This window comes from Sphingomonas sp. TREG-RG-20F-R18-01 (assembly GCF_022662475.1).
Classification (GTDB): domain Bacteria; phylum Pseudomonadota; class Alphaproteobacteria; order Sphingomonadales; family Sphingomonadaceae; genus Sphingomonas.
In genome coordinates, this window is the sequence record NZ_JAKNQQ010000007.1 from 1 (window position 1) to 57,671 (window position 57,671).

Sequence of the window (57,671 nt, forward strand, 5' to 3'; positions counted from 1 at the left end):
TGCTGAGCGGAGCGGTTCGCGCGGCGTCGGCCATTCTGGCCACCTGGTTCCTTGGCTCCGAGACGGGCCATGCGCTGGCCGATATCGTGTTCGGCGCCGTCGCGCCGCAGGGACGCCTGCCAGTTAGCTTCCCACAGAAATCAGGACAGGAACCGTTCTATTACGACCATCGCAGCACAGGTGGCCCACAACTCGGCGCGGACCCGGCATGGAAAGCGCGCTACAGGGAAGTGACAAACGAGGCACTTTATCCGTTCGGTTACGGGCCGGGATACTCAACCGCCAGCTACTCGCGCACCTAGGCCGAGCGAGTATTTATTGTCGGCCATTCCGGTCTCAACGGTATGCACCCCGTCCAGTGCGTCCTTGAAATCGCCGAAGGTCGGCAAGCCTTCTGGTCAAAGCCGCGGAAATAGAGACCACTGCGCGTTGCGAGCAGTGTGTCGCAGGGCGGGTAGATGCGCGTACCCGTTTCTAGGGTTCGCGCACGTTTCGCACGGCGCCCAGCTGTTCGCTTAGTATACCGATGCGTCGGAGAAGCCATAATTACGCACCGAAAGCCCCGCCCTGATCGCCGCTTCCCAAAGAAAGCGGCGATTGCGACGGTCATCATCGTCGCCATCCCCATCGGGCGTGTTGAGGAGGGCGGGGCCAGCGAGAAGATCGGGGTCGGATTAGAGGGCGGGGTTGGTTGCGCGGCGCTCGACCGCCGTCTACTGCTCGTAGACGAAGCGGTCTGTCTCCTCCGCCTCGTAGGCAAGGCCGCGTGCTGAGCGTTCTCGGCGCGCAGGTCGCGCGGCAAACCCGGCTGGAGGCCCCTGTGCAATGGCTTTCGCATCTCCGGCCGTGGATCGCCTGAAATTCGTGGCCGTGCTTCGCGGAAGTCAGGGGATGCTGCTTCCGGAACGCGCGCCTCAGTTGAGCGACGTTTAAGCGTGTTGAAGCAAGGCTTCACGGCATCCCCTCGCCCGGTATTAATCTGGGCGGGAGGACTAGATTCGTTCACAGCCGGGCACGCACGCCGAAGAAGAATGCACGACCGGTATATTCGTAAAAAGCCGGCACGTTGCTGTATGTCGAGTAGCGCTGCGTTGCCGAATCCAGGAGGTTCGACCCCTGCACATAGACGGTAAGCTGCGGCAGGATATCGTAGGAGATGCTGCTCGCCAGTTCATGATATGGCCGCTGCTTGATCGATAGCGTGTTGATGTAGCTGTATTGCGATGAAGTGAAGCTGGACTGATATTGATACGATACCGACGCGTTGATGCCGTGCTTTTCATAAAAGATCTTGGCATTGGCAGAAAAGGGCACGGCATCCTGCAGGTCGGTAGTCGGCAGGCCAGCGGTCTTTGCGCGGGAGCGGTTGTAAGTCGCGTTCGCTTGGAAACCCAGGCCGTTGTCAAAGAAATACTGCCCGCCGGCTTCGATGCCGTACACGGTCGCGCTGTCGCCGTTAACATAGGTCAGTTCGGTGAACGGGAAGCTTGTCGGCGCTCCCGCCACCTGGTTGGTCGGGACCAGGTTGAACGCAACAGCCTGTGTGGTGACAAAGTTGGTGAGGTGTTTGTAAAATCCAGCCAAGGTCAGCGCGATGCGCCTATTGGGGTAATATTCGAACGAGATATCGCCCTGGTCCGCCGAAACCGGCTGGAGGTTCGGGTTGCCCGCATCGGTTACGACCGGGGTATTCGACTGCGCCGCCGAGTAATCCTTGGCTGACGACAGCTGCCCGAAGGTCGGCCGCGAGATCGCCTGGGAGGCCGCCAGACGTACTCGGAAGCCTTTGGCGATATCATAGGAGAAGTTCACCGAGGGCAGCAGGCGTTGATAACTGCCGCCGCCAGTGATCGGGGCGATCGGATTGAAGACGACATTGGCCGTGCCGACCCCGATCACCTGATAGCTCTGCACGGTCGCGCCATAGCCGAGCGAGTTCACGCTCGTATTCACGTAGCGAAGGCCAAAATCGCCTTTCCAGCGTGACCCGCCGACGTTCATCTGAACATAGGCGTTATAAGTCCGCTCGGTGATGGCATATGACGCGAGTTGATCCGGCACGACCTGTTGCGTGGCATAGCCTGTGGGGTAAGGCTGACCGGTGCGCGGATTAATGACGTTGGGGTTGTTCTCTGCCTTCGAAAGCGATGCTAGATACGTGTTGATGTCAAAGCTCGGGATCGCGCGCGGAAAGTTACCTGTTAGATTGGGGAGAATATTGGTAAATTCCGGCGACTGCACTACGTTCGCGCCGATCGCTGAAAAGGGGAAGGGATACCCACCGAAATTGTTGGCGGTGGTGTATTGGTTGTCGATAACGTCGACCGTTTTCTTCCGGTCGGTATAAGCGCCGCCAAATGCGATCGAGCGCAGCAGGCCGTTGTTCGCTTCGTATAGCAAATCGAGTTTTCCGCTGGTGCTGCGGTCGGCAATATTCTGGCCCTGGATGCCGATATAGTGGACACGCAGATCCTGGTTAGTGGCTTGATCGATCGAACGACTGGTAAGTGTGCCATCGGCGTTGGGGATTGTCAGGATGAGATCGGGCAGGCCGCCATCGCGTGTGGCTATCTGTGCGCTCGACCCGGGAATTCCCGCCACGACGAAGCGGTTCTGCCCACCGGTATTGTTGGTCGCCTTGCCGTAGGACAGGTCGGCGGCAACCTTCAAGTTAGCCAGCGGTCTCCAGTCGACATGCCCGCCGACTTGATACGTCACCGAGTTGCGCGGCTCGTCGGTCGCCAGTACATCGATCGTTGCGGGATTGACGGTATAGTTGGTGAGAACCTTGTTGCTGTCGATCTTCACGTTGTTGAGATCGTAGCGCACGCTGCCATCGTCGGCAAACGGCGTCAGTCCGACCGAAACGCGGTGGTTGTGCTCAGTATCGGTATAGTTGCTGTAAATGCCATCAAGGCGTAGCTCGAAACTGTCGGAAGGCTTCCATTGATAGGCGGTCGATCCACCCCAACGTTGCCGCTCGCCGAGCACATAGCCTACGCTGTAAAAGTACGGTTCGATTACGCCACCGCCGTTCGGCGCATTAATGACGCTGCGCTGGCCGTTCGGCGACGTTGCGATATCGTAAACGTCGTTGCTGGAATATTCTCCGAGATTGTCGGTACGGAACTTGTATTTGTTGTATGTGCCGGAAATCAGGAAGCCCATCGTATCGTGGGCAAAGGTGGTGCTAACCACGCCCGACGCCTTGATGCCGCCCTTCTCCGCAAACTGATTATACTGTCCTTCGAGCGAGCCGGCGGCGTGGAAGCCGCGATGGTCGAACGGGCGCGACGTGCGTAAGTCGATATTGCCGCCGATGCTGCCCTCGAGCTGGGAGGCTTGTGCGGCTTTCTGAATTTCAGCGCCGGAAATCACTTCCGACGGCAGTACGTCGAACGCGAAGGAGCGGTCCGGACCATCAGTCGGCAAAACACGGCCGTTGAGCGTGGTAAGCGCGAAATTTTCGCCGAGCCCGCGGACCGTGACGCTGCGCCCTTCGCCGCGACCGTCGCGACCGACCGTCACGCCTGGGATGTTGGACAGGGCCTCCGCCACGTTGCGGTTGGGGAACTTGCCAAGTTCTTCCGCCGAGATCGCATCGACGATAGTCGAGGCGTCGCGCTTGGTGTCGATCGAGCGCAGCAAACTCCCGCGTACGCCGCGAACGACGATGTCAGGGCCTCCCGTTCCGATTTCCGCCGTGGTCGCCTCGCCGCCGGTTCCAGGGCCGGACTGGATCGTCGAACCGGAGTTCACTTGATCGGTGGGCGCCCCGGCAACCGGACCGCGTTGAGGAGTCTGACTGGTCGACGCGTTAGTAGGAACATCTTGCGGTTGCGTTTGCGCGAAGGCGTGCGACCCGGCGACTAGCGCGGTCAAGCTGACACCTGCACGCACGAGATGCCGCCAGCGGTTAAGATCGACCATGCTAGTCCCCTCTATAAAATCCACGAGCCATGCCTGACGGTGAACACTTTGTTGCGCTTTGCTACCCCGGGGCAGTTTTAAATGTCAAACGCTTTGAAACGAAACTTACATATGTGATATTTTTGCTGCTCCGCATCCTGATCGAAGAGGCTTGTGGATGCAGGGCGGGGCTATCTCGACGAACTGAAGGAAAGTTCGGCTACAACGGACGCGAAGGTTTCGGTTCGCTTCGCTTGCTTGCAACCACCTCATTTTCTGATAGCTCAGGGCGCGGCGGAACGGCGCTGCTTGTCGGGGAGGAATATTCCATTGCGACATCGCTGACGCGCGCTGGAGCGTGGTACGTACCGTTGCCACGGCCACTCTCGTTGGCAGCACCGCCGCCGCCGGCGGTCGGACGTTTTAAGGCGACCGTAGTTGTCGCGCTAAGGCCCGCCACAAATGCACCGTAACGAAACGTAAGTGTGATTGAAGCAAGCAGGCGGCGCTGATACCGCAACAGCTTCCGGGAAAGGGAATGAAGACATGATCCGGGACACGAGTGAACGGCGGCAACGGATCAGCACGCTGGTGCGTGAACGGGGCAGCGTTCAGGTCGCGCCGCTTGCTGAAAGTTTCGGCGTTTCGATGCAGACGATCCGTAAGGATCTGCGGTTCCTCGCGACGCGCGGCGTTATGGAACGCTCCTATGGCGGCGCGATCAGTGCGGACGCGGTCAACGTCACCGCCGAACCGCCGGTCGAGGTCAAACGGTCTAGCCATGCCGACGAAAAGATACGGATCGGCAAGCTTGCTGCCGCAATGGTCGCGCCGGGCGAGTCGATCGTGCTCGATTCGGGCACCACGACCTTACAGATCGCGCGGTTCCTGCCTGATGACGAGGATATCACCGTCCTCACCAACGATCTCGATATCCTGTCGGTGCTCGCGGCCAAGGAACATCTCAATATCGTAATGCTCGGCGGCATGTTGCGCCGCAAGAACCGCGCTTTTTACGGTGCTCAGACGCTTGCGGCATTGGAGCATCTGCGCGTCGACAAACTGTTCCTGGGTGTTGACGGCTTCGATATCGAATGTGGCATCACGACGCATTACGAGCCCGAAGCGATGCTCAACCGGAAGATGGTCGAGGCGGCGCGCGAGGTCATCGCAGTGACCGACGCCTCGAAATTTGGCCGCGTCTGCCTGCATCGTATCGTTACGGTCGAGAATATCCATCATCTCGTGACTGACGGCCCGGTGCCAGGCGGCATTCGCTTGGCGTCCCAGCGGCTGGGGTTCGACGTTCGGGAGGCGTGACGCCAAATGCGGCCGGGTCGCCCGGGGACCGGCCTCGAGCGACGGCATCGGCGTCAACCCTTCAGATGAAAGAAGCGGCGCGCATTGGTGTAATAGAGCTTGTCTATGACACCGCGCGGTAAGGCGAGGCCACGCGCATCGGCCTTGATCGCCGGTACCGGCTGCGACAGCGCAGTCGCGAGGTAGCGCCAATCGGAGCGCCATGCATCGTCGGCTTCCTTCTTGAAATTGCCAGTCGCGGGCGGGTTCTGCGCCCGTGCGTTGGGATCGATCGGGCTGTCGGTCAGGTCGGTCCCGTACATCAACCGATCCTGGTATTTCAGGAAAAAGCCGCGCACCTTGGCGGGGTTGGCATTGGACTGAACCTGGACCTGCGTCATTCGGGCGGCGAGATCGACCATAGCGTTGGGATTGCGATCGAGGAAGCGTGCGAGCTCGTCGACACTCCATTCCAGGCTCGCCATGTGAGCCCCGTCGAACGCGAGCTTGGGATGCTGCGCCACGAAGCGGTCGCGCGCCGCCATCAGCTCTTCGTAGCTTGGTTCTTCGGGGTGCTTGAACATGTAATATTCGGGGTGCTCGCTGAAGTAGCTGCGATCATTCTCCGTCGTCATTTGATCGAGCGGCAGCCAGCAATTCTTGGGCTCGCCCTGATGCGCGATCAGTGGCAGGCCACGCGCCTGAATATGCGCCATCACAGGGTCGAAGCGCGGATCGTCGAGAAACACCCGTTTGCCTGCGGAGTCCTTGGCAATCATGCCGATGTTCTTCCACACCTTCACTGCCACTGCTCCATGCGCGAAGCCCGCATCGACGGCGCGTTCCGCCTGCGTGGTCCAGCTCTTGGTGCCGAAGCCCTGCATCGAGAAGGTCGTGGCGAAGTGGAAATGCTTCGGATCGGCGGCATGCATCTCATAGGCGATGGCTGCCTGTTTGGCGAGCGGCGGAAAGTCGGGATAATCGACGTTGATCGACAAGAGCTCGAACCCGTCCTTGCGTGCGATCTCGACGAAGTCGGTGCTGTCGCGATTGGCGTGAACGTGTGCGTCGAGCTTCGCGACCCTGGCAAAGTCGGCTTCGGTGTAGAGGGAGGGCGCGGGTGCGGCGCCGATCAGCGCAAGCGTGGCCGTCGCTGCGAACAAAGCCGAAAATCTGCGCATCATACTCTCCAAAGGAAACGTAACGAAATTGATCTTATGTTGCGTTTTGGTTTGCGCAAGCGATAACGATCAGGCACATCTCGTCCGGGACTGCTCGTCGTGCGATGCGGCAGCCACGTTTAGGGGAGGCTGATCTGCCCAGTTTCATCATGTCGCGCCGGCGGCTCCTTGCCCGACTGTCCGGCACCGCCGCCGCTTTGTTCTTCGCGCCGCCCTTCGTTGCGCGGGTCGCGGCCAAGGGCGCGCCCGCCGTGCGGATGAGCGACGGCACGCTCACACTCGAGTTCGACTCCGGACTGCATTCGCGCATTTCGCATGGGAACATGGTGCTGACCGCGATGGAACCGGGCGAGGCGCTTCGATTGGGCGATAGGGTGGTCGATCACTTCCTGCTCCTCGATCAGACAGGCGGGCCGATTTCGGGCGTGCATGGTCCGGGGCGAGCCCATCATCTGCGCGGTACCGCGGGCGGAGCGGTCGAAAAGCGCGTTTCGGTCACGTTCCTCGACCGCTATCCCGGTCTCGCCTTGCTCGACATCAGCTATGGCAATACCGGTGATGCACCGCTTTCCGTCACTGGCTGGCAGGCCGCGACGCACGATCTGCTCTCGCACCCCGACGGTGCGTGGAGTTTCTCGGGCGCCTCCTACCCGGACCGGCGTGACTGGGTACAGCGCGTCGTGCCAGGCTTCGGCCAGCGCAATTTCATGGGCATGAACGCGGCAGATTATGGCGGCGGAACGCCGGTCGCGGTGGTGTGGCGGCGTGATGCAGGGCTTGCAGTGGGGCATATCGACACCGTGCCTCGGCTCGTGTCGCTGCCGGTTGCTGGCCAGCCGACCGGTACGCGCATCGCGATCGCGGGCGACCAACCCGTAATGCTCGCACCGGGTGCGACGCTCGAGCTCCCGCCGGTATTCGTGATGGTACACCAAGGTGATCACTTCCGTCCGCTCGATGCTTATCGCCGGCTCATGGCCGAGCGCGGCCTCAAGGCGCCCGTAATTCCCGAGCCGAGCTACGCGCCGGTGTGGTGCGCCTGGGGGTATGGGCGAGACTTCTCCATCGCTGAAGTGCTCACCGCAATGGGCAAGGCCAAAGAGATTGGCCTCGAATGGGCCGTGCTCGACGACGGCTGGCAGACGTCGGAAGGCGACTGGAAGCTCAACCGCAAGAAATTCCCGCGCGGCGATGCCGACATGAAGGCGTTCGCCGACCAGATCAAGGCGGGAGGAATGCGACCGCGGTTGTGGCTCGCCCCGCTTGCGGCCGATCCGGGCACTGATCTGCTGCGCGATCATCCCGACATGTTGCTGCTCGACAAGAATGGCGCGGCGCAGAATGTCAGCTTCTGGGATGCGTTTACCTTGTGCCCGGCCTATCCGCCGGTGGTCGACTATTTCCGCGGACAGATACGACGCATTCTTGGCGATTGGGGGTTCGAGGGGCTGAAGCTCGATGGCCAGCATCTGAACGGCGTGGCGCCCTGTTACAACCCGGCACACAATCACGCCCGCCCCGAGGAATCCTACGAGAAGCTACAGGAATTCTGGAAGGCACTGTATCATGAGGCGATGACGATCAACCCGAATGCGGTGATCGAGATCTGCCCATGCGGCGACTCCTTCGCATTCCACAACATCGCCGGCATGAACCATACGCCGGCATCGGATCCGACCTCGTCGTGGCAGATCCGGCTCAAGGGGAAGACCTTCAAGGCAATGATGGGGCCATCCGCGCCGTTCGCGGGCGACCATGTCGAACTCAGCGACCGCCACAATGATTTCGCTACCCATTATGGGATCGGCGCGATCGTTTCGACCAAATTTACCTGGCCGCACGACCCGGTCAACACGGTCGATCCGCTGCCGCCCGGCGGCATTGCCCTGACGCCCGACCGCGAGGTGCTGTGGCGCAAGTGGATCGCGCTGTACCGCGCCAACATGCTGCCCAAGGGCGAGTATCTTGGGGGCCTGTACGACATCGGCTTCGACAAGCCCGAGGGCCATGCGATCCGCGCCGGCGGGCAGATGCATTATGCCTTCTACGCGGACAGCTGGGCCGGACCGGTCACGCTGCGTGGTCTGGCGTCCGGGCGGCATCGCTTGACCGACAGTTTCACCGGCCGCTCGCTCGGCACCGTCAGCGGCCCCGTGGCTACCATTCCGGGGCGCTTCGAGCATTTCCTTCTCGTCGCTGCCACACCGATACAGGTAAACACCGCGACATGAGCACGAACACGATGCCCAGCAGCCGCACTTGGCTATTGAACGCTTTGGCAACGGTTGTCCTGTGGGGGATCTGGGGCGCGTTTTCCGGCCTGTCACCGCAGCACGGCTTTCCCGAGACCCTGGTCTATTGCGTGTGGGCGCTGACGATGGTTCCGCCGGCGCTGATCGTGCTGGCTCAGGCCAGGTGGAGGCTCGATACCAACCCGCGCGCCATCGCTTACGGTCTTACCGTCGGCCTACTTGGGGCAGGAGGGCAGATGGTGCTGTTCTACGCCGTCACGCGCGGTCCGGCCTACCTGATCTTCCCGGTCATCTCGCTCTCGCCAGTGGTGACGATCGCACTCTCGTTCCTCTTCATGGGCGAGCGCACCGGGCGCCTTGGTGCGGTCGGCATCGTGCTGGCACTGCTCGCTTTGCCGACATTCGATTTTGCGCCGGGCGGTGACACCTCGGGCGGCACATGGCTGTGGATGGCACTGGTCGTCATGGCCTGTTGGGGGCTTCAGGCCTACTTCATGAAGTCTGCCAACCACGTGATGTCTGGCGAAAGCATCTTCTTTTACATGACCGTGACCGGGCTCGCCCTCGTGCCCGTCGCGCTGACGCTGACTGATTTCAGCCGCGCGATCAACTACGGAGCCGACGGCCCGTGGCTGGCGGCAGGGATCCAGGTGCTCAACGCGATCGGCGCGCTGACCCTCGTTTTCGCGTTTCGCTATGGGAAGGCGATCATCGTTGCGCCGCTGACCAACGCCGGCGCGCCGCTGGCTACTGCAATCATCTCGCTGGTCGCGCTTGGCGTGATGCCGGGTTCGATCAAGCTGGTAGGAATCGGCCTCGCGCTGGCCGCCTCGCTGATGCTCGCGTTTGAACCAGATTCGGTTGACGACGAGGAGATTGCATCCGAAGCCTTCGCATCTCAGTAGATTTCGTTTTGCTTCGCTTCGTTGCGAACCACGCGATATCGCGCTACAAAGTGGCGACAGGAGAATTTGGTGCAATTGATTCGAAACATCGTCGCACGACATAAACAGGGCGAGACCATCGGTGTGACGTCGGTCTGCTCGGCGCACCCTCTGGTTATCGAAGCAACGTTCGCGCACGCGCTTCGGCATGATACGGCCGTGGTGCTGATCGAAGCCACCTCGAACCAGGTAAATCAGGACGGCGGCTATACCGGCATGCGACCGGCCGACTTTCGCGTGTTCGTCGAGGGTATTGCCGACCGGCTCAGTTTCCCGCTGGAACGGCTCGCGCTCGGCGGCGATCATCTCGGGCCCAATGCGTGGGCCAGTCTGCCGGCCGAGAACGCGATGGCCAAGGCTGAAGTCATGGTTGCCGACTATGTTCGCGCGGGATTTACCAAGATCCATCTCGATTGCTCGATGTCGTGTGCCGACGATCCGACGCCGCTGCCCGAGACGCTGATCGCCGAGCGCGCCGCGCGCTTATGCCGTGCGGCTGAGAACGCCTTTGGCGGTGATCCTGCTGATGCGCCGGTTTATGTGATCGGAACCGAAGTCCCCGTGCCCGGCGGCGCGGCGGAGGATCTCGACACCCTTGCGCTGACTACGCCCGAGGCGGCGCTGGCGACGCTCGACATGCACCGTAGCTTGTTCATCGAGAGCGGTCTGGCCAGCGCGTGGGATCGGGTGATCGCCACCGTCGTTCAGCCCGGGGTCGAATTCGACCACATGAAGGTCGTCGATTACCGACCGGAAGCCGCGGTCGGGCTCAGCGCCGCAATCGTGCCGGTCGACCATGTCGTGTTCGAAGCGCATTCGACCGATTATCAGACCGCGGCAGCGTTACAGGCTTTGGTGCGCGACCATTTCGCGATCCTCAAGGTCGGCCCTGGCGTCACCTTCGCGTTGCGCGAAGCCTTGTGGGGCCTTGACGCGATCGAGCGTGAGACCGTCGCGTCAGGCGAACGGGCAACCCTTCGCGACGTCGCCATGACGCGGATGAAGGCCGAACCGGGCAACTGGCGCAAATATTATCACGAGACGGGCACCGCGCTCGATCTGCAGCTTCAATACAGCCTGAGCGACCGCATCCGCTATTATTGGCCCGACCCAGCAATCGTCGCTGCGCAAGCCAAACTGTTCGACAACCTTCGCGCGCACGTACCGCCGCTGCCGTTGCTCAGCCAATATCTTCCCGTCGCTTATGCCGCCGTTCGCGCGGGCACCGCAACGCTCGATCCAGTTGATCTGATCGTCGCGCAGATCGCCGCGACGCTCGACGCCTATCATGGAGCCTGTTTCCCCAATGTCTGACGCTCTGGTTGCCCCCATCCGGCCAATTGCCACCGACGACAGCTGGACCCGGCGCGAAATCCTGCAACAGCCGACGACGCTGCGTGCGACCCAGGCAGTGCTTGAGGCTACGCGCGCCGAGATCCTCGCGTTTCTCGCGCCGCTGCTTGCCCAAGCCGATCTGCGCATCATGCTGTGCGGCGCGGGGACGTCGGCGTTCATCGGCGAGTGCCTCGCGCCGTGGCTGACCGCGACGCTAGGCCGTCCGGTCGAGGCGGTGGCAACGACCAACATCGTCGGTGCGCCCCATCTGTATCTAAACTCGAAAAGACCCACCCTGATGGTGTCGTTCGGTCGGTCGGGCAACAGCCCGGAAAGCATCGCGGCGGTCGAGCTGGCCAATGCGCGAGTGTCGGTACGGCACCTCGTCATCACCTGCAATCCGGATGGCGCCTTGTCGCGCATGGCCGGCGCGAACGGCCATGTCATCCTGTTGCCGGAGGAAACCCACGATCGCGCATTCGCGATGACGTCTAGCTTCAGCGCAATGATGCTCGCCGCGCTCGCGATCTTCACCGGAGTCGAGATGATGCACGACCGGGTCGCCGCGATTGCGGATGCGGTCGCCGCAACGATCGTGCGATCGGATCGCTTGGCGGAAGCCCTTGCTGCCCAGGACTTCGATCGCGTGGTGTATCTCGGCAGCGGCGTCTTCGAAGGGCTCGCGCGCGAGGCGGCGCTGAAACTGCTCGAACTGACCGACGGAGCGATCCCGACCGCGTTCGATACCGCACTCGGCTTCCGGCACGGCCCAAAGACGATCGTCACGACGCGCACGCTGGTTGTCGTGTTCGTTTCGAACGACCCGCTGACCCGACTCTACGACGTCGACATGATCGAGGAATTACGCGCCGACGGGCGTTGCGCCGCGGTGTTGCCAATCGTGGCGCGCGACGGCACCGCCGGTGCGTTGCTGGTGGAGGGCGCCAGCACGCTGGCGGACGCCGATCTGCTGTTTCCCTACATCGTTCCCGCCCAGCTGTTCGGGTTGCATTGCTCGCTCCGGCTGGGCCGGACGCCGGACCAGCCCAATGCCAGCGGCACCGTCAACCGCGTCGTGCAGGGCGTGCGCATCCATACGCCCGCCGCATGACGTTCTTCCTCGGCGTCGATGGCGGCGGCACCAAGACCGAATTCGTATGTATCGATGCCTCAGGCACGGTTGTCGCGCGCGCGCTGACGGGGACGACCTATCATCTCCAGGTCGGCGTTGACGTAGCGGTGGCCCGGATCGGGGAAGGCGTCGCCGCGATCTGTCATCAGCTCGGCACGACATCGGCCGAGTTGGCCTATGCCTTTTTCGGGCTGCCGGCTTACGGCGAGGATGCGGTGATCGATCCGTTGCTTCATGCCGCCTGCAGCGGCGTTCTTGGTCATGACCGCTACGTTTGCGACAACGACATGGTATGCGGCTGGGCGGGCTCGCTGGGCTGTGCCGACGGGATCAACCTGGTCGCGGGCACCGGCTCGATCGGCTATGGGGAGCGGCAGGGCCTCAAGGCCCGTGCAGGCGGTTGGGGAGAGATGTTCAGCGACGAAGGCTCGGCCTATTGGATCGCGATCCAGGGCCTGAACGCTTTTTCGCGGATGAGCGATGGGCGCCTCTCGCGTGGCGCTTTGCATGGAGCGTTCATCGATGCGCTGGGACTTGTCGACGATCTCGACATCTGCGCACGCGTGATGGGTAAGGCGGGCATGACCCGCGACGGTATAGCCGGCCTCGCGCCGCTCGTCTCGCAGGCGGCCGAGCTCGGCGATGCGATCGCGGCGGACATTCTCGATCGCGCAGGGGCGGAGCTCGCCGCCATCGCGCAGGCGCTACGGCGTCAACTCCGCTTCGCCGAAGAGGAGGTGGTACTCCTGTCCTGGTCCGGTGGCGTCCTGACCAACCAAGAAGCTGTGCAGGCGGCACTTGGCCGTCATCTGCGGGACTACGGACTGTACGAGATCGTAGCGCCACGCCACGCGCCCGGGATGGGCGCGGCGCTCTATGCCGCTATGCTCGAGCGATCAGCGCGAGGAACGTAGTGGTTCTAGTGTCGCGCTCCGGGGCGATCGAGGTTGAGATCGCCCTACGCAAGGCGCCGGAACACCAGGCGAAGTGCTTCGCCGATCCTGCCGGGTCGGGCATGCTATGCGCAACGCTCTGCCCACAGCTCGGCCGCCCATGGGCAGTTTCATTTCTAAGCTGCCAAAGTACCTTTTTCTCAATTTCAGGCGTTCTGGGCGTTGAGCCGAGCGTGGACCTGCTTCCCAGAAATCAGGCTATTAGTAAGTAGCTCGTCAGGAGACTGAAGTGACCCCCGTTTTTTCCTCCAGCTGGAGCTAGAGTCCGCCCCGGAAGTAGGGACGGACAGATGAAGCGGAAGCAGTTTTCGGAAGAGCAGATCATCGGCATTCCTGAAGGAATACGTATGCGCGAAGATGGCGGCGGGGGCGCCGCTGTGGGCAGATAAGGGCAGACATCGTCCATGGGGGGCTGTCATCGCGCCGGAGGGGGCAAGCCGTGATGATTACTGCGCCGTCGATTCAGACCGAAGCCGCCGCAAGCGTTGCAACCACACCGCCGCCTGTGCGCTATTACCGCCCCGAGCTCGACGCACTCCGCTTCCTCGCGTTTCTGGGCACGTTCGCCTTCCACTGCATGGACTTTGTGCCAACGGACCGGGTGCACGATGTCTGGTCGTGGCGAATCGGCACGATCGGTGCGTTTGGCGTGCCCGTCTTCTTCCTGCTGAGCGCGTTCCTGATTACCGAACTGCTGCTTCGCGAAGCGTCAAACACCGGGCGCGTGCACGTCTCCGCCTTCTATGTTCGCCGAATTTTGCGCATCTGGCCCTTATATTTTGCCGTCTTTGCCGGGCTGGTAGTGCTCAACAAGGTGCTTCCGGGGGTAAGTACTGATGATCCAAGAGCCTGATTGGCCTTCGCTCTCTTCGCAGGCAATTGGTACATCACGCTCAACGGATGGATCGCAGGACCAGTCGATCCCTTGTGGACCATCTCGGTCGAGGAGCAGTTCTATCTGGTCATTCCGGTAATCGCAGCGCGCGGCGGTACCCGGGCACTGGTCATGGTCAGCATCGGCATGCTGCTAGCCTCTTATACAACGATCGGTTTCTATGCCTGGCACCGCAGCCCGGGCGACCATGGCGAATGGACCAACAGCTTGGTCCATTTCCAGTTTTTCGCAGCCGGGATGCTCATGGCAATCTCGCTCAAGGGCCGGATGCCGCGTTGGTCGGCCTCGCGCCGACTTGCAGGCATTGCCGTGGCACTCGCATGTTGGTTCGCAGCCGTCATGGCGTTCGACGTTCACAGCTGGGATCCGCAGCCGACCGTGCCCGGCGCCTTGGCGGGATGGGCGCTGGTACTGGTTGGTACCGTCCTGCTTCTCGCGTCGACGCTGGGCATCCCGTCGCGCTGGATCCCAACCTGGCTCGCGCACCTCGGACGGATATCCTACGGGCTTTACCTGTTCCATTCGCTCATCTTGTTGCTGGTCTTTCACTATTTGCTTCCAGCCATCGGCTTGGATCACGCAGGATGGGGCGCAGATTGCCTGGGAACAGCCGTGACGCTCGCGGCCAGCATTTTTGCTGCGCAGCTGTCCTATGTCTATTTCGAGGCCTACTTCCTGCGCCTGAAACGGCGCTTCACCTATGTCGCGGCACGCGACATCTAGCAGCGCGGCCGATCATGCCACCCTGGCACGGTGGACCCCCTGCGGTTGCCGGACACTTGCGCACCTACGCTTTGATGGAAGATGTTTTCAGGTGTCTGGCGGATACCACGATCACTTCCGTCTCGTCCCGGTCCCGCAATCCTTGTCAAAAGCCCAAGGCTGACCCGCTGGCGCGTTTCAGCTAACTGCATCGGGGCTGGCGATGGTATTTGTGGCCTAAAGACGGTAGGTTGCGAGGTGGGGACACAGTGATGACGATCAAGATGGTGCGATGGGGGGTGGCAATCTGGGGGGCGGCAGCGTCGATCGCGATGGCGCAACCGCCATCCAAGTCTTTCGCCGTGAGGTTAGATCAGGCGCGGACGTACCTTCTGGTTGACGAAAAGGGGCTGCATGGACCTGGGAGTGTCGTGATAGCCGAAGCGGTCAGGCGATCACGCTACGTCCTGCTGGGGGAAGACCATTTTTCCCGTGAAATTCCGAAGTTCACCACCGGAATTTGTCGGATCATGGCACCGGATGGCTTGCGGGCTTTGGCCGTGGAGACTGGACCGGAAGCGACAACCGTCGTCGAGAGCAATCTGCGCCGACCTGATCGCGCCGCCCGCATCGCTGCGTTCGCGCAAGGACATCCGGATGCGATGGCGTTTCAGAACGGCAGTGATGAGAGCAATATGGCCGCAGACTGCGCGCGCCTTGCAGGCCGCAGCTTTGAAATCTGGGGGCTTGATCAGGAGTTTTTCGGTGCAGCCGGTTTCCTCCTGGAGCGAATGCTCGCTTCCCATCCGGGGCCGATTGCCCGCGTCGCCATTGAACATTTGGCCGATCTTGATCGAACGATGACGGCCGCTGCGGTTACGTCAGCGTCGTCGCAGGACTTGTTCATCTTCAAGGTGAGCGATCAGCAAATGGCCATCGCAAGCGACCGGATCGCGCGGGATGGCGGCCAGCGGGTTCGGGCGTTGTTCGCCACTTTGGCGGAAACCCGGTCGATCTTCCTTGGGCAGTATCGCGATGGATATGCGTCCAACGGGCAGCGTGCCCGGCTGATGAAGCGAAACCTCTTGCAGCGCCTTGCTGCCGTTCCTTCCGCGTCGCGGGTGCTGTTCAAATTCGGCGACGTACATATGGCCAAGGGGATCAACGGCCTTGGTCAGCGCGATCTTGGCAACTTCATAGCGGAGCGGGCCGAGGGCGACGGGGCATCGTCTGTGCATATTGGGGTGTATGGCGCCAAGGGCGTTCACGCGCTGTACGGCGGCGTTGGTCGGCAGGTTCGAAACGAACCTTTTGTGCTGACCGATGACGAGGATTATGCATGGCTCAAGGACGCCTTGGCGTCGCACGCCAGCGGCGACACCGGGCATGGCTGGACTTTGATCGACCTGCGCGGGTTTCGTGCTGCACCACCAGCGGACATACCTGCTGACTGGGAGAAGGCGGCGCAACGGTATGATTTTATCGTTATCGCACCAGAATTGACGCCCTCGTCGCTGTTGGGGCCAAAATAGTTCGAGATTTTCGCCTGGCTACCGTGCGCTTTCGGAGCGTTGCCTTCTGCCGCGTTGCGTTCAGTGTCGATTGGCCTCGGCGGGATCAAGTTCGCGGTAATATCCCGCGGCCTAAGATCGCACGCCAGGCCTCGTCCAAAGCGTCGTCCGCGTAAGCCTCAAGCGGCCGACGATCGCGGTCCCAGCCACGCTTACGAGGACATCGAGGCCGCCGAGATCATGCGCTATCCGATCAATCGCACGATCAAGCGCCGCAACGTCGCTGACATCGGCCTGTATCAGAGAGACCCTTGCGCCATTCACGCGCAACGGAAGAGCGGTAGTAATCAGAACAAACCATCGCAATCGACGAGATCATTTGTTCTCTCAACCGGGAAGCCTTGTTCGGACGAAACCGCAACAATCCCGCTATGGACTTGGCGTTCGCTAGACATCGTATAAGTTCGGCTAATGTCTTGCAAAACTCGAGAGGCTTGCTCGGTCAACAATGTGTCACCCTGTCCACAGGACTTTGCCAAGCCTTCACTACGGGCAACGATTTCGAGCATTGGGTCGGAAAAGACCGTCTCGCATTCAACCGCACCGATCATTTCATCAACGAGGTCACGGATCATTACGGCGTGACGATCAAGCCCTGACATACCCTCACGGGTCAACTGCGCACCGGCGCGGATGACGTCCAACGCCGTTTCAAGCGTGCCGTCCCGAGGCGTTTCGCTTTCCGACTCCGAACTGATCGCGCCTGCGGCGGAGTTCAATCGTTCAAAGGCAGTGGCGACCGATCCCGACACCGATTCCAATGTCTTGACGAGGCCACGGATCTCCGCGGCGATCCGAGCAAGTCCATCCCCGGCGCGCCCCATTCGGTACGAGCGCAAGTCGGTATTCCATGCCATGATCTGGACGTCGTTTGTGACGCGGTAGATCGTGGTCAATCGCTGGCCCAGACGCTCGACCGTGACCGATGCCTCGGCACCGAGCCGGGTCGATCGGGTATCCGCGTCGCGCAAGCGCGCTGTAACGGAGTCCACCTCGGCAACACTCTGTTCGAGGACTTCGAGAAACGCTGCGTGACTGCCGCGTTCGACAGCGCCCTCGTCACTGAGCAACAGCATCGCGGCGAGCTGCGCACCGATGCTCTGGAAGCTCGTGGCCAACAGGCGCGACTGGTGCTGGAAGTCCTGCGTGGCATCGGCGACCTGCGCTGCCAAGAGTGACAGTCCCTGACCCATCAGCGCGGCGGCCGCGGTTGAATCAGGCGTAATATCGGAATCGGCAAGCGCTGCGTCGAGGATGCGGCAGATCTGCGCGGCATGTTCAAGCCGCTGCCGCGTGATGTCGCCGATCTGCATTGCGCCATGCGACGCCGACAGTTTCGTGCGGATGTCTCGCGCGACGGTGGCGATCCTGTCGGCGCGATCGGCCGTATCGACCTGGTTGTTCTGCAACCCGATCGCATCCGCGGCGAGCTTGTCGGGCACATGCGGGCACAGGCGCGCGCATTCGGATGCCAGGACACGATTGACCTCGACTACGCAGGGGACCGTTGCCGCCAATTGCGCAACCTCCTTGCTGATCTGGTGCATTTCCCGCTCGCTCACGTCGAGCTTCGCAATCATTGCATCGGCGAAATCGGAATACCCCGGCGCTCCCGCGGCGGCGACCTTGATGTTACGGCCGCAGATCTGCAGGAAATCGAGCGTCCGGTCGACGCGGAGTACTTCGTCCTGCACCGTGCTAGTCGCCTGCTGGATGATATCCAGCGACCGTTGCCGGTCGGCCTGGACCACCGGCAATCGCGCGAGGCGATCGGCATTGCCCTGCATCGTCGCGATCGCGCGATCGGCGGCTTCCCGGTCGAGTGCGTTGGTCACGCGGTCAAGACTGGCGATCAGCTTTTCGACGATGTCATAGGCGTGCGCCAGCGAGTGCCCGGCATCGACGAAGCGCTTGTCGAGACCGCTTGCGACCAGGTCGAGTTCGGCCTCCAGCGCGTTCAAGGCTGGCCCCAGCGCCGCTACGACATCAGGCACCAGCACCTCCTGTTCGACCCATTCCATCGTTCAACCCCTTATTGTGTCGCGGCGTACAGGACGTCGCGGGCGATATGACCGAGTGGCAGCACTCTTTCCGCCGCGCCTAGCGCGATGGCTTCCTTGGGCATGCCGAAAACGATCGACGTCGCTTCATCCTGCGCAAAGGTGCGAGCGCCGGCCTGTCTCATTTCAAGAAGACCGCGCGCACCGTCATCGCCCATCCCGGTCATGATGACCCCCAGAGCGTTCGACCCCGCCGCCGTCGCCGCCGACCGGAACAGCACATCGACAGACGGGCGGTGCCGCGAGACCAGTGGTCCGTCACGGACCGTCACGAAGTAGCGCGTACCGCGCCGCTCGATCAGCATGTGCTTGCCGCCGGGTGCGATGAGGACATGACCCGGAAGCACGGGATCACCGTTCTCGGCTTCTTTCACGGTAACTTCGCAAAGCGAGTTCAGGCGATTGGCAAAGGCGCGCGTGAAGTTTTCGGGCATGTGCTGTACGACCACGACCCCGGGCGCGGTCGCGGGAAGCGCTTCCAGAACCGTACGCAGCGCCTCGGTCCCGCCGGTTGACGCGCCGAGACACACGAGCCGTTCGGTCTCGCGGGTCATGCCCCGGCCGCTTGGCGGCGGGAGGACGGCGTCTGCGGTCAGCTTCTGCTCTGGCGGCCCGGCCCGCCCGGCTCGCGCCGAACGCATGTTGACGCGCACCCTCGCCGCAGCCTTGATGACGTCGCGGATCTGGAGATTGTGATCGCTGAGATGCTCGGCCAGTCCGACGCGCGGTTTCAGGATCACGTCGACCGCCCCCGCTTCGAGTGCCTGGACCATCGTGTCCGAGCCCTGTTCGGTCAGTGACGAGCACATCACTACCGGGAGCGGACATTGCGCCATCAGTTTGCGCAGGAAGGTGATGCCGTCCATCCGCGGCATTTCGACGTCGAGCGTGATGACGTCGGGCACTTCCTCCTGGATGCGTTTGGCAGCACCAAAGGCGTCGGCGGCGGTCCCGATGACGACGATGTTGGGGTCCTCTTCGAGGATCGTCTTCATCGCATGGCGCGCGACCGCCGAATCGTCGATGATGAGGACACGGATCTGTTCTCGACCAGCCATCAATCAGCTCCGCTTGAAAACGGTGTTGGCGACCGGGACGAGCGGAACGTCGAGCCCGGCGATCGATTCGGAATGCCCTAGAAACAGATAGCCGCCAGGTGCCAGGTTCCTGACCAGCTTCAACACGACATCGTGCTGGGTTTGCTTGTCGAAGTAGATGAGGACGTTGCGGCAGAAGATCAGATGCATCGGCTCGCCCACCGGATATTTTTCGTCCATCAGGTTAAGGCGTGCGAAGGCAATCGCACGGCGCAATTCGGGCACCACGCGGACTTCGCGTCGCGCCGAATCTCGCGATTCCATCAGATATTTTCGGCGCAACGTCGCCGGGATCGGATCCGCCAGGTCGGACGGGTATATGCCGAGCCGGGCAGTCTCGAGCACCTCGGTGTCGAGGTCGGTCGCCAGGATACTGTAGGTGAAGCCGCGCCGCGTGCTGGCGAACCCGTCGAGCAGCATCGCCATTGTATAGGGTTCGGGCCCGGTCGAGCAGGCGACACTCCACGCACGGATCGTGCGCAGATAGTCCGCCTCGAACGTGGGGAGGGCAACGTCGCGCAGGAAATCGAAATGGACTGGCTCGCGGAAGAAGTCGGTCTTGTTGGTCGTCACTGCGTTGATCAGGTGACGCCCTTCCTCGTCGAGCGTGTTGCCCGTCAGAACATGGCGGCAGTAAGCGTCGAGCGTATCGAACCCCAGCGCGCGCTGGCGACGGCGTAGCCGGCCCTCCAGCATCGTCTTCTTGCTGAGTGGCATCCGAATGCCCGCATAATCGAAGATATAGTCAGCCAGACTTGCGAAATCGCGCGGGCTGATCTGGTCCATGCTGATGGCGGACGGCTTCAGGGTCGGGGGGGCGAGGGACAAGGGAGCCATCTCCAGTGAGCGGATGGTCCCGCGCAAGCCGGGACCATCGGGGTTAGGTTCGGCGACCGGATCGCGTCACGCGGCGGCGGCGACCAGCGCCGCGGTGTCGGCACCGGAAAAGATTTGAGCGACATCGACCAGTACGACGAAACCCTCGGCGCGCTTGACCACGCCAGCGATATAGCGCGAGGGCCAGCGTATCCCGATGTCAGGCGCATCGCCGATGTGACGGCAATCGAACGTGCTGACCTCCAGCACGCGATCGACGACCAGCCCAAGCACTAGCGTACGTCCGTCGACCGGAACATCGACCACGAGGATCCGCGTGCTCGGGGTCGGTGCGACATGCGGCAGGCCGAGCCGTAGCCGCAGGTCGATCGTCGTTATGCCTTCGCCGCGCAGATCGGTTAGCCCCATCAGATAGTCGGGGCCGTTCGGAATGCGGAAGGTCTCGCTCCAGTCGAGGATCTCGCGCACCAGTCCGACCGGCACCGCGAAGGTTTCCGCACCTAGGCCGAAGGTCACGGCCTGAAGTTCGCCTGCGATTCTCATGCCGCGCGCCTTGCGATAAGCGTGTCGGCCAAGTGTCGTTCGACAAGAGCGTTCATGACGGCTCATCCAACCTAGAGAAGTGCGGGGGCAAGGACGGCGGGTGCACCCCGACCGCCCAGCAGCGGGTCAAAGATCTTGGCGATATTGGCGACGACGATGACGCCCTGCGGGGTGCGCACCAGCTCGCGGATATAATCGCGACGCCAGCGCAGGCCGACCGTCGGCGGGGTCTCGCTCGCGTCGCGGTGCAGCGTCGCCACTTCGTGAACTTTGTCGGTGCGGATGCCGATTTGCGTCTGCATGCCGTCGACGTCGAGTTCGACAACCACGATGCGGCTGTCCATCGTCGACTCTGCCGAAGGCAGGCCGAATGCGAGCCGAAGGTCTGCGATAGGAATGATCTTGCCCCGGAAGTTTGCGACGCTGGCAACAAGCCGGTCCGCGCCGGGGACGACCGTTTCGGGCAGCAGGTCGAGAATTTCGCGGACGAGCACTGCCTCAACCGCGAACTTCTCGGTTTGCAGATCGAACGTCAGCACTTCGAGCCGCCCATCCTCGTCCCATTGGGTTTGAGATGATTTTTCCATGGTCATCCAACGGCGCGCAGCCGCTCCTCCTGATGCTGGCCAAGCGCAACGAGCTGGACGACGTCGAGGATCAGCGCGACTCCTCCGTCCCCGAGGATCGTCGCACCGGCGAAAGTCGGGACGTTGCAATGCACCGGCGACATCGGCTTGATCACCGTCTGGTGGCTGCCGATGATCTGGTCGACCACCAGCCCGACCCGCTCGGTGCCGGTCGCGATGATGACGATCTTCTGGTGCAGGCTCGGCTTTGTGCCCGTGGCGAACATCTCGCGCAGCCGAACGAACGGCACGAGCCGGTCGCGCAGCGTGATGAAGCTGCGACCGCGCGAACGAAGGTCTTCCTCAAGGCTGAGCTCGATACATTCCTCGACCACGCCGAGCGGGATCACATATCGCCCGTCGCCGACACGGATCAGCAAGCCGTCGATGATCGCGAGCGTGAGCGGGATGCGGAGCGAGACCGTCGACCCCTGGCCAAGCACGCTGGCCACCTCGATCGTGCCGCGCAGGCTCTCGATCGTGCGTTTGACGACGTCCATCCCGACACCGCGACCGGACAGGCTGGTAATCTGCTGCGCGGTCGAAAAACCCGGATGGAAGATCATCTGGAGCAGTTCCTGATCAGTCACGACCTGCCCGGGCTGGATCAACCCATGCGACTCCGCCTTCGCTCGAACGCGATCCCGGTCGATCCCGTGGCCGTCGTCGCGAATGCTGATGACGACCTCGCCGCCTTCCTGATGCGCCGACAGGCGCACCTGCCCGGCGACGGGCTTTCCGGCAGTGTCGCGCTGTTCGGGATGTTCGATCCCGTGATCGCAGGCGTTGCGGATCAGGTGAATCAGCGGATCGGCCAGCCGCTCGATGACGGTCTTGTCGACTTCGGTGGTTTCGCCTTCGGTCGACAGTTCGATCGTCTTGCCTGTATCGCGTGCAATGTCATGGACGAGGCGGCGGAAGCGGCCGAACAGCGTCGCGACCGGGACCATGCGAAGGACCATCACCGTATCACGCAATTCACTCGCCAGCCGCTCAATTTCCTCCGAGATCGAATGCAGCGCGACGTCCGCCGCGCTGCCGCCACTACTGTGCGCAAGCTGCGACAGGCGACTCTGCACAATGACGAGTTCGCCGACACGGTCCATCAACAGATCCAGCCGTTCGGCCGGTACCCGGACGCTTTCACCCGTCTTGGGTGTGCCACGGCCGGTCGGGACCGCTGCCTGTTCGCGTTCCTGCCCCGCGGCCGTATCGACTGGCGCGGTTGTGTGGGTGGGCGCGGGAGCGGGCGCGAGAGAAAGCGGGAGCGCGGCAGGCGGGTCCTGCGCTTCGTCACCGCACTCACCACTGACCCCCTCGATCCTGAGATCCATGTCGTCGAGCACGAAGATGAAGACGTCCTCGATATCGCTTCTCGACATCGCGCCGCGCAATTCGACATCCCAGCCGATGGTGCACTCGGTCGGTACGAGGTCAGCCAGCAGCGGGATCTGATCAGTCCGGGCGACGATCCGGCAATCGCCCAGCGTGCGCAGTTCGTCGAGCAGTGCGAGCGGGTTGATGCCGTTCTGCATCGCCTCCGGCGGCAGCCGGAGCGACAGCCGCCATTGCTGGATCATGGGCGCTGGTGCCCTGGTCAGGGGCGGAGCCTCATCGAGCGCTGACTGCAGCTTCGTGAGGATCGTCTGGCCTTCCTCGTCGCAGGCGGTGCCGCCGCCTTCGATCAGCGCGCGCATGTGATCCTGCGCCGACAGGATCACCGATATCAGTTGCGGCGTCGCTGGTGTGAGGCCCTTGCGCACGCGGTCGAACGCGGTCTCGCAGTGATGCGTGAAACTGGCCAGCGCATCGAACCCGAACATCGCGCCCGAGCCCTTGAGCGTATGCAGGCCTCGGAACACGGCATCGATCAGTTCGTGATCGTTCAGCCGATGCCCTAGGTCGAGCAAGCCTTGCTCGATCTGCTCGAGCAACTCGCCCGCTTCGACGCGGAAGGCGGCGACGGGATCGTTGTGGCTCACCGCCCGAGGACCTTACGGACGACCTTGATCAGCTGGTCGGGGACAAACGGCTTTACCAGCCAGCCGGTTGCGCCGGCCGCCTTGGCCTGCTGCTTCATCGCGTCCTCGGACTCGGTCGTCAGGAACAGGATCGGTGTGCCGCATTGTGCCGGGCTCTTGCGCAGCATGCGGATCATCGTCAGCCCGTCCATGTTGGGCATGTTGAGATCGGTGATGATCATGTCGAACTTGCTGCCATTGGCCTTGCTCAAGCCTTGCGCGCCGTCGGCAGCTTCGGTGACGGCATAGCCGGCACCGGTCAGTGCCATGCGGATGGCCATCCGCACGCTGTTCGAATCATCGACAATGAGAATGGATGCGGTCATTGCGGCAGGTCTCCATGAAACCAGAACATTTGATCTGCTGGGGCGATATCGGTGAGGAAGCCGGCGCGCTCGAGCAGCATGGCCACTGCGTCGTTGGCCGGATGGGCGAGGCGCAGGCCCTTTCCATCCCGCTCGGCCTGATGGCGAGCGGCGCAGATGAGCTGCAGACAACTGACGTCGGCGTCTGCGACCTCGGTCACATCGAGTTCGACGGCATCGTTCTGCTCGAGGTGTGCACCAAGTTCGGCGGCGAACGACGACACCGTCGCCGTTGTGACAATTGCCGGTACTAAGACTATCTGCGTCATGCTTTTTCTCTTCGTCGCACTTGGCGGCTTGTCTGTTTTAAAACCTGGAAGTCTTGGTTTACCTTATAGAGCAGGAAGGCACGTCCGATCTCGGGCTGCTGTTTATTTTTGAAGGCTGGCGCACAGGCGCGGGCGAAGCCCGCGATGCGGGGGGGGGGGCGGGTGCGGCGTCGGCGTCGGTCGGCGCGACCCGCCGTTGTGCGACACGGCCCGCGCTCTTGGGGGCGCCAAAGGCGAACAGGTCACCTTGCGGTAACCTAGCTCGAACCTGTTTGCGGCGTTCGTTCCATCCGTGGAGTCACGCCTGGTGAGGGTGACTCTGCGGAGGGATCGGACGCCGCCAGACTAAGTCGATCAGGCTGCCTGCGAACCGAAATTGTCGTCCTCGGCATCCGTCCCGCCCTTGACGAGATCGAGCGCGAACCCGCTGAGCCGGGCCTTCTGGTCAGCGATCGAATTGGGTTTTACGCGCTTTGTCTTGGCCCCTGGGCGTGCCGCGCTGGCGCTGCGTGCGGCCGGTTTGCGTGCCGCGGCGGGCGTCGGCCGCCGATTGACCGCGTCCTGGCCGTTACCCGTCCTGAAATAGGCGATGCTCGCCTGTAACTCTTCGGCTTGCGACGCCAGTTCTTCCGACGTCGACGTGATCTGCTCGGAGGCGCCCGCATTCTGCTGACTGATCAAGTCGAGTTGCTGGATCGCCTCGTTGATCTGCGCGGCGCCGATGTCTTGCTCGCGGCATGCGGCGCTGATCTCGGCGACGAGTTCGGCGGTGCGGCTGATATCGGGCACGAGCTTGGTCAGCATCTCGCCCGCCTCGGTCGCAGCGGTCACCGTTTGTGACGAGACCGATCCGATCTCGGCGGCGGCGACTTGGCTGCGTTCGGCCAGTTTGCGTACTTCCGAGGCGACGACCGCGAAGCCACGACCGTGTTCGCCCGCGCGCGCGGCCTCCACCGCCGCGTTGAGCGCGAGCAGATCGGTCTGCCGTGCGATTTCCTGCACAATTCCGATTTTCTCCGCGATCGTCCGCATCGCGTTGACCGCGCGCTGCACCGCGATGCCGCTCAGTTCCGCATCCTTGGCGGACTGGCGTGCGATCTTCTCAGTTTGCGCGGCGTTGTCCGCGCTTTGTTTGATGTTGGCGGCGATCTCTTCCATCGCCGAGGATGCTTCCTCGGCGGCTGCCGCCTGTTCGGTCGCTCCTTGCGAAACTTGCTCGGAACTTGCCGACAGTTCCTGGCTGCCGGCCGAGACATTGTCCGCGGCAGCGTTGGCGTTGCCGACGACGCTGCGCAACTGCTCCACCATCCGGACCAGCGCCTGCCCCAGAATATCGCGATCGGACATGGGCTGATGCGACACCGACAGATCCCCGTCGGCGATCCTGTCGGCGAGATCGGCACTCACACGCAGATTGTCGACCATGCGCACGATCGCCTGACCGAGCGTGTCCCGATCGGACAAGGGCTGGTGCGCCACGCTCAAGTCGCCATCGGCGATCTTGTCCGCCAGGCTGGCGCTGAGGCGCAGGTTGTCGATAAGCGCATTGATCGAATCCTTCATGCGCCGGTGGTCGCCGTCGCACGCGATGTCGACCGTCTGTCGCAGGTCGCCCACGCTGACCAGATTGAGGACCCTGTTTCCTTCCTCGATCGGCAGCAGCGTTGCGTCCAGCATGTTGTTGATCCCGGCGATCATCGCTGCGAAATCTCCGACGAAGCGCTTGTCGTCGCCCCGCTGGCTGAGGTGTCCCGCCGTTGCTGCGGTGATTAGGCGCTGAACCTCGCCGATGATGTCGCTCAAATTACGCCGCAACTTCTCAACGGTATCATTGATGAACGCCTTCTTGCCCGGGAATTGCTCGAGGGGTGCGTCGAAATTGCCATCACCGAGTTCCCTGATGCACGCCATCGCCTTCTTCTTCACTGCGATGTGATTGGCGACCATGGTGTTCACGCCCCGCGCCACCACGCCGAAATCGCCACGAAACTTGTCCGCCGCCACGAAGACGTCAATGTCTCCCTTGTCGTGCTCTTCGGACATGTGGTTCATCTCGGCGATCAGGCCCTGAGATTGGCACGCAGCGTCTCGATCGTCTCGTTGATGAAGGCCTTCTTTCCCGGAAATTGTTCGAGCGGCGCGGCGAAATTGCCCTCGCTGAACTCCTTGACGCAGGCCATCGCCTTTTTCTTCACGGTGATATGGCCGTCTACCAACCGGTTCAGCCGTTGCGCCATGACTGCAAAGTCACCACGGAAGGCATCGACCGGCAAAATGGTATCGATATCGCCCCGGTCGTGCTCCGCATTCCATTGCGCGATCCGCTCTCCCAATTGCGCGACTGGTTGCAGAGCGCGGTCGAGCAGTTGATTGACGGCGAAGAGAACATTCTGCGTCGGTCCCTCGGCGAGGGCAAGGTTCGTACGCTCCGAGACGTCACCCTCGGCAAATGCACTTTCCAGACGTGCGAGTTCCGAACATACGACGGTCGACGAGACGCCGAAGATATTTGTCAGCACTGGTGCCATTCCTTTCGACTTTGTTCAGTCCAAATTCAGCGCGTTATTAAATTCTCGGGCAAAAAACTCGGGGTCGATCGGACGATCACGTGTAATTCGGGTGGCGTAGAACGGACTGGTTGATGTTTGATAGGTATAGGCGCGTCTGATGGGGGGTGGTCGTTAGCGGCGACAAAATCCTGGGTTCCGCGCGATCCGTCGCAGAACGTGACCTCGGCTCATCCGGCCGGGACTGCAAAACGGCCGCAACGTCGCAGAACACATCCAAGGAGGTAGGACAGGCTCATGCCGAGAGCGGACGGATTGCAAACGCGCCGACCCGGACGCCGTCGCGGTGGGTTCGCCGCAGCGGAGCGTGGCCCGCGCCAGAAAGCATACGGGGTTCCGCGCAGGAATGCCTATGGCAGATCGGACCAGTCCTTAGCGGGTTTCGACGCAAGACGTTGATTGGCGCGTTCACGCACGGGAGCATGCGTTCGATGACGACCCGGGATATCCCGATCATATGCGTCGGCGGATCGGCGGGTGGCCTCGATGCCTACAAGCGGCTGCTCGACAACCTGCCAACCGACCTCGGCGCGGCGATCGTGATCGTGAACCACTTGCGAACCGTCTCGACGCTGCTCCACGAGATCCTCCCGCGGCATACCGCGATGCCGGTCGAACTGATTACCGAGGGACTCGATATTCGGCCCAACCATGTCTTCATCATCCCCGCGCAACGCGATCTGCATGTGCTGGACGGTGAATTCCGCCTCGCGCCGATATCCAAACCACGGGGATGGCCCGACGTCATCACCGTCTTCCTGCGATCGCTGACGCACTATTGGCACGGGCGGCTGATCGCGGTGATCGTCTCCGGCTACGACGGCGACGGGGCAGACGCGCTGTGCGGCATCCGTGCGTGCGGGGGGACCACGATCGCGCAATTGCCGGCGTCAGCGATCCAGGCGGACATGCCCGACAGCGCGATTGCCAGCGGTTGCGTCGACTTCATTCTCCGCCCGGAAGACATTGCGGCCAAAATCGCCGAGCTTCTCGGATCCGATCGCGACTAGTGTTTCGGTGCGCGCGGCGCATCGTTGCGTACTTCCCGATCCTTGAGCGGCAGGGGCCACCGCCATAGCGTCTGGACCTTGGACCAAGGCACCCACGCCGCGGTCGACCAGGAACACCAGGGCCATGCCAATCGAAACCAGATCGTTTCTAAGCGCTCGCGCTCGCACCGAAGACCGGATTGCGGCAAGGACCGGCTGTGGACCCGCGGCATGGTCGCACACCCATCTCGCCCGCCTTTATCGCGCGCGCTGCATTGATACCGCCGACGAGACCGCAGCCTGTGGCGACTGCGACATGGGGGCGGCGTGCGCCACCCTGACGCCGGCAGCGTAGCACACCGCGTCGGAGCGGGGTTACGCTTGGTGCGACGGCTGAACGGCCCCGCCCGCGACGGTGGGATCGTCGGTCGGGGGCAGCGGGGGGGGCGAACTTGCTGTCGTCCCGTCAGCGGCGGCCTGTGCAATGCGCGCGAGTTCGGGAAGCGACCTTGCCTGCATCTTGTGCATCACCGCAGCGCGGTGGTTCTCCACGGTGCGTTGGCTGATCCCGAGATCGGCGGCGATGTTCTTGCTGGGGTGGCCCGCCAGCACCAGGTCCATCACTTCGCGTTGGCGCTCGGTCAGTTCGCCGACATGCGCGGCGGCCTGTTCGTGCGCGGCATCGCGCAGCCGCAGGTCGTGCGACTGGTCGATCGCGCGGGCGATGCTGGCCAGCAACTCGACCCGGCCGACCGGCTTTTCGATGAAGTCGCAGGCGCCGCCGCGCATCGCCTCGACCGCGAGACCGATATCGCTGCTGCCGGTGATCAGGATCGCGGGGAGATGGTTTCCGCGGGCGCGCAGGAGTTCGATCAGCGCCACGCCGCTCATCCCCGGCAGATGCGCGTCGACCAGCAGGCAGCCGTCGGTTCCAGGGCGATACGCCGCCAGAAACGCTTCCGCGCTGGGAAAGCCCTCGACCGTTCGTCCATCGCCTTCGAGCACGTCGCGGATCGTGGCAAGGATGTGCGGATCGTCGTCGACGACATAGGCGACGGAGGGGCTTGCCAGCGCAACGGTACCCGCCGGGGGCCATGACGACGGGCGTGCGCCGGTCAGCAGGCGCTCGATCGCTGCGATCAGGCCGCGCGCCTTCACCGGCTTGCTCAACTGCACACAGTCCTCAGCCGCGATCCGGGCCAGCGCCTCGCTTGAAATGTCGCCGGTCAGGACGATCGCCGGAAGCCCGCGCGGCAGGCTCGCCCGCAGGCTGCGCAGGAGATCGAGCCCGTTCAGGACGCCGGGGAGGTTGTAGTCGGTCAACAGCAGTTCCGGCTTGATCGCGCTGCCGGCAACCAGCCTGATCGCGGAGGCGGCATCGGTCGCGGTCTTGACGATATGGCCTTCGCGCTTGAGCAGTTGCTCCAACAATTCGACGACATCCGGATCGTCGTCCACGACGATGACCTTGCAGGTGCGGCGTTGCCCATCCGGAGCGGCATCGGGTTCGGATGGTCCGGCGACGGGACCGGGCGGATCGGCGGCGGGACAGGGCAGCGTGATCGTGAAGACCGACCCCTTGCCAGGCTGCGAGCGAACGTCGACGGCATGCCCGAGCAAATGCCCGAGGCGTTGCACGATCGACAGGCCAAGCCCCAGACCGAGGCTACGCTCGCGCGCGGCGTTGTCGATCTGGTGGAATTCCTCGAAAATGGCGTGCAACTGGTCGGCGGCGATCCCGATCCCGGTATCCCACACCTCGATCCGCAGCGTGTCGCCGTGCCGGCGGCAGCCGAGCAGGATCTTGCCGTTCCTCGTGTATTTGATCGCGTTTCCGAGCAGGTTGCGGATCATCTGCGTCAGCAGCGTGGCATCGCTGTGGACCAGCGCCGTGCTAGGCAGGATGCGCAGCGACAGGTTGCGGGACTGGGCGAGATAGCTGAACTCGTCGCGCAGGAGATCGAGCACGTCGGCGATCGGGAAGACAACCGGCCTTGCCTCCACGACACCGGCTTCGATCTGGTTGATGTCGAGCAAGGCATTGAGCATGCCCGACATCGCCGCCAGCGTCTGGCCCTGCCGCGACAGGAGTTTCCGGGGCTTCTCGCCCTCGACGGTCTGGCTCAGCAGTTCCTGCAGCAGCGTCAGCGACTGGAGCGGCTGCCGCAGGTCATGGCTCGCCGCCGCAAGGAAGCGTGACTTGGCGAGATTGGCGCGGTCCGCCTCGATCTTGGCGGCCTCGAGCGCCCTGGCGGTGATCTTGCGGTCGGTGGTATCGGCGAAGGTGATGACGACGCCTTCGACCGCGTCGTCATGCGCGCGATAGGGGAAGACCCGGCGGAGGAACCATGTCTCGTTCGGCCCGCTGATCTCGCGATCGATCAGGGCGTGGTCCGCCAGCACCTTGCGCGCATCGCCGAGCAGGTCCGGATCGGTCGCGATCGAGCGCAGGTCCGCGATCGGGCGCCCGATGTCCCCGGCGATGATGTTGAAGACCGCCTTGATTGCCGGCGTGTAGAAGCGGATCTTGAGCTCCATGTCGAGAAATAGCGTCGCGACGTTCGTGCTGTAGAGGACGTTCTGCAGATCGTCCGAGGTCAGCCGCTGGCGTTCCAGCGTCTCCTGCAACTGGCTGTTGAGCGCAGTCAGTTCCTCGTTGAGCGACTGCAACTCCTCCTTGGAGGTCAGCAGTTCCTCGTTGGTCGACTGGAACTCCTCGTTGACCGAGAGCGCCTCCTCGTTGATCGCCTTCTGTTCCTGGCTCGACGTCTCCTGGTTCAGGATCGACGTCTGGAGTTCCGCCTGGGTTGCCTCCAGTTCCCGCTCGAGCTCGCTGACGCGCGCGGCGTCCCCGCGATGGGCAGAGGAGGTCGTGCCCGTACTCTTGCCCGGTTCCTCGACGAAGCAGACAAGCAGCAGGTCGTCCTGTCCGTCATCGACCGTCTGGACGTCGATCCGAAACCAGATCGCGGTGCCGTCCTGCGTCACGCGCGCGCGGCCGCCATCGACGCGCGGGGTCGCCTTGCCGACCTTGTCGATCGCGAGCCGGAGCTTGGTGCGGAGGGTCGGGGACGCCATTGCGAGCAGGTCGAGCGTGGCATAGCCCGGCGGGATCCGGAGATAGCGATCGGTCGGCCCGATCGAATAGAGGCATTGCCGCTTGCGATTGATCAGGATGGCCGCCGGCGCGTGGGTCGCAATGACCGCGCGGCGGCAAATGTCCGCGAGGGTGGACTGGCGCAGTGGTGATGCGGCCCGGTCCGCCGTACCCAGCATCGGCAGAGCTTCGCCAAAGCTCAGCGGAAAGCCCGCATCACCGGTCCGGCTGCGTCCGATGTGGCGATAAAAACGCTCGGACTTTGCGATGACCTCGAACCGGCCGTCGGCGTTGCCGACCGTTTCGGACGATCCCAGCACCAGCACGCCCCCGTCGCGCAGCGCGAAGTGGAACAGCGAGATGACCTTGGCCTGCGCTTCGGGGTTCAGATAGATTAGCAGGTTGCGGCAGGAGACGAGATCGATCTTCGAGAAGGGTGGGTCCGACAGGACGTCCTGAACCGTGAAGACGACATCACCGCGAAGAGCCGTCGCGATCCGGTATCCGTCATCGTCCCGCACGAAGAAGCGCGCGAGCTGATCCTGCGGGACCGTGTTCTCGATGTCGAAGGGATACAGCCCCTCGCGTGCGGTGGCGATCGCGTCCGGGTCGACGTCGGACGCGAAGAGCTGGAGTTTGATGTCGCGTCCGGACGCCTTGATCGCGTCCCGGCACAACATCGCGATCGAATAGGCCTCCTCGCCGGTGCTGCACCCGGCAACCCAGATCCTGAGCGGCCTGTGCTCGGGCAATTGCCGGACGAGGTCGGGAAGGATCGTCTTGGCCAATGCCGCGAAGATCGCCGGATCGCGGAAGAAGCTCGTCACGTTGATGAGCAGATCCTTCGCCAAGAGGTCGCGCTCGGCCGGGTCGGCGCGGAGCAGGTCGAGATAGCCGGCAAGGTTGCGAGGCGCGAGCGCGAGCAGCACCATCCGGCGCTCGATCCGCCGTTCCAGGGTACCCGGCTTGTATTGACGGAAATCATGCGCGGTCTTGTCGTTGAGGAAGCCGATGATCGCGTTCAGGTCGGTCGACGAGGGATGAGCAGGAACGGTCCGTGCTGCCGGGGTCTTCGCGATCTCATCCCGCCGGTCCGCAAGCGCGCGCGGGATGTGCTGCAGTTCAAGCACGCGATCGACCAGGCCCGTATCGATCGCGCTACGCGGCATACCGTCATAGTCGGCCTCTTCGGGCTTTTGCGCGATGGCATAGCCCCCTGCGGCTTTGAGCGCGGCGAGCCCCCCGCTGCCGTCTGCGCCCGTTCCCGACAGGATGACGGCAATCGCTTGGCGCCCGCATTCCTCCGCCAACGACGCCAGCAGAACGTCGAACGGCAGGCGCACACCCTGGTGTGCCCGCGGCGGGGACAGGGCCAAGGCGCCGGCTCGAACCGAAAGGTATTGGCCGGGCGGAATGACGTAGACATGGCCGGGACGGATGACACAGCCATCGATCGCTTCGTCGATGGCCATCGCGGTATGATCGGCCAGCAGGTCGACCATCATGCTCTTGTGGGTGGGATCGAGATGCTGGATGACAATGAATGCCATGCCGGTGGTGGGCAGGATCGCGTCGAACAGTCTGGACGTAGCCTCCAGTCCCCCCGACGAAGCGCCAATGGCGACGATGGGGACCACTGCCAAAGGCCGCTGTGCTGCGACTTTCGGCGTGGTTCGTCCCACGATCGGGGACGCTGGATCGGTGACGGGCGTGGCGCGCGCGTCCACCGCTCTTGTTTCATTATCCGTCATGACATGGCGGTAGCATCTTCCGGGCACTTCCATCCTACGTATAGTTACGCTGGCGAACACATTCCCGATCTACCGTCACGGCGTGCGTAGTTTCCGAGACTGACGGCGGATCTTTCCGCGGGCCAGGGTCGCAGATGTCGCCGATCGGGCGGCCTGGAGGCTAGAGCGTGTACCCGAACAGAAACAGCTTGCCCGAAACCGTGCGCGCACAATCACGGACGGTACAGCGTACCGTGGGCCGGCGGGACCGCCTCGTGCTGGCGGTACGGCGTGTCGGACCGTGAGTGCTGGACGCAAAATCCTGCTCGTCGAGGATGACGTGCTGATCGCGATGGATCTGGCCGATCTGCTGGGCGCGATGGGACACGACGTGTGCCATATCGCAACGACCGAGGCGGATGCCGTTGCGGCCGCGCTGCGCTGGGCTCCTGATCTGCTGATCGTCGACGGCAACCTTACTGAGGGCAGCGGGGTGTCGGCGATGCGGCAGATCCTTGCCTGCGGCTCCGTCGCGCATTTCTATATCAGCGGGGATCCGATCCAGCTCTTGAAGGCCGTGCCGGACGCGGTGGTTCTGGCCAAGCCGTTCACTATGCATGCGCTCGCGAGCGCGATGGCCAGGGCGACGCGGGCCCCCGGCGGCCATTGACGGCCTGCCGGGGTATCCGTCCTTGGTGTCGATGTGCGCAGGCCCGCGACGTTCCGCCCTGGAGGACCGGGCTGTGCGTAGATTCCGGTACTGCCCGGGCGCGAGCCGGCACGGTACCTGCCGACCCATAGGCTTGCCCGAACCGGTCGGCTTCTTCTGCAAGGATCATGCGATGACCCAAGACGTTTCAGCGACGATCCCGCGTGCACGCCATGTCGTCGTCCTTTGCCATCCCGATCCCGAAAGCTTCAACCGCGAGATCGCGGACACCTATTGCGCCGCCGTCCGCGCAGTCGGCCACGATGTCGTCTTCCGCGATCTTTACGCGATCGGCTTCGACCCGGTGCTCAAGACCTACGAACGACCGGCGCTCGCCGGGTTCCAGCGGTCCGCCGATGTGGCACGCGAACTTGCGTTGATCCGCGACGGCGATGTCTTCGTGCTGATCTACCCGATCTGGTTCGGGTCGGCGCCGGCGATGATGAAGGGCTATGTCGAGCGGGTGCTGGGGGCAGGGGTCGATCCGCAGGCGATACAGCGACACGATGCCAGCCCATTGTTGGGGGGCAAGCGATTGCTCAGCTTCACGACGTCCGCGGCCAGGACCCTCTGGCTTGACGCGCAGGGCGGCGTGGAGGGGCTGCGCGACGTCTTCGACCGCTATCTGGTTGGTGCCTTCGGCATGCACTCGCAAAGGCACATTCATCTGGGGCACATCACCCCGCATTTGAGCGAGCGTTTCGCACGACAGGATTTCTGTCAGGTCGAGGAAGAGGCCCGACGGACGTGCGACGAACTCCAGCGCGCGAGAGATGGTCGCGATTACGCCTGCGTGGCATAGCGGCGATACGGTGACCGCCAGATATGACTTCAGCCGGTGAGGTTCGTAGCGACAGGGTGTGTCGCGCCTCGTCCAAGGAAGCATCGCCGCCGCTGGAGCGCAGAATACCCCGCTCCGGCAGCGGCTGGCCGGCCCAATCTAGACCCCGACATCCGATAGTTCGGATTTCATCCGCAGATACTCGTCTCGCGCAATCTCGCCACGCGCATAGCGTTCGTCGAGAATTGTCAGGGCACCTTTATGGGGCGCGTCGTACCGGCGATGCGCACGATAGGTATAGCCCCAATTCCCGAGGCCAGAAAACAGCAGGATGACGAACCCGACCCATAGCAGCCAGTCCCACCCGAAGTACCAGTCGTTCCATGTGGTCGCAGTCATGTTCTGATCCTTGATCGTAGAGTCCAGTGAAGCCACGACGGCGTCGGGCCCGCAGTCGAACACCGCCGCCCTTGCGATTCCGGCCAGCATAGCATCGTTGGCACAGCCATTCCCGCCAGCCCGTCACGCGGGCTGGCGGCAACGGAGGCTCGGCCTCGCCCTACCAGGCGACGACCAGCTCGTTTTCTACCGCGTTCGTCCCTGCCGCAGCCCAAGCCGTCGCGCCGGCGGTCTGACGGTCCTGCCAGGTCTCGACGGTACCGGTGAGCTTGACCTTGCCATCATGCTCGGTGACCTGGATCGTGTCCGGGTTGAACAGGCCGCGATGCAGCGCATGGCGAATGTCTTCGCCGATGTGCGCGGCGTCGACCCGCGGCTTGATGGTGATCTGATTGAACACGCCAACCACGCCCGACAGGCCGCGGATCTCGCGTTCGGCGGCGTCCTTCTGGAAATGCCAGTCGACGGTGCCGGTAAGCGTGATCCACCCCTTCTCGACCTTGACCTTCACCGCGTCGCGCGGCGTTTCGGCATCCCAGTGCAGACGTTCGGCCGCGGCCTTGGCGATCTGGGTATCGTCGTGCTTCACGGTGAAGGGGAGCCGGACCTCGATTTCCTCGGCAATGGCCTTGACCCCCTTGACGCGCCCCGCCGCGAGTTCAGCCGCACGTTTCTGGCCGTACGTCTCGACGTGCCCGGTCAGCGTAACGGTGCCGTCTTCGGTCGTTACGCCGATATGGGCCGATGAAATGCTCGGCTCCCACCTGAGTTCGGCGAGGATCGAGGTCTTCAGTGCTTCATCGTTCGTCATGACGTAGCTCCACATGCGAGGGCGCGCCGGAAAGTGGGAATGGAAGGCCCGGCGTCACTGGGGAGCTTTGCGCCGCCGATCCGGCATCCAGACAGCCCCGGAAAATACTCAAGGCGGCTACCGTCCGGCTGGATAGTTGGCGAAATGGCTGGCTCCGGGCCACGACGAGAAGCTTGCGTGTAGACAGCGCGACGTCCGCATCCGATCGCATGGGCGTGACATCGTCTCTGGCAGCGCGCGCGCTGCGTAGTTTCCGGTCCTCGTAGCTCCAGCGGCATACGATCATGACGGTCCATCTGTACCGTCGACGGGATGGGGCGCTGAAGCCGGCACGCTCGGCAAGGCGAAGCGCTGGTATTCTCTGGCCTTGCATCTGATAGGCGCCCGGTCCCGCCCGGCCCGCAAATTCGAAGGGGGGCCATGTGCAATGTTGGCGTCTGGTCGCAATCGGCATAGGCACGCAGCGGACGGGCTTTCCCCGTTTCGCCGATGGTGACCGAAGAACGCGCACCCTGACGGCAAGGGTTACGACCCGATGAAACGAGGTTCACGATGAGCAGCAGTCGTATCGACAACCCGACCTTGCGCGAACGCGTCATGAGCGCCGAGCAGGCGGCAACGCTGATCCACTCCGGCAGCACGATCGGGATGAGCGGCTTCACCGGCTCGGGCTATCCCAAGGCGGTGCCGCTGGCGCTCGCCGCGCGGATCGAGGCGGAGCATGCCGCCGGCAATCCGTTTCGCGTGCGGATTTGGACTGGAGCCTCGACCGGGCCCGAGCTCGACGGCGCGCTGGCAAAGGCGGACGGCATCGAGTTCCGCTTGCCGTACAATTCGGACCCGATCGCGCGCGAGAAGATCAATCGCGGCGAGATGGAATATTTCGACATGCACCTGAGCCAGGTCGCGCCGATGGCGTGGCAGGGCTTTCTCGGGCCGCTCGACACCGCGGTGATCGAAGTCGCGGGCATCCGCGCCGACGGGTCGCTCATTCCCTCCTCGTCGGTGGGCAACAACAAGACCTGGCTCGACCGCGCCGACAAGATCATCCTCGAGGTCAATCGCTGGCAGAACCCCGCGCTCGAGGGGATGCACGACATCTATTACGGCACCGCGCTGCCGCCGCACCGCGTGCCGATCCCGCTGGTGCGGCCCGACGACCGGATCGGCGAGGCGTATTTCCGCGTCGATCCCGCCAAGATCGTCGCGATCGTCGAAACCGAGGCGCCGGACCGCAACTTGCCGTTCGCCGCGCCCGATGCGGCGGCGCATGCGATCGCGGGGCATCTGATCGAATTCTTCCGCCACGAAGTCGCGCGCGGGCGCTTGCCCGCGTCGCTGCTCCCGCTCCAGTCGGGGGTCGGCAATATCGCCAACGCGGTGCTGACCGGGCTGACCCATGGGCCGTTCAGCGACATGACCTCCTATACCGAGGTCATTCAGGACGGGATGCTCGACCTGCTCGATTCGGGCAAATTGCGGATGGCGTCGGCGACCGCCTTCTCGCTCAGCCCCGAGGCAGCGGCGCGGCTCAACGCCGACCTCGGCCGCTACCGCGACAAGATGATCCTGCGCCCGCAGGAGATCAGCAACCATCCCGAACTGATCCGTCGGCTTGGCTGCCTCGCGATGAACGGGCTGATCGAGGCGGACATCTACGGCAACGTCAATTCGACGCATGTGATGGGGTCGCGCATCCAAAACGGCATCGGCGGATCGGGCGATTTCGCGCGCAACGCCTATGTCTCGATCTTCATGACGCCATCGACCGCCAAGGGCGGCAAGATCTCCGCGATCGTCCCGCAGGCGAGCCATGTCGACCATATCAGTCAGGACGTGCAGGTGCTGGTGACCGAACAGGGGCTGGCGGATCTGCGCGGGCTCAGCCCCAAGCAACGCGCCACGCTGATCATCGAGCGCTGCGCGCACCCCGATTACCGCCCCGCGCTCGCCGATTATTATGCGCGGGCACGGGTCGGGTCCTACGGGCAGCAGTCACCATCGCTGCCGGGCGAGGCCTTGTCGTGGCATCAGCGCTTCATGGAAACGGGGTCGATGCGTTTCTGACCGGGCCGCACGCTGTGTCGCGTCCCGGTCAGAAGGTCGGGGCGCTACCGGTGCAGCGTCCGGATCGCGTCGAGGACGACCTTGGGACTGTGCAGCCCTTCGTATACGGGGGGCGGGGCCTTATCGAGCTTGAGCAGCGTATAGACCGCGGTCATCGCGCAGCGGATCGAATATTCCACCGTGAACACGACGTCGTCGGGCTGCTCGGCAAACTGACCGATGAAAGCGAGGTTGGTCGATCCGGTCGGCACCACCAGCGGGCGGTCGCCCTGTTTGCGCTTCATGAACTGGCTGGTGATATAGGGCATCGCGCACGGGATGCAGTTGGAGGCCGCGAGCACCGCAGCGCTGTCGGGCGCGCTGAAGCGCAGATGGCCGAGCACTTCCTCGAGGATCTCCGCACCGGTGCACGCGACCAGCGGTTTCTTCACGTAATCGCCAGGGCGATCGTGGAACAGGCCATAGCCCCACCACACCGCGACCCCCTCGGGCTGTTCCGGAAAGAACGGCTGGTGATAGATCGACAGCGTCAGCAGCCACGCGGATTGCTTGAAGGTGATCAGCCCACCGGTCCCGGCCGCGCTCCCGCTGAACCGCTCCATCAGCTCGAGGAACAGCGGGTCCTTGACCGTGACGGTGAAGGAGATCCACGAACTCTCCGCAACGTTGCGATTAAAGGCGGCGGGGTTGCCGAAGGCGGGGCGGCCTTGGGCGATCTGCTCCCACAGGTTCCAGGCGCCTGAATGGTTGCTGGTGTCGAGGCCCGGAGCGGTGGTCATCGATCCGAACGCCTTGTCCGCGGTCATCGACCCGTTGGTGACGAACACCAGATCGCCCGGCGCGACCGGGATCGCCGCGGGGCCGTCGGCGGTCAGGGTCGCGATGCTCGTGACGGTGATCGCGTCGCTGCCTGCGGCGAAGCCGAGGTCCTCGACCCGGACGCCGTGGCGGAACTGGACGCCGCAATCCTTCAGCCACGTCACGATCGGGACGATCATGCTGTCATATTGGTTGTAGACGGTGCGATAGATGTCGTGCTGGACGTCGATCGTCGAGAAATGGTGGACGAAACGCCGCAGATAGCGGCGAAATTCGATCGCGCTGTGCCACGGCTCGAACGCGAACAGCGTGCACCATTCCATCCAGAAATTCGTCTCGAAGAAATGCGGCTGGAAGCAATCGGTGATGCGTTTGTCGTCGAGCAGGCGTTCGGGCTCGCCGATCAGCGAGAGCAGGTCGATCCGGTCGCGTTCGATGAAGCCCATGGCGTGCGCATCCGGACGCGAGCCGTCGAGATTGACCAGCCGCACCTTATTGTCCCACGGCCATTTCGCTGCGGCGTGCCGGGTTTCCTCGGTTACTGAAATTTCGGGGTCGGTCGTCGACGGGATACCGTCGAACAGGTCGAAGGTGCATTGGTACATTGCCTCGAACATGCGGCTGCCGCTCATGAAATAGCCGTCCTCCGCGGTCCCGTGCGCATCGAACGCCCCGCCGATCTGGTGGCTTTCTTCGAGGATCGTGATGTCCTTGCCCGCGACGTCGCCATCCCGCAGCAGGATCGCCGCCCCCGCGAGCGAGGCAATACCGCTGCCGACGAATGTATAGCTGCTCATGCGATCCCGATCCTTTGTCCGAAGGATCCTGCGGTACGGTCGTTCCTGGAAACTGGGCAGCGTCGGAAACTACGCACGCTGCAGCCCCCGATGGCGATCGCTCAGTCGAACGTCAGAACGCCAGGGCAACGGCGATCTGTGGCGCGACGTAGGCGGGGGTGTTGCGGCCCGCCACGGACAGCTCGACCCCGGCAATGAGCCCGGCGCGCGCCGACCAGTTATATTCCAGCGCTGGCGCCAGGATCGTGCGCGTTGCGCGCAGGCCGGTCGTGCGCAGCGCCGTACCGCTGGCGTCCACGCCCGTCAGGCGCGAGCGGCCGGCTTCGCTGCGCACCAGATCGAGCGCAATCACCCAGCGCTGGTCGAGCGCATAGCCCGCGGCCACACCGACCTGCGCGGACACGCCCGGTGCGACGTGGCCGACGAAGCCGTCTGCCGTTCCGTAGACGCTCAGGTCGCGAACTCGCGCCGGCGACAGCGCCTCGGTGACGGAGCCGAAGAGACGGATGCGAACCGGGTGGCCGCCCTTGGTGTCGAACAGCGATTCGACGACGATGCCCTGCTTGGCCAGCAGCGCGCCCGTGCCGAGGCCGTCGAGCACGGCCGTCAGCCGATCGTATCGACCGATCGGCAGCACCATGCCCGCGCTCGCGGTGATCGAAGGCGATCCGGTTCGGCCATCCTCATCCTTCAGCCGATATTCGAACTCGACCGGCAGATCGGCGATCCCGAGGCCGCGTCGGTCATGCCCATCGGTCACGCGGACGGCCGTCGGCAGCGCCTGGAAGCTCACCCGGTCGGTGAGCGCGTATTTCACGACCGTTACCGACTGCAGCTGATGCACGCCATCGCCGCCTGCGTGGCGACGGCCTCGATCGTCATAGCTACCGGTATCGATCTTGTAGATGAGATAGGGTTCGATCGCGAGCGTCCCGGCGGTCGACAAGGCCGGCGAGGACGCCTCGAGCGAGCCGGTGAACCACTGGTTGCGAACCGCCAGATCCGCATCCTGCGCCAGTGCCGCGCCCGGCAATCCCAACGCGCACAGCGCAATCACCGCGTGCGCCTTCATCGCCCGCCGAGCCCGGGGAAGAGCACGACCAGCGCGCTCGCCATGCCGCCGACCGCGATCGCGACGACGAGCAGGCCGAAGATCTTTTCGGTGATCAGCAAGGCCTCTTCCCCGATCACCCGCGTGATCGGCGCGGCCAGGAAATCGAGCGCGACGATGATCGCCGCATTCGCGAGGATCGCGACGATCGCGGCGAGATAGACCGGGCGACTGCCGCTGCCCCAGGCGATGATGACCGACAGCACCCCCGGTCCGGCGTAGATCGGGAACCCCAGCGGCAGGATCCCGACCGATGTGGGCGAGGGGGCTACGGCATTGTGCGCGGGGACCGGCACGTGGGTGTTGGACGCGCGGTGGTGGTGGCTTTGCGTCGGCGTCGCCTCGGTCGGGGTCGGCGCGTTGAGCATCTGCCAGCCGATCACGCCGATCACCGCCATTCCCGCCACGCGCAACGCGGCGACGCTGACCCCGAACACGCCCAGCGCGGCGTTGCCGATGAACAGCGCGAGCAGTCCCGCAACGACATAGGTCGCCGCGGCAACCAGCGCAGTGCGACGCTGGTCGCCAGCTGTCTGACTCGCGGTGGCGGCAACGAACAAGGGCAGGACCGCGATCGGCGCGGTGATCGCGAACAGGCCGACGGTCATCGTCACCAGCGCATTGGTGTCGAGCGCACTCATGCTGCGGTTTCGAACGGTTCGAAGTCCGATTCCGCCGCCTGCCAGTCGGGCTTGTGAAAGGCGTAGATCACGAACGGGATCGCGAGGAAGAACACCGACCCGATTACCAGCGCACCAACGTAGAGCACCGGACTGCCGGTGCTGATCTGCGCCGGCGGAATGAAGCTGAAGCCCAGCGCGACGAGCGCCCCGGCAAGCCCCACCAGCCCGACCAGCCACATGCCGACATTCCCGCCGGGAATGCGAAACGGTCGCTCCCGATCCGGCTGGGTGTAGCGCAACCGGATCGCGGCGACGTAGAGCAGGACGTACATCACCAGATAGATGATCGTCGCCATCTGGCTGAGCAGTTGATAGGCGGATTCGACCGACGGCAGCACCGTGAACGCGACGCACAACAGCGTGACGAGCCCGCCTTGCAGGATCAGGATCGCGACCGGAATCCCGTGCGCGTTGGTTTTTTGCAGGACATGCGGCAGATACCCCGCCTTGCCGACCGCAAGCAGCCCGGTCGACGGCCCGGCGACGATCACGCTGACCTGGCCCAGCACGCCGAACGCGAGCATCGCCGCCATCACATTGCCGAGCCACGGCAGCCCGAACGCCGCCCACAGTTCGTTATAGGCGACGAGCAACCCGCGATTGATGTCGATCGCCTCGCGCGGAATGACCGCACCGACCGCGAGCGTGCCGAGCACGAAGATCACCACGACCATCACCGTCGCGATCAGCACCGACAGTGGATAATTGCGCGTCGGGTTTTTCAGGTCCTGCACATGGACCGCCTGCATCTCCATGCCCGCAAAATAGAGGAAGACGCTGGCGGCCAGCACCATGTTGTGGAAATCGCTGAAGTCGGGGATCACGCTGGCGTGCAGGTCGAGGTGCATCGGCTTACCGCTCGCGACATAGGCCACGCCGAGTGCGATTAGGATCGCGCCGGGGATGATCGTGCCGAACAGGCCGCCGAGCGAACTCAGCCGAGTCGATGCGGCCATGCCGCGGAAGGTGACCAGCGTCACGAACCAATAGACCGCAAGCAGGACGAGGATCGTGTAGAGCTTGTTGTCGGCAAGCGCCTGGTCGAACGCGGGCGGCCACCAGATATAGGCGAGCGCGGCGGCAGCGAAGATCAGCACGGTCGGGAACCAGATCACCACCGCCTGCCACTGATAATAGATCGCGGCGAAGCCCCAGCGCGGGCCGAACGCCTCGCCGATCCAGCGGAACACGCCGCCCTGCTTGGGGAAGGTCGCGGCGAGCTCGGCGGCGACCAGCGACACCGGCACCAGGAAGACGATCGCGGCGAACAGATAATAGAAGATCGACGCCATGCCATATTCGGCTTGCGCGGGCATTCCGCGCAGGCTGACGATCGTCGTCACGTTCATGACCGCGAACGCCAGCATGCCGATGACGATCTTTGGCTGCGGCTTGGTCCGGCCACCATGCGCGAGCCACCCCGCAGCTTTGGGCTTGCCGCCGGGGACGGCGGCGGGGGGCGAGGGCTCGGTCATGCAAACAGCCTTGAAAAGGGCGCCGCCGACTGTGGCCGGCGGCGCGAAAGGTCGGGCGAAGGCTTAGCGCTTGAGCACTTCGTCACGCGCTGCTGCGACGCAGTGCAGCGCCCATTGCATCGTCTCGGGCGTGATGAAGACGTTCATCGGAAACGACTTCAAGGCGTAGACGACGGCCTCTTCGTCGGTCCCGTCGCGATTGTAGGTCGCATCGCGGAAGCCCGTGCTGAAGCTCATGTACGGCGTGTACTTGCCGTCGATCTGTTTGCCCGAGCGGAACCATTCGAACAGTTTGTTGCCGACCGCTTCGGTCAGGTGGTTGTGCTTGATCAGGTCGCTCCGCAGCGCCGGATCGCTCAGTTCACGACCGAATTGCACCTGCGCGTCGACGCCCTCGGGATAGACGCGGAACAGCGTGATCAGCCCGGTGTCGTCCGGGTTGACGCAGACCATGTCGGGATGGCTGCGGATTAGATCGTAAAGGTAATATTTGGTCTCCAGAATGCCGCCGAGGATCGCTTGCATCCCCTCCTTGCCGAAATACTTGAGCGTCGCCCAACCGGCGAGCGAGCCCGATGCGGTGCGCGAGACTTCGAGCGTGTAATACATCGGATTGTATGGCGTGCGCGCCTGCAGATAGGCGTCCGCGCCGCGGCGGTGGATCGACTCGAACTCGGTCGCGTCGCGGTACAGGAAGCAGCTGCTGACATAGGGGGCCCAGCCGACCTTGTGGAAATCGATCCCGACGCAATCGGCGTGTTCGAGCTCGCGCATCGCCTCGCCATTGCGCCGCAGCACGGGCAGGATACGGTCGGAGAATTCGAGCGGATTGGCCTCGAAGTCATAGTCCTTGAAGTAGATCCATGACCATCCGACGACCGCATCGGCATAGAGTACCGCCTTGCCGAAGCCCTCGGGATTGGGGTGGCGGTCCATCACTTCGCGGACCAGGCCGATCGGATCGAATGCGCTCGCGTCGGTCGTGCCCATCGTGCAGACGACGGTCGCGACCGGAATGCCGCGAGCAGCGAAATCGGTCAGCAATTCCTCGAGATGGACGAGATCCATCTGGTTGGTCGCCATATCGGTGCGGACATGGACGATATTGTCCATGCCGAGACCCAGCCAGTCGGTCGCATTCTGCTGCACGTAATGCGCCTGCTGCGAACAGATCACCTTGGCGTCGGTCCGCACGCCCTTTTCGCGCGAGTCCTTGAGCACGCGCGTCAGCCCGTATTTCAGGCCGTAGGTCCAGCAGCCACCGCCGCCATAGGTGTAGATCGCGCCGCTGTTGACCGGGGTCCAGCCGAACATGTTGGCGACCATGCCCGCCGTCTCCAGCTCGGCGCGGTGGACGTTCCAGGCATATTCGCCCTCCAGGATGTTGGCGGAGAACACCTGCGACAGCATCGATGCGACGACGGCGGCGGTATTGGACTGCGGGATGACGTTGCACATCGTCAGCGGGTTGCCCCAGTTGGGCGCGCCCTCGAACAGCTTGACGACATCGTCGAGCACCTGATCGAGATCGCCCATCGCCTGCGGGACGGTGATGTTCTTGACGTCGGGATAGGCGTAGCTGAGCGCCGGGTTCTTGCCGAGAAAGGCCGGGCCGCCCTTTTCGGGGCGCAGCATGTCGAGCTTCTCGACGAACTTGTTGATCTGGCGCGCGAGCGGATCGTCATCGCCGCGGAAGGGCGAGGGGAATTCGCCCGCCATCTTGGCGTGGTATTTCGCCCATTTGGGCGCTGGCGCCCATGCTGCCGCGGCGTCGCTTTCGGTCGATGCGGCATGCGCGATGGCTGCGGCGGCGTTGGTCCGGTCGTGCATGGGAGTACCTCTGAGGCTCGAAGGGCGGGAGAAGGCCGCCTGATCGACGCAACCGGGTGCGCGCGGCAGCCTCGGAAACTACTCAGCGTGGGGCCGGGGACTGCCGCACGGCGATCGCGCCGAACGCGGCGTTTTTGAGGAGCTCGGCGCAGGCCAGATAGGCGACCACCACGATCACGATGCCACAGGCCATTCCGAGTGGTGGCGGATCGAAGCCGAACAGCACCGCGACCGGCGTGAAAGGCAGGATCATCGCGACGGCCAGCGCGCCAAGCGACGTCGCCGCCAGCGCCGGGCGGGGCAGGTCGGCCCAGGGCCGTCCCCGGGTCCTGATGACGAAGATGACCAGGATCTGCGTCGCCATCGATTCGAGGAACCATGCGGTCTGGAATGCGCCCGGGGTCGCTTGAAAAATGAAGATCAGCCCGGCGAAGATCAGCAGGTCGAAGACCGACGACAGCAACCCCATCACCGCCGCGAACCGCACCAGCGCGTGCATGTCCCACACTTGTGGCCGCGCGACCGCCTCGGGGCGGACGGTATCGAACGGGATGCCGATTTCGGACACGTCGTACAGCAGGTTGTTGAGCAGGATCTGCGTCGGCAGCATCGGCAGGAAGGGCAGGAACAGCGATGCGACCGCCATCGACAGCATATTGCCGAAATTCGAGCTCGCTTCCATCCGCACATATTTGAGGATGTTGGCGAAAGTCCGGCGGCCCTCCTCGACCCCGTCCGCCACAACTGCGAGATCTTGATCGAGCAGGATCATGTCGGCGGCGGCCTGCGCGACCCCGGTCGCGCCCGATACCGACAGACCGATCTGCGCCCCCTTGAGCGCGGGCGCGTCGTTGATCCCGTCACCGAGATAGCCGACCACCGCGCCACGCGCCTGCAACGCCCGGACGAGCCGCGACTTCTGGTCGGGCGCGAGACGACCATAAGCGTCGACCGAATGAACCTGAACCGCCAGCGCATCGTCGCTCAACTTCGCGATATCGCTGCCCGACAGGACGCGATCGGCGCGCAATCCAACCAGTCTGGCCAGCCGCTTCACCACCACCGGGTCGTCGCCGGACAGGATCTTGAGCTGCACCCCGGCGGCCGCGAGCCGCGCGATCGCCGCGGCGGCGGTGGGCTTGGGCGGATCGGCGAAGGCGCACAGGCCTTCGAAGATCAGTCCCACCTCGTCCGTGGCGTCGGGATCGCACGATGCTTTGTCCCATCGGCGCGAGGCGACCGCGATCGTCCGCAGGCCATCGCGTTCCGCGAGCGCTTGAACCTGCGCCAGCGCGGACGCGCGCTCCGAATCCCCCATGGCGATGGTCTCGCTTCCATGGCGTGACGTCGTGCACAGCGCCACCACTGCCTCCGGTGCGCCCTTGGCGATCAGGACCAGACCATCGGGTCCGTCGGCAAGGACCGAGCCGAGGCGTCGGGTGAAGTCGAACGCATGCCGCCCGCGCAGCGTCCAGCCATTCGTTGCCCCCGGAATGGCGGCGATCAGCGCGGTGTCGAGCGCGCCGCGATCCCCGCCCAGCACCGCCGCGATCGCGGCGAGACGCGCCGGACGCGGATCGTCCGCGCCCGAGCACGCGATCCCACGGTCGAGCGTGATCTCCGCCGAGGTCAGCGTGCCGGTCTTGTCGGTACACAGCACCGTCATCGCGCCGAGATCATGGATCGCGGCGAGGCGCTTCACGATCACCTTGCGGCGCGCCATCCGCATCGCGCCGCGCGACAGCGTCACCGTCGTGATCATCGGCAGCAACTCGGGTGCCAGCCCGACCGCGAGGGCGACCGCGAACAGCAGCGATTGCAGCATCGGCCTGCCGAAGAAGACGCTCGTGGCAAGGACGACGACCACCAGTGCCATCGTCAGTCGCGCGGTGAACAGGCCATAGGCGCGCAAGTCTTTCTCGAACGGGGAGGCTCCCGCGGCATCGGCCAGTGCCGCCGCCGCCGCCCCGAAGATCGTCGCGCGTCCGGTGTTGACGACCAGCGCGATCGCCTCGCCGGTCTGCGCGACCGCGCCACGGAACAGCGCGCCGCTCGCCTGGTTCGCCGAGAGTCCGGCAACCGGGCCGGCGCGCTTGTCGACCGGATAGGGTTCGCCGGTCAGCGCGGCTTCGTTCGCCGTGAAGGCGGTACTGTCGAGGACAAGACCGTCGGCCGGGATGATGTCGCCCGCGCGGACGCGGATGACGTCGCCGGGAACGACCCCGTCCACCGGCATTTGTCGATAGGCCCCGTCGCGGCGGACTTCGGCGGTCAATGCGACCGATTGGCGCAGGACATCGGCGGCGCGCGCGGCATGGCCTTCCTGCATCGTATCCAGCCCGATCGAGACCGCAAGGATCGACACGATGATCGAGCCGCCGATCGCGTCCCCCGTCGCAATCGACACGATCGCCGCGATCAGCAGGATCAAGGACAGCGGTTCGAGCAGCCGCCGCAACACCGCCCGCACGATCCCCACCCGCCTGGTCGGCGCATCCGCATTCGCGCCATAATGCGACAGGCGGATCGCGGCCTCGGCAGTGCTCAGTCCGTCCCGGCTGCAATCCAGCGCGGCGCAGGTTTCATCTGCCGTTCTGGACCAGAAGGGCGGGGTGGATGTCGGTCGGGTGGTCGCCACGGACGCACGCATCAGTCAACCTTGAGCGCTTTGGACCGGTGCGGGCGGCGCACCGACCGGAACGCGCCCTTCATTAGCACGAAACCCGGGAGAAGCGGGAGCCACAGGGTGAAACCGCGGAGCAATAACGTCCCGGCCAGCGCCGCCGGAACCGGAACCCCCAGCAGGCCGAGCATCGCAGTCGACCCGACCTCGAAACTGCCCAGCCCCATCGGCACTGGCGCAAGCGCGGCGACGATCGACCCGCCCATCATCGCGATGAAGGCGGTGCTGAACGGGATGGGATGGCCAAGCGCCAGCATACATACGAGCAGTGTGGCGGCACCGACCAGGAACAGCGCGGCATTGCACGCGGTCACGCCGAGGATCAGCGTCTTGTCCCTGAGCAGTCGGGCGGGAGCCTCGCCCACGACATGCAGCAGCGTGTGGACGATCGGCAGATGTTCGAGGAACGGCGACAGCGGCCGGCTCCCGCGCCGCCGCAGCCAGAGCGCGAGGCCGGGAATGGCGAGCGCGACCAGCAGGAAGGCGGTGACGACTCCGGCGAGCAGCGGCGTTGCCTTGCCATGCATCCACAGCAACACCAGCATGACGATCGCGAACACCGCGAACGCCGCATAATAGCCGATCAGCGACAGGATCAGCGCCGCGACGGCGGCCCCGCGCGGGACACCCAGCGTGACGAGCCGATCGACCAGCAGCAGATTGCCCCCCATGCCCGCCGCCGGGATCATCGAATCGGCGAACAGCTTCGACAGCGCGACCGGGATCAGCCGGAACAGCGGCAGCGGCGACCGCGCCTTGTCGAGGACGAGCTTCCAGCCGAGCGACACGCTGGCGTACGTGATGCCCTGCAGGGCCGCCGCGACGAGCAGCCACAACGGCTCCGCGCGCTGTAGCATCGCCCCGAAACTCTGCAGATCGCCGAAGTTGAGGACCGCGAAGACCAGCACGCCGACGCCCAGCACCCCGAAGAACCGGCCGGACAGATGCCCCGTCTCGCCGAGTTTGGGGCGTTTGGCCGTCTTCTTCTCCCCGCCGGTCATGCGCTCATCCGGCGCGCCCGGCGGCGAGATCGATGACGTAGCGGTAGCGGACCTGCTTGGTCTCGACGCGCAGATAGGCGTCGGTGATCTGGTCCGGGTGGATCAGCTCGATTTGCGGGCGGATGCCGTTGGCGCAGCAATAATCGACCACCTCCTGCGTCTCGGGCATCCCGCCGATGCACGACCCCACGATCGAGCGCCGCTGGTTCCACAATCCGCCGCCGCTCACCCCGGCGATCGCGCCGGGCGTGCCGACGTTGACGAACACGCCGTCGTGCCGGAGCAGCGGCAGGAACGGCGCGGCGTCGAACGGGAAGGGGATGGTCGACAGGATGAAGTCGAACCGGTTGGCCAGTTCCTCGACCAGCGGAATCGGCTTGCTGGCAAGCGGGTGCCACACGATCACGTCCTTCGCGCCCATCGCATAGGCATCCGCGGCCTTGTCCGCGCTGGTCGTGAAGACGGTCGCCTCCGCGCCGCGATGGACCGCCAGCTTGAGCGCCATGTGGCCAAGCCCGCCCAGCCCGATGACCGCGAAACGCTGCCCCGAGCCGAGCCGCCAATGCTGCATCGGGGAAAAGGTGGTCACGCCCGAACAGAGCAGCGGTGCGGTGGTCGCGAGGTCAGCGCCCTCGGGGATCTTGACGACGAACCGGTCGCGCACGACGATCCGCTCGGCATAGCCACCCTGCGTCTGGCCGGGGCCGCGCGGGTCGGGCGAGGCATAGGTCATCGTCGCGCCGGTGGTGCAATATTGCTCCAGCCCGGCCTTGCACGTCTCGCACACACCGCAACTGTCGACCATGCATCCGACACCGGCATGATCGCCGGGCACCAGACGCGTGACCGCCGCGCCGACCGCACTGACTCGGCCGACGAATTCGTGCCCCGGGACCATCGGATAGTGCTGCTCGCCCCATTCGCCGCGGACCATGTGGATGTCGCTGTGGCAGACCCCGCAATACAGGATGTCGATCGCGACATCGTCGGGCTGCAGCGCGCGGCGTTCGATCTCCATTGCGTGAATCGGTGCGCTTGGGCCAAGCGTGCCATAGGCGCGGGTCGACGTGGGCTGTGCCGGATCGAGCGACACCGGATCGGTGCGGGCGAGGACGGTTTCGGTGCTGTCGGCGTATTTCTCGGGAAAGAACGTATCGGACATGCTGGCCTCCAGGGTTTCGCTGGGCGTCGACAGGAAGATCCGCCTTCCGTCCGCGAGCGTGAGACCGGGGTGCGCCGGGGCGGTCCGCTGCGACAGGGTCGGAAACTACCCAGCGGCGGCGCTCACGGCACCAGCACGGCAGCGCCGTCGAACCGGCCCGCGCGCAGATCCTCGAGCGCCTGATTGGCCTGTTCCAGTGGATAGACCGTCGTCTTGACGACGATCCCGATCTGCGGGGCGAGCGCGAGGAATTCGATCCCATCCTGCCGGGTGAGATTGGCGACCGAGACGAGCCGGCGCTCCTCCCACAGGATATCGTAAGGAAATCCGGGGATGTCGCTCATGTGGATCCCGGCGCAGACGACCGTGCCGCCCTTGCGCACCGCCTTGAGCGCCAGCGGGACGAGATCACCGTCGGGGGCATAGAGGATCGCGGCGTCGAGCGGTTCCGGCGGCACCTCGTCCGATCCGCCCGCCCAGGTCACGCCGAGGCTGCGCGCGAAGGCCTGCGTGCCGCTGTCGCCCGGGCGGGTGAAGGCGTAGATTTCGCGGCCCTGCCATCTGGCGACCTGCGCGACGATATGCCCGGCAGCACCGAAGCCGTAGAGGCCGAGCCGCTTGCCGTCCCCCGCCAGTTTCAGCGAGCGCCACCCGATCAGCCCGGCGCACAGCAACGGCGCCAGCGCCACGTCGCTCCCCGTCTCCCCCAGCGGAAAGGCGAACCGCGCGTCCGCGATCGCCGCGGTCGCGAAGCCGCCGTCGCGGGTATAGCCGGTGAACAGCGGCGCATCGCACAGATTCTCGTGCTGCTCCCGGCAATAGCGGCACACCCCGCAGGTATGTCCGAGCCACGGGATTCCGACGCGCTGCCCCAGTTCGAGGTCGGACACGCCAGCACCGATCGCGTCGATCCGGCCGACGATCTCGTGACCCGGAATGATCGGCGATTTCGGATCGGGCAATTCGCCATCGAAGACATGCAGGTCGGTCCGGCAGACGCCGCAGGCGAGCACTATCACGCGCACCTGGCCCGGGCCGGGCTGCCGGTCGGGCAGGTCGGTCCAGACGAGCGGGGTGCCGGGATGGGTGAGGATCATCGCCTTCATGGTCGGTGGCTTCCAGCTGGGCGGGCGGAACGCCATCACCGTTCCCACGAGCGGGAGCGGCAACCGCTCCGGGCGAGATCGTCACGGTGCACCGCGCCGGTGGCGGCGGGAAGGTTCGGAAACTACGCAGATTTCGCGGGAGCAACGCGATCGGGCGGGGGCGCGGCGGCCTAGGTACTTTCCGACGCTGATATCGCGCGGCCATGGCTTCTATCTCGCCGTCCTGAACCGGGAGTGCGCAAACCATGGCCTATCAAAGTCTCAATCCGTTCGACGGGGCGCTCGTCCAGGCGTTCGACACGGTTGCGGATGCGGTGCTCGAGACCAAGCTCGCTGCCGCGCAAAGCTGCTTCGAAACGTGGCGGCACACACCCTATGCCGAACGCGCCAGAATCATCGCAAAGGCGGGGGAACTGCTGGCCGCGCGGACCGATACGCTCGCGCGTCTCGCCACCGTGGAAATGGGGAAGCGCATCGCCGAAGCGCGTGGCGAGGTCGCGTTCAGTGCACGGATCATGGACTATTATGCCACCCATGCCGAAGCCTTCCTTGCCCCCGTACGCCTCGATCCGGCGGGCGGCGAAGCGCATATGGAGAGCAGCCCGATCGGCGTGATCTTCTGCGTCGAGCCGTGGAATTTCCCGTATTATCAGCTCGCGCGGGTCGCCGGGCCACATCTGATGGCGGGCAACACGCTGGTCGTGAAACATGCCGGGATCGTGCCGCAATGCGCGATCGCGTTCGAGGCGCTGCTGATCGAGGCGGGCGCGCCGGTCGGGCTCTATACCAATCTGCTGATCAGCCATGCGCAGTCCGACCGCGTGATCGATGACCCCCGGATCAAGGGCGTCGCCCTGACCGGCAGCGTCGACGCGGGGCGCAGCATCGCCGCGCGCGCCGGGCGGAACCTGAAAGTCTCATCGATGGAGCTCGGCGGCAGCGATGCGTTCATCGTGCTGGGGGATGCCGATCTCGATCTCGTCATTCCCTGGGCGGTGTGGGGCCGGATGTACAATTGCGGCCAGACCTGTTGTGCCGCGAAACGCTTCATCGTTGTCGACAGCATGGCGGACGCGTTCCTCGCGCGGTTCGAGGCGGCGCTCGGCGCACTGGTGCCGGGCGATCCGCTCGACGCAGCGACCACACTCGGCCCGATGTCGACCGAGCAGGCGCTGCTCGACCTGGTGGCGCAAGTCGATGGCGCAGTCGCGCATGGGGCGAGGGTGGTGCTGGGCGGCGCGCGGATCGATCGTCCGGGTGCGTTCATGGCCCCGACGATCCTGACCGACATCGCACCCGACAACCCCGCGTTCCGCGCCGAATTCTTCGGGCCGGTCGCGTCCTTCTTCCGCGTGGCGGATGAGGATGCGGCGATCGTACTCGCCAATGATTCCGATTTCGGGCTCGGCGGCTCGGTGTGGACGCGCGACGTCGCGCGGGGGCGGCGTGTCGCGAGCCGGGTCGAGACCGGCATGATGTTCATCAACAACATCGACTGGACCGATGCCGCGCTGCCGTTCGGCGGGATCAAGGACTCGGGCTACGGACGCGAGCTTGGCGCGATGGGCATCCAGCAATTCGTCAACAAGAAGCTGGTCCGCCTCCACGCGATCCCCGCGCCGGCCTGACCGCTCGATCCGTTCTTCTATCGCTCCCCCCAACCGGAAGGCTTTTTCATGATCGCCAAAACCATGCACGCCGCCGTCGTCACCGCATTCGGCAAGCCCCTCGAATTACTGGAATACCCCGTGCCCATGCCGGGTCCCGGCCAGATCCTCGTCAAGACCGAGGCGTGTGGCGTGTGCCATACCGATCTGCACGCTGCGAAGGGCGACTGGCCGGTCAAGCCCAACCCGCCGTTCATCCCCGGGCATGAGGCGATCGGCATCGTCGTCGCGCTCGGCGCGGGCGTCACGCTGGTCAAGGAAGGCGACCGGGTCGGCGTGCCGTGGCTCTATTCGGCGTGCGGGCATTGCGAATATTGCCTGTCGGCATGGGAGACGGTCTGCCCCGAAGCAAAGTTCGGCGGCTATACGCAAAATGGCGGGTTCGCCGACTATGTCCTCGCCGATCCCAATTATGTCGCGCACATCCCCAAGGGCCTAAGCCCGACCGAGGCCGCGCCGCTGATCTGCGCCGGGATCACCACCTACAAGGGCATCAAGGAAACCGAAGCCAGGCCGGGGGAATGGATCGCGATCTCCGGGTGCGGCGGGCTCGGGCATCTGGCGATCCAGTACGCCAAGGCGATGGGGCTGAACGTCTGCGCGGTGGATATCGACGACGGCAAGCTCGCGCACGCCACCCGGCTCGGCGCGGAGATGGTGATCAACGCCCGCACGCAGAACCCCGCCGAGACGCTCAAGGCCGCGATCGGTGGCGGCGCGCATGGCGTGCTGATCACCGCGCCGTCCTTGGCCGCGTTCAAGCAGGGGATCGAGATGACTCGCAAGCGCGGCACCTGCGCGCTCGTCGGCCTGCCGCCGGGCGAGTTCCCGACGCCGTTGTTCGACGTGGTCGCGAATTGCATCACGATCCGCGGATCGTTCGTCGGCACGCGCAAGGACATGGCCGAATGCCTGCAATTCGCCGCGGACGGCAAGGTGAAGGCGGATATCGAGCTGCAGCCTTTGGCCGCGATCAACACGGTCTTCGATCGGCTGGAAAAGGGCGACGTCCCGTCGCGCGTCGTGCTCGATTTCACCGGCGCATAGAATGCGCGATCGGTCGGCGCGCCCGATGGCAAGGCGCGCCGGCCGAACGATCGATGCGGGCGACGTAACTGGGGGCGGCGGACCCGATCCGGTTTGAGGACGTCGCCGCCGACGCTGACCGTTTTTTTCGGGCGCATCTTCGAAGCCGACTTTTCCCTTCACGCGATCAGGGCGCGAGATACGCGGTCCGCTCGACGGGACAAATCGCACAAGCCTGATGTCGGCGGGCACGTCGCAGGTCTGGCTTGACGAACACGACGCGCGGGTAAGCGCCCTTCGCGGTGGTCGCACCTTGCCGCGCGCGTCGCGGCGTAAGCCGAGGCGGGCCGGAGGCGTCGGATGGCGTAGTCGGTCGAAGGAGGGTACGGCAAAACAGTCGGCGAGACGGGGCCGGAAGAACCAGGGCTTTCCACCGTGCCACGAGCACGCTGTTGGCGATATGGTTCCGGTCCGCGAAAATGCCCTGACGCTCGCCTTCGAGCAGGGCTTCCAGTTCGCCGCCAAGCCGGTGACGGCCGAGATCGTAGAGCAGGTGCTGTCGCGCGCGATCGACGATCTCGAACCCACGCTGACGCGCAACGGATATGACGCAGGCTCGCTTGTCAGCCATTTCAACAGCCGGCCGTCCGACGTGCGGGCGTTCCACGCTGAAACGCTGGATGCAGAACACACACGCGAATTGATCGAACGGCTGCGCGAAGCAGGGGTGCCTGTATGATGCGCGCCGCACTCGCAGTGGTATCGTTCATTTCTGCTGCCCTACTTCTCACCGGCTGTTGTGGGTTGTTGGGCGAGCCCGCGCGCGAGGAGGTGGCGTGAGCGCGTCATCCAGGAACTCGAAGCCCTGGTAGAGGTGCGTGCGATCGGGATCGTCCCAATGCACCCTGAGATCGCCGGGGTTCATCGAGCGCCTACTGTCCGCCATGCTGCTGACGTGGACAGATCACCACCGTGCGTCCCGGCGCATGCACGACATTGCCCGCCATACCGCCGATCCGCCCGGCGGGAGAATGGCCTGCACCCTATTGAGAAGTCGTCGAACCACGTTCGGGCGCGACGGTTCGGCTTGCTGCTCCAGCTCCGTTGCCTTTACGATCGCAACTTCGACGCATTCGGCATTCTGGCTCATTTATCAAAACGTCCCATTGTCTGATTATGCTTGCACGCGGTCCTGATCATCTTCGCGACTACTTATTAAGAATTCTGCATGCTGGTGTGGTGGATGCGGATGGGTTCTCAAGCCCGCGATCACACCGTTAGCATTGCTTGCGTCACCATCGTGAAGCTCTCTACGATCCCGGCGTCTTCGGTCTCGAACCGATCCCATAGGCCGGCGAAGCAGATGAAGCCGCTCCGCGATGGTCTTGCCGTTGACCGTGCCCGTCACGACCGTCGTCTATGCCTCGGCAGCGGCAAGCCGCGCTTGATCCTCTGGCCGGATCTCGTGCGGCTTCTCGGTTCCAGCAGGAGCGGCCGCTCGCTGCGAAATCCACTTCTTTGCTCGCAGCGCGGGCTTCTCGACCCAATGCCAAGACAGGATCGCGAACCCCAGGGTCAGGATCAACGACATCGGGAACAGGATCCACCACACCCGCGCCTGCGGCAGCGCCCAAGCGGCCGAAAAATATCGGCAAGATGGCTCCAAAGGCGGGATTGAGAACGGCGATCTTCGCGCCTTTGGCCGCTGTTCCGTAACAGACATGGAATGTATGGAGGAAGATGATGCTGGCGGACAGAGAGAACCGCCAAAAATAAAGCCCCGGGCCGGCGCCGCGATATTTTTCGAGTTCATCGCTCACCATCGGCCTATTCGCAAAGCGCGACATCATGTGTTTTCGGCTGTCATCGCCCCATCCCCCGTACAGCATGCCCCACGCCGATGACTGTTTGATATCAGGTAAAACGATCCGCGCCAGTATTTGATGAGGGCGCTCCAACGCTATAGTTCAGGACGTTGCACCAAGACGGGATCTGCCTCCACAAGCTTCCTATTTTGCTGCGCGCCAGACCGCTCCAGCTACACCAAAATCCCATTGAACGGCCCGCTGACGTTCTGCGACCGGCCGATCGGCTCGTCATAGCTGGCGGATTCTGTGCTTTCCCCCGGCAGCACCGTAAAGACGCGCGCGCAGTGCCTCGCCGCCATGGCGATCATCTCCGTCCGCCCGCGGAAATATATAAGGGAAAGAGCCGCGGGTTCGTATGATCTTGTATGCGGAGGCTGGGCTATGACCTCATGATCTTCGACAGGGTTTCGTCCGGCTCTTCGAGCTGAGTTCGCTTCCAGCTGCACCGCGCAACCGTCTGCGACGTGGCATCGCGGCTGGAGCCATATCTGTTCCTGGCGCATCACACGTGGAAGCGGCCGCGTGCTGTGCCCGCATCACCGTTCCAGAGGGCGCGCGCGATCGCTGGGCGATTGCTCCCCTTCGGTATCTCCTCCGAGGACCTGGTAGAGTGTGACGCGGTTGCTCACCGCCGCGAGATCGGTCGCGATCTTGGTCTGGCGCGCGGTGTAATAGGTCCGCTGCGTCACCAGCGCCGAGAGGTAGGTGTCGATCCCTTCGCGATAGCGCGCCTCCGCCAGCGTATTGGCCTGGCCCGAGGCGCGCAGCAGATCGGCTTGCGCCGCCTGCTGCCGCTCGATCGTCCCGGCGCGCGCGAGCGCATCGGCGACTTCGCGGAATGCGCTCTGCACCGCTTTCTCATATTGCGCGAGGTACAGGTCGCGCTGCGCCTCGCTGTACGCGAGATTGCCGCGGTTGGTGCCGCCGAAGATCGGAACGCTCGCCGACGAGTTCCCCGACCAGGAGAAGGCACCGCCGCTGAATAGCGAGGACAGCGCGGTGCTGGCGAAGCCGACTGCCGAGGTGAGTGTGATCGTCGGGAAAAACGCTGCGCGCGCTGCCCCGATATTGGCGTTGGCGCCGATCAGGGCATGCTCGGCCTCGATGACGTCGGGGCGGCGCAGCAGCGCCTCCGACGACACCCCGACCGGAACCTTGGTGATCCCGCCCAGCAGGCTGTCGAGCTTGCCTGGCAACAGGGCATCCTCGACCGGGGCGCCGACCAGCAGGTCGAGCGCGTTGCGGTCCTGCGCGACCTGGGTCGTGGCATTCTCGACGTCGGAGCGCGATTGCGCATTGGTCGTCTCGATCGAGCGGACATCGACCTTGCCGGTCAGCCCCGCATCGTTGAGCGAGCGCGTCAGCCGGAGCGAGCGCGCGGTGCTGGCGACGGTGTCCTGCGCGACCGCGAGCAGATCCTGGTCGGCGGCGAGCGTCGCATAGGCCGTGGCAGTCTCGGCGATCAGCGCGAGGCGCGTGTTGCGCGCGCCCGCCTCGGTGGCGAGATAGGTCTCGAACGCCGCTTTGCTGAGATTCTTGAGCCGCCCGAACAGATCGATCTCGAATCCGCTCACCCCGACGTCGGCGGAGTAGCTGTCGATCGCCCCGGTCGCATTGCCGCCGCGCGACAGCGAGGGGCCGCCGCTCGCAGAGACCGTGGGCAGCTGTGACGCGCGCTGCACACGGTATTGCGCGCGCGCCGCGGCGATATTGGCGACGGCCGCGCGCAGATCGCGATTGTTGGTGAGCGCACGGTCGATGATCGTCCGCAGGCTGGGATCGGTGAAGACATCGCGCCACGCCAGCGGCGTCTGCGGGCTGGATGCAGCGGCGGCATAGGCCGGCCCGGTCGGAAAGCTCGGCGCGACCGGCGGCGCCGGCCGGACATAGACCGGCGCGAGATTGCACCCCGACAGCAGCGCTGCAGTCGCGACGACGAGGAACGGCTGGCGCATCACTTGGTCTCCGGCGCTGGCAAGGCAGGCGCGTCGTCACGGTGGTCCGGATCGGTCTTGTCCATGCCGAACAGGCGCCCGACCAGGACGAAGAACATCGGCACGTAGAAGATCGCGATCGCAGTGGCGGTCAGCATCCCGCCGATCACCGCGGTGCCGATCGCGATCCGGCTCTGCGCCCCCGCCCCGGTCGCGATCGCGAGCGGAACGACGCCCGCGATGAAGGCAAGGCTCGTCATCAGGATCGGCCGCAACCGCACCTTGGCCGCCTCCAGCGCGGCATCGAGCGCATTCTTGCCCGCCTTGTGCGCATCCTCGGCGAATTCGACGATCAGGATCGCATTCTTCGCCGCCAGCCCGATCGTGGTGAGCAAGCCGACCTGAAAATAGATGTTGTTGTCGAGCCCGCGCAACGTGACCGCAACCACCGCGCCGATCACCCCGAGCGGGATCACCAGCAACACCGCGATCGGGATCGACCAGCTCTCGTACAGCGCGGCAAGGCACAGGAACACGACGAGGACCGAGATCGCATACAGCTTGGGCGCCTGCCCGCTGGTCAGCTGTTCCTGATACGACAGTCCGCTCCATGCATAGCCGGTGCCCTTCGGCAGCTTCTGCTGCAACGCGACGATCTCCTTCATCGCCTCGCCCGAGCTCGATCCCGACGCGGCCTGCCCCTGGATTTCGTAGGAGGACTGGCCGTTGAAGCGCGACAGCGACGACGGCCCCTTGGTCCAGCTCGTCGTGGCGAAGGCTGAGAACGGCGTCATCGTGCCGGTGGAGGACGCGCGGACCATCCAATTGTCGAGGTCGCTCGGCAGCGCGCGGAACTGCGCGTCCGCCTGCATGTAGACGCGCTTGACGCGCCCGCGGTCGACGAAGTCGTTGATATAGGTGCTGCCCCAGGCCGAGCTGAGCGTCGCGGTCACGTCGCTCTCGGCAAGCCCTAGTGCTGCGAGCTTGGTCTCGTCGATATCGACATGAAGCTGCGGCGTGTCGTCGAGCGATCCCGCGCGGACGCCGGCCAGCTTGGGGTCCTTCCCCGCTGCCGCGATCAACTGGTCGCGCAGCGCAAGGAAGCGCGCCTGGCTGAGCCCGCCGGTATTGAGCAGCTCGAAGGTGAAGCCGTTCGACTGGCCGAGGCCGGAGATTGCTGGCGGCGTCAGCGCAAAGACCTGCGCATCGCGAATCGCCGCCAATTTCATCGTCGCGCGCCCGGTGATCGCATCGGCCGAATTGGCCTTGTCGCTGCGGTCCTTGAACGGCGCAAGATTGCCGAAGGCGAGCCCCGCATTCTGCCCCGACCCCGAGAAGCCAAAGCCCTGGATGCTGAGCAGGCTGGCG

The 57,671-nt window shown here is 64.3% G+C and carries 44 protein-coding genes and 1 pseudogene (1 of these 45 running past the window's edge); 16 read left to right on the forward strand and 29 right to left on the reverse strand.

Going from position 1 to position 57,671, the window contains the following annotated elements; genetic code table 11:
• Window positions 1–302: glycoside hydrolase family 3 C-terminal domain-containing protein (locus L8K25_RS17055; protein WP_242140193.1), on the forward strand; the 302-nt coding region annotated here is incomplete at its 5' end.
• A gap of 700 nt (window positions 303–1,002) precedes the next feature.
• Here the strand turns inward: L8K25_RS17055 and L8K25_RS17060 are convergent.
• Window positions 1,003–3,930, reverse strand: coding sequence for a TonB-dependent receptor (locus L8K25_RS17060; RefSeq protein ID WP_242140194.1), 2,928 nt, complete (start codon window positions 3,928–3,930; stop codon window positions 1,003–1,005).
• A gap of 525 nt (window positions 3,931–4,455) precedes the next feature.
• Here L8K25_RS17060 and agaR point away from each other — a divergent pair.
• Window positions 4,456–5,229: a transcriptional repressor AgaR gene (gene agaR / locus L8K25_RS17065; protein WP_242140195.1), complete on the forward strand. Its 774-nt coding sequence runs from the start codon at window positions 4,456–4,458 to the stop codon at window positions 5,227–5,229.
• Between the two features lie 53 nt (window positions 5,230–5,282).
• Here agaR and L8K25_RS17070 read toward each other — a convergent pair whose 3' ends face one another.
• The gene (locus L8K25_RS17070) at window positions 5,283–6,392 is read right to left on the reverse strand and encodes an amidohydrolase family protein (RefSeq protein ID WP_242140196.1); all 1,110 of its coding nucleotides are present in this window, start codon (window positions 6,390–6,392) and stop codon (window positions 5,283–5,285) included.
• A 146-nt stretch (window positions 6,393–6,538) separates the two neighbouring features.
• Between L8K25_RS17070 and L8K25_RS17075 the strand changes: the two genes are divergently transcribed.
• The 7 genes and pseudogenes from L8K25_RS17075 (at window position 6,539) to L8K25_RS17105 (ending at window position 16,134) form a co-directional block, all read left to right on the forward strand.
• A complete protein-coding gene (locus L8K25_RS17075) occupies window positions 6,539–8,620 on the forward strand; it encodes a glycoside hydrolase family 36 protein (protein ID WP_242140197.1) in 2,082 nt (693 codons plus the stop codon).
• A complete protein-coding gene (locus L8K25_RS17080) occupies window positions 8,617–9,546 on the forward strand; it encodes a DMT family transporter (protein ID WP_242140198.1) in 930 nt (309 codons plus the stop codon). The genes L8K25_RS17075 and L8K25_RS17080 overlap by 4 nt, the downstream gene beginning before the upstream one ends.
• Before the next feature lie 69 nt (window positions 9,547–9,615).
• A complete protein-coding gene (locus tag L8K25_RS17085; protein WP_242140199.1) occupies window positions 9,616–10,899 on the forward strand; it encodes a D-tagatose-bisphosphate aldolase, class II, non-catalytic subunit in 1,284 nt (427 codons plus the stop codon).
• Window positions 10,892–12,031 carry an SIS domain-containing protein gene (locus L8K25_RS17090; RefSeq protein WP_242140200.1) on the forward strand — a complete coding sequence of 380 codons (1,140 nt, stop codon included), beginning with the start codon at window positions 10,892–10,894 and terminating at the stop codon, window positions 12,029–12,031. Before L8K25_RS17085 ends, L8K25_RS17090 begins: the two co-directional genes overlap by 8 nt.
• Window positions 12,028–12,966 (forward strand): BadF/BadG/BcrA/BcrD ATPase family protein, encoded by a 939-nt coding sequence (locus tag L8K25_RS17095; protein ID WP_242140201.1) that lies wholly within the window; start codon window positions 12,028–12,030, stop codon window positions 12,964–12,966. The genes L8K25_RS17090 and L8K25_RS17095 overlap by 4 nt, the downstream gene beginning before the upstream one ends.
• 481 nt (window positions 12,967–13,447) lie before the next feature.
• Window positions 13,448–14,623: pseudogene (locus L8K25_RS17100) on the forward strand (acyltransferase).
• 251 nt (window positions 14,624–14,874) lie between these two features.
• On the forward strand, window positions 14,875–16,134 hold the full coding sequence (locus tag L8K25_RS17105) for a hypothetical protein (protein WP_242140202.1): 1,260 nt from the start codon (window positions 14,875–14,877) through the stop codon (window positions 16,132–16,134).
• Between the two features lie 111 nt (window positions 16,135–16,245).
• Here the strand turns inward: L8K25_RS17105 and L8K25_RS17110 are convergent, their stop codons facing one another.
• The 11 genes from L8K25_RS17110 to L8K25_RS17160 form a co-directional block, all read right to left on the reverse strand.
• On the reverse strand, window positions 16,246–16,437 hold the full coding sequence (locus L8K25_RS17110; protein WP_242140321.1) for an SDR family NAD(P)-dependent oxidoreductase: 192 nt from the start codon (window positions 16,435–16,437) through the stop codon (window positions 16,246–16,248).
• A gap of 23 nt (window positions 16,438–16,460) precedes the next feature.
• Entirely contained in the window at window positions 16,461–18,194 is a 1,734-nt protein-coding gene (locus L8K25_RS17115; protein ID WP_242140203.1) for a hypothetical protein, read from the reverse strand.
• Between the two features lie 11 nt (window positions 18,195–18,205).
• The gene (locus L8K25_RS17120) at window positions 18,206–19,291 is read right to left on the reverse strand and encodes a chemotaxis response regulator protein-glutamate methylesterase (RefSeq protein WP_242140204.1); all 1,086 of its coding nucleotides are present in this window, start codon (window positions 19,289–19,291) and stop codon (window positions 18,206–18,208) included.
• A gap of 3 nt (window positions 19,292–19,294) precedes the next feature.
• Window positions 19,295–20,116, reverse strand: a complete 822-nt coding sequence (locus L8K25_RS17125) for a CheR family methyltransferase (RefSeq protein ID WP_242140322.1) — start codon at window positions 20,114–20,116, stop codon at window positions 19,295–19,297.
• A gap of 117 nt (window positions 20,117–20,233) precedes the next feature.
• The gene (locus tag L8K25_RS17130; RefSeq protein ID WP_242140205.1) at window positions 20,234–20,710 is read right to left on the reverse strand and encodes a chemotaxis protein CheW; all 477 of its coding nucleotides are present in this window, start codon (window positions 20,708–20,710) and stop codon (window positions 20,234–20,236) included.
• A 71-nt stretch (window positions 20,711–20,781) separates the two neighbouring features.
• Entirely contained in the window at window positions 20,782–21,297 is a 516-nt protein-coding gene (locus tag L8K25_RS17135) for a chemotaxis protein CheW (protein ID WP_242140206.1), read from the reverse strand.
• 2 nt (window positions 21,298–21,299) lie between these two features.
• Window positions 21,300–23,318, reverse strand: a complete 2,019-nt coding sequence (locus tag L8K25_RS17140) for a chemotaxis protein CheA (protein WP_242140207.1) — start codon at window positions 23,316–23,318, stop codon at window positions 21,300–21,302.
• Window positions 23,315–23,683 carry a response regulator gene (locus L8K25_RS17145; RefSeq protein ID WP_242140208.1) on the reverse strand — a complete coding sequence of 123 codons (369 nt, stop codon included), beginning with the start codon at window positions 23,681–23,683 and terminating at the stop codon, window positions 23,315–23,317. The genes L8K25_RS17140 and L8K25_RS17145 overlap by 4 nt, the downstream gene beginning before the upstream one ends.
• Window positions 23,680–23,991 carry an STAS domain-containing protein gene (locus L8K25_RS17150; protein ID WP_242140209.1) on the reverse strand — a complete coding sequence of 104 codons (312 nt, stop codon included), beginning with the start codon at window positions 23,989–23,991 and terminating at the stop codon, window positions 23,680–23,682. Before L8K25_RS17150 ends, L8K25_RS17145 begins: the two co-directional genes overlap by 4 nt.
• A 354-nt stretch (window positions 23,992–24,345) precedes the next feature.
• Window positions 24,346–26,034 (reverse strand): methyl-accepting chemotaxis protein, encoded by a 1,689-nt coding sequence (locus L8K25_RS17155; protein WP_242140210.1) that lies wholly within the window; start codon window positions 26,032–26,034, stop codon window positions 24,346–24,348.
• Between the two features lie 17 nt (window positions 26,035–26,051).
• Window positions 26,052–26,510: a hypothetical protein gene (locus L8K25_RS17160; RefSeq protein ID WP_242140211.1), complete on the reverse strand. Its 459-nt coding sequence runs from the start codon at window positions 26,508–26,510 to the stop codon at window positions 26,052–26,054.
• Between the two features lie 479 nt (window positions 26,511–26,989).
• Between L8K25_RS17160 and L8K25_RS17165 the strand changes: the two genes are divergently transcribed.
• The gene (locus L8K25_RS17165) at window positions 26,990–27,568 is read left to right on the forward strand and encodes a chemotaxis protein CheB (RefSeq protein WP_242140212.1); all 579 of its coding nucleotides are present in this window, start codon (window positions 26,990–26,992) and stop codon (window positions 27,566–27,568) included.
• A gap of 354 nt (window positions 27,569–27,922) precedes the next feature.
• Here the strand turns inward: L8K25_RS17165 and L8K25_RS17170 are convergent, their stop codons facing one another.
• A complete protein-coding gene (locus tag L8K25_RS17170; protein WP_242140323.1) occupies window positions 27,923–32,281 on the reverse strand; it encodes a chemotaxis protein CheB in 4,359 nt (1,452 codons plus the stop codon).
• Between the two features lie 394 nt (window positions 32,282–32,675).
• Between L8K25_RS17170 and L8K25_RS17175 the strand changes: the two genes are divergently transcribed.
• Together L8K25_RS17175 and L8K25_RS17180 are read left to right on the forward strand one after the other, a co-directional pair.
• Window positions 32,676–33,044, forward strand: coding sequence for a response regulator (locus L8K25_RS17175; protein ID WP_242140213.1), 369 nt, complete (start codon window positions 32,676–32,678; stop codon window positions 33,042–33,044).
• Between the two features lie 172 nt (window positions 33,045–33,216).
• Complete coding sequence (locus L8K25_RS17180; RefSeq protein ID WP_242140214.1) at window positions 33,217–33,885, forward strand: NAD(P)H-dependent oxidoreductase; 669 nt, start codon at window positions 33,217–33,219, stop codon at window positions 33,883–33,885.
• A gap of 138 nt (window positions 33,886–34,023) precedes the next feature.
• Here the strand turns inward: L8K25_RS17180 and L8K25_RS17185 are convergent, their stop codons facing one another.
• Together L8K25_RS17185 and L8K25_RS17190 are read right to left on the reverse strand one after the other, a co-directional pair.
• Window positions 34,024–34,263, reverse strand: a complete 240-nt coding sequence (locus L8K25_RS17185) for an SHOCT domain-containing protein (protein WP_242140215.1) — start codon at window positions 34,261–34,263, stop codon at window positions 34,024–34,026.
• 160 nt (window positions 34,264–34,423) lie between these two features.
• Entirely contained in the window at window positions 34,424–35,074 is a 651-nt protein-coding gene (locus tag L8K25_RS17190; protein ID WP_242140216.1) for a BON domain-containing protein, read from the reverse strand.
• A 552-nt stretch (window positions 35,075–35,626) separates the two neighbouring features.
• Between L8K25_RS17190 and L8K25_RS17195 the strand changes: the two genes are divergently transcribed.
• Complete coding sequence (locus tag L8K25_RS17195) at window positions 35,627–37,141, forward strand: acetyl-CoA hydrolase/transferase family protein (protein ID WP_242140217.1); 1,515 nt, start codon at window positions 35,627–35,629, stop codon at window positions 37,139–37,141.
• Between the two features lie 44 nt (window positions 37,142–37,185).
• Here L8K25_RS17195 and L8K25_RS17200 read toward each other — a convergent pair whose 3' ends face one another.
• From L8K25_RS17200 to L8K25_RS17240, 9 genes are all read right to left on the reverse strand, one after another.
• Complete coding sequence (locus L8K25_RS17200) at window positions 37,186–38,817, reverse strand: oleate hydratase (protein WP_277923699.1); 1,632 nt, start codon at window positions 38,815–38,817, stop codon at window positions 37,186–37,188.
• 52 nt (window positions 38,818–38,869) lie between these two features.
• A complete protein-coding gene (locus L8K25_RS17205) occupies window positions 38,870–39,829 on the reverse strand; it encodes a hypothetical protein (protein WP_242140219.1) in 960 nt (319 codons plus the stop codon).
• The gene (locus tag L8K25_RS17210; RefSeq protein WP_242140220.1) at window positions 39,826–40,509 is read right to left on the reverse strand and encodes a MarC family protein; all 684 of its coding nucleotides are present in this window, start codon (window positions 40,507–40,509) and stop codon (window positions 39,826–39,828) included. Before L8K25_RS17210 ends, L8K25_RS17205 begins: the two co-directional genes overlap by 4 nt.
• The gene (gadC, locus tag L8K25_RS17215; protein WP_242140221.1) at window positions 40,506–42,026 is read right to left on the reverse strand and encodes a putative glutamine/gamma-aminobutyrate antiporter GadC; all 1,521 of its coding nucleotides are present in this window, start codon (window positions 42,024–42,026) and stop codon (window positions 40,506–40,508) included. Before gadC ends, L8K25_RS17210 begins: the two co-directional genes overlap by 4 nt.
• 63 nt (window positions 42,027–42,089) lie before the next feature.
• Complete coding sequence (locus tag L8K25_RS17220; RefSeq protein ID WP_242140222.1) at window positions 42,090–43,856, reverse strand: pyridoxal-dependent decarboxylase; 1,767 nt, start codon at window positions 43,854–43,856, stop codon at window positions 42,090–42,092.
• A gap of 82 nt (window positions 43,857–43,938) precedes the next feature.
• Window positions 43,939–46,506 carry a magnesium-translocating P-type ATPase gene (gene mgtA, locus L8K25_RS17225; protein WP_242140223.1) on the reverse strand — a complete coding sequence of 856 codons (2,568 nt, stop codon included), beginning with the start codon at window positions 46,504–46,506 and terminating at the stop codon, window positions 43,939–43,941.
• Complete coding sequence (locus L8K25_RS17230) at window positions 46,506–47,540, reverse strand: lysylphosphatidylglycerol synthase transmembrane domain-containing protein (protein ID WP_242140224.1); 1,035 nt, start codon at window positions 47,538–47,540, stop codon at window positions 46,506–46,508. The genes mgtA and L8K25_RS17230 overlap by 1 nt, the downstream gene beginning before the upstream one ends.
• Window positions 47,541–47,544: 4 nt before the next feature.
• Complete coding sequence (locus tag L8K25_RS17235) at window positions 47,545–48,702, reverse strand: NAD(P)-dependent alcohol dehydrogenase (RefSeq protein WP_277923694.1); 1,158 nt, start codon at window positions 48,700–48,702, stop codon at window positions 47,545–47,547.
• A 122-nt stretch (window positions 48,703–48,824) separates the two neighbouring features.
• A complete protein-coding gene (locus tag L8K25_RS17240) occupies window positions 48,825–49,808 on the reverse strand; it encodes a zinc-dependent alcohol dehydrogenase family protein (RefSeq protein WP_242140325.1) in 984 nt (327 codons plus the stop codon).
• A 245-nt stretch (window positions 49,809–50,053) separates the two neighbouring features.
• Here L8K25_RS17240 and L8K25_RS17245 point away from each other — a divergent pair, with 245 nt between their 5' ends.
• From L8K25_RS17245 to L8K25_RS17255, 3 genes are all read left to right on the forward strand, one after another.
• Entirely contained in the window at window positions 50,054–51,436 is a 1,383-nt protein-coding gene (locus tag L8K25_RS17245) for an NAD-dependent succinate-semialdehyde dehydrogenase (protein ID WP_242140225.1), read from the forward strand.
• A 51-nt stretch (window positions 51,437–51,487) separates the two neighbouring features.
• On the forward strand, window positions 51,488–52,522 hold the full coding sequence (locus L8K25_RS17250; protein WP_242140326.1) for a zinc-dependent alcohol dehydrogenase: 1,035 nt from the start codon (window positions 51,488–51,490) through the stop codon (window positions 52,520–52,522).
• A 439-nt stretch (window positions 52,523–52,961) separates the two neighbouring features.
• Window positions 52,962–53,240: a hypothetical protein gene (locus tag L8K25_RS17255; RefSeq protein WP_242140226.1), complete on the forward strand. Its 279-nt coding sequence runs from the start codon at window positions 52,962–52,964 to the stop codon at window positions 53,238–53,240.
• Window positions 53,241–53,811: 571 nt separating this feature from the next.
• Here L8K25_RS17255 and L8K25_RS17260 read toward each other — a convergent pair.
• The 4 genes from L8K25_RS17260 to L8K25_RS17275 all read right to left on the reverse strand — a co-directional run.
• A complete protein-coding gene (locus L8K25_RS17260) occupies window positions 53,812–54,459 on the reverse strand; it encodes a hypothetical protein (protein WP_242140227.1) in 648 nt (215 codons plus the stop codon).
• A gap of 80 nt (window positions 54,460–54,539) precedes the next feature.
• Entirely contained in the window at window positions 54,540–54,677 is a 138-nt protein-coding gene (locus L8K25_RS17265; RefSeq protein WP_242140228.1) for a hypothetical protein, read from the reverse strand.
• A gap of 228 nt (window positions 54,678–54,905) precedes the next feature.
• Complete coding sequence (locus tag L8K25_RS17270) at window positions 54,906–56,324, reverse strand: efflux transporter outer membrane subunit (RefSeq protein WP_242140229.1); 1,419 nt, start codon at window positions 56,322–56,324, stop codon at window positions 54,906–54,908.
• Window positions 56,324–57,671, reverse strand: partial view of an efflux RND transporter permease subunit gene (locus L8K25_RS17275; protein ID WP_242140230.1) — the end only. The gene runs 1,811 nt beyond the window's last position; the window shows 1,348 of its 3,159 coding nt (coding positions 1,812–3,159); its start codon lies beyond the right edge, outside the window; the stop codon is at window positions 56,324–56,326. The genes L8K25_RS17270 and L8K25_RS17275 overlap by 1 nt, the downstream gene beginning before the upstream one ends.

Coding starts and splice junctions, on each gene's coding strand:
- L8K25_RS17105 (WP_242140202.1), top strand. CDS start 14,875: ATGACGATCAAGATGGTGCGATGGGGGGTGGCAATCTGGGGGGCGGCA.
- L8K25_RS17095 (WP_242140201.1), top strand. CDS start 12,028: ATGACGTTCTTCCTCGGCGTCGATGGCGGCGGCACCAAGACCGAATTC.
- mgtA (WP_242140223.1), bottom strand. CDS start 46,506: ATGCGTGCGTCCGTGGCGACCACCCGACCGACATCCACCCCGCCCTTC.
- L8K25_RS17115 (WP_242140203.1), bottom strand. CDS start 18,194: ATGGAATGGGTCGAACAGGAGGTGCTGGTGCCTGATGTCGTAGCGGCG.
- L8K25_RS17165 (WP_242140212.1), top strand. CDS start 26,990: ATGACGACCCGGGATATCCCGATCATATGCGTCGGCGGATCGGCGGGT.
- L8K25_RS17150 (WP_242140209.1), bottom strand. CDS start 23,991: ATGACGCAGATAGTCTTAGTACCGGCAATTGTCACAACGGCGACGGTG.
- L8K25_RS17130 (WP_242140205.1), bottom strand. CDS start 20,710: ATGAGAATCGCAGGCGAACTTCAGGCCGTGACCTTCGGCCTAGGTGCG.
- L8K25_RS17205 (WP_242140219.1), bottom strand. CDS start 39,829: ATGAAGGCGCACGCGGTGATTGCGCTGTGCGCGTTGGGATTGCCGGGC.
- L8K25_RS17245 (WP_242140225.1), top strand. CDS start 50,054: ATGGCCTATCAAAGTCTCAATCCGTTCGACGGGGCGCTCGTCCAGGCG.
- L8K25_RS17125 (WP_242140322.1), bottom strand. CDS start 20,116: ATGGACCAGATCAGCCCGCGCGATTTCGCAAGTCTGGCTGACTATATC.
- L8K25_RS17070 (WP_242140196.1), bottom strand. CDS start 6,392: ATGATGCGCAGATTTTCGGCTTTGTTCGCAGCGACGGCCACGCTTGCG.
- L8K25_RS17255 (WP_242140226.1), top strand. CDS start 52,962: ATGGTTCCGGTCCGCGAAAATGCCCTGACGCTCGCCTTCGAGCAGGGC.
- L8K25_RS17155 (WP_242140210.1), bottom strand. CDS start 26,034: ATGTCCGAAGAGCACGACAAGGGAGACATTGACGTCTTCGTGGCGGCG.
- L8K25_RS17060 (WP_242140194.1), bottom strand. CDS start 3,930: ATGGTCGATCTTAACCGCTGGCGGCATCTCGTGCGTGCAGGTGTCAGC.
- gadC (WP_242140221.1), bottom strand. CDS start 42,026: ATGACCGAGCCCTCGCCCCCCGCCGCCGTCCCCGGCGGCAAGCCCAAA.
- L8K25_RS17190 (WP_242140216.1), bottom strand. CDS start 35,074: ATGACGAACGATGAAGCACTGAAGACCTCGATCCTCGCCGAACTCAGG.
- L8K25_RS17220 (WP_242140222.1), bottom strand. CDS start 43,856: ATGCACGACCGGACCAACGCCGCCGCAGCCATCGCGCATGCCGCATCG.
- L8K25_RS17265 (WP_242140228.1), bottom strand. CDS start 54,677: ATGATCGCCATGGCGGCGAGGCACTGCGCGCGCGTCTTTACGGTGCTG.
- L8K25_RS17185 (WP_242140215.1), bottom strand. CDS start 34,263: ATGACTGCGACCACATGGAACGACTGGTACTTCGGGTGGGACTGGCTG.
- L8K25_RS17080 (WP_242140198.1), top strand. CDS start 8,617: ATGAGCACGAACACGATGCCCAGCAGCCGCACTTGGCTATTGAACGCT.
- L8K25_RS17145 (WP_242140208.1), bottom strand. CDS start 23,683: ATGACCGCATCCATTCTCATTGTCGATGATTCGAACAGCGTGCGGATG.
- L8K25_RS17210 (WP_242140220.1), bottom strand. CDS start 40,509: ATGAGTGCGCTCGACACCAATGCGCTGGTGACGATGACCGTCGGCCTG.
- L8K25_RS17135 (WP_242140206.1), bottom strand. CDS start 21,297: ATGGAAAAATCATCTCAAACCCAATGGGACGAGGATGGGCGGCTCGAA.
- L8K25_RS17075 (WP_242140197.1), top strand. CDS start 6,539: ATGTCGCGCCGGCGGCTCCTTGCCCGACTGTCCGGCACCGCCGCCGCT.
- L8K25_RS17120 (WP_242140204.1), bottom strand. CDS start 19,291: ATGGCTGGTCGAGAACAGATCCGTGTCCTCATCATCGACGATTCGGCG.
- L8K25_RS17090 (WP_242140200.1), top strand. CDS start 10,892: ATGTCTGACGCTCTGGTTGCCCCCATCCGGCCAATTGCCACCGACGAC.
- L8K25_RS17180 (WP_242140214.1), top strand. CDS start 33,217: ATGACCCAAGACGTTTCAGCGACGATCCCGCGTGCACGCCATGTCGTC.
- L8K25_RS17230 (WP_242140224.1), bottom strand. CDS start 47,540: ATGACCGGCGGGGAGAAGAAGACGGCCAAACGCCCCAAACTCGGCGAG.
- L8K25_RS17270 (WP_242140229.1), bottom strand. CDS start 56,324: ATGCGCCAGCCGTTCCTCGTCGTCGCGACTGCAGCGCTGCTGTCGGGG.
- L8K25_RS17240 (WP_242140325.1), bottom strand. CDS start 49,808: ATGAAGGCGATGATCCTCACCCATCCCGGCACCCCGCTCGTCTGGACC.
- L8K25_RS17235 (WP_277923694.1), bottom strand. CDS start 48,702: ATGTCCGATACGTTCTTTCCCGAGAAATACGCCGACAGCACCGAAACC.
- L8K25_RS17195 (WP_242140217.1), top strand. CDS start 35,627: ATGAGCAGCAGTCGTATCGACAACCCGACCTTGCGCGAACGCGTCATG.
- agaR (WP_242140195.1), top strand. CDS start 4,456: ATGATCCGGGACACGAGTGAACGGCGGCAACGGATCAGCACGCTGGTG.